This is a genomic window from Pseudomonas sp. CP-1 (genome assembly GCF_021213715.1).
Taxonomy (GTDB): Bacteria; Pseudomonadota; Gammaproteobacteria; order Pseudomonadales; family Pseudomonadaceae; genus Pseudomonas; species Pseudomonas aeruginosa.
Genome location: NZ_JAJQKY010000001.1, coordinates 1 through 57,671 on the forward strand (window position 1 = coordinate 1; position 57,671 = coordinate 57,671).

The window sequence follows — 57,671 nt, forward strand, 5'->3', positions numbered from 1 at the left end:
CCCTGGTCAGCGATGACCAGGGGTTTTGCTTTTGCGCGCGGAAAAAGGCGTGCTTCCTGTTCACCTTGCCGAACCCCTCCTGGCATGTCCTCTTTCGCGTCTAGCGTAGCGAGAGTCCGGGCGGATCCGCATGGCGCTGGCGCTCTTGCGTTCGCCGTACCGATCCCGATCCGCGAGTTAGAGCCTCGCTTCGAGGAGAAAGACAAAAGGTGGCTTCCGATGAAGGGAATCGCTTGATTTACTGTATGAATAAACAGTATCTTGAGCGCTCCCCCCTTCGTGGCCATCCCTGTTGGCCATCCCAAGGCAGCTCGTCTCTCGAGCTGCCTTTTTCTTTGTCTCAATGGAAATCCCGGCTGCGGACGTCCAGGCCGGTGAGTAGAGGGCTCAGGTCATGCAGGCGCCCGGCGATGACGTGGCGCACCTCGCCGGAGGACTCCAGGATGCCCTCCACCTGCAGCAGCCGGGACTCGAGGAATGGCCGCCTCTGCCGTTCGGCAAGGTCGTGTCGGACCACCACGTTGACCATGCCGAACTCGTCTTCCAGGGTGATGAAGGTGATGCCGCTGGCGGTCTGTGGGCGCTGCCGGCCGACCACCAGGCCGGCGACCCGTATCGGTCGCCCATGTCCCAGTTTCGCCAGTTCGCGGGAGTCGCGGCAGCGGCGGGCCTTGAGCTGTCCACGCAAGAGTTTCAGCGGATGCGGGCCGAGGGTGGTGCCGAGGAGAGCGTAATCGCTCAGCAGTTCCTCGCCGCGCGAAGGCAGTGGCAGGCTGACCGTGCTCTCTTCGATGACGGTCCCTTCGGCGAACAGCGGCAATTGCGGCTCGACGCTGGCGACGGCCCAGCGCGCCTTGTGCCGGTGTCCGGCGAGACCGCGCAGGGCGCCGGCATCGGCCAGCAACTCCAGGGCCCGGGCGTCGAGCCTGACGCGTCGGCCGAGATCGTGCACGTCGAGGAACGGCTCGGCCTCCCGGACCTGCTCGATACGCCTGGCATCCTCCTCGCGAAAGCCTCGGATCATCCGCAGGCCAAGGCGTATGGCCGGTTGCGCCTGGCCAAACGACTCCAGGCTGCAATCCCAACCGCTGTGGCGGACATCCACCGGGCGTGTCTGCAGGGCGTGACGGCGGGCGTCCTGGAGCAACTGGTCGGGGCTGTAGAAGCCCATCGGCCAACTGTTGATCAAGGCGCAGGCGAAGGCCGCCGGCTCGTGACGTTTCAACCAACTGCTGGCGTAGGTGAGCAGGGCGAAGCTGGCGGCGTGGGATTCAGGGAAACCGTAGCTGCCGAAGCCTTTGATCTGCTCGAAGATGCGCGCTGCGAAGTCGGCCTCGTAGCCGTTGGCGAGCATGCCTCGGGTCAGCCGCTCGCGGTGGTGTTCCAGGCCGCCATGACGCTTCCAGGCGGCCATCGAGCGACGCAGTTCGTCCGCCTCGCCCGGTGTGTAGTCGGCGGCGACGATCGCCAGTTCCATGACCTGTTCCTGGAACAACGGGACGCCCAGGGTTCGTTCGAAGACTTCCTCCAGTTCGGCTGACGGATAGGCCACCGGCTCTTCTCCGTTTCGCCGGCGCAGGTAAGGATGCACCATGTCGCCCTGGATCGGCCCTGGGCGGACGATGGCGACCTGGATCACCAGGTCGTAGAACTTCTGCGGGCGCAGGCGTGGCAGCATGGCCATCTGGGCGCGCGACTCGATCTGGAACACGCCGATGGTATCGGCGCGGCTGATCATTTCGTAGGTAGCCGGGTCTTCGCTCGGGATACTGGCGATGCTCAACCGCTTGCCGCCGCGCAGCGCGTGGATCAGGTCGAAGCTGCGGCGCAGGGCGCTGAGCATGCCCAGGGCGAGGACGTCGACCTTGAGCAGGCCGACCGCGTCGAGATCGTCCTTGTCCCACTGGATCACCGTGCGTTCGGCCATGCTCGCATTCTCCACCGGGACCAGGGTGTCCAATGGCTGCTCGGAGATGACGAAGCCGCCGGGGTGCTGCGAGAGGTGGCGCGGAAAACCGATCAACTCGCCGGTCAGGGCCAGCACCCGGCGCAGGATCGGACTCTGCGGATCGAAGCCGGCCTCTTCCAGGCGTTCGGCGCTGGGGGCCTGGTCGCTCCAGCGGCCGCAGCAGTTGGCCAGGACGTTGACCTGCTCGGGCGGCAGACCCAGGGCCTTGGCTACGTCGCGCACCGCGCCGGCGCCGTGGTAGGTGCTGACCACCGCGGTCAGCGCCGCGCGCTGGCGTCCGTAGCGTGTGAAAACGTACTGGATGACCTCCTCGCGGCGCTCGTGTTCGAAATCCACGTCGATGTCCGGTGGTTCGTTGCGCTCGCGGGAAAGGAAGCGCTCGAACAGCAGGTTGGTCCGGTCCGGGTCCAACTCAGTGATGCCGAGGGCGAAGCACACTGCTGAATTGGCCGCCGAGCCGCGGCCCTGGCAAAGGATTTCCCGGCCCCGGGCGAAGGCGACGATGTCCTGCACGGTGAGGAAATAGCTTTCATAGCCCAGTTCGGCGATCAGCTCGAGTTCTCTCTCGATCTGCTTGCGGACCTTGGCGCTCGCGCCGTTCGGCCAGCGCCTGGCGATGCCCTGTTCGGTGAGATGGCGGAGCCATGACGCCGGGTCGTGTCCGGCCGGTACCAATTCGCGTGGATACTGGTATTTCAGCTGTTCCAGATCGAACCGGCAGCGTTCGGCGATCTTCAGGGTTTCCGCCAGCAGGGCTTGCGGGTAGATCCCCTGCAGGGCCTCCAGGGTGCGCAGGTGGCGTTCCCCGTTGGGGAAGAGATAGGCGCCGGCCTCGCTGACCGGCAGATGGTTGCGGATCGCTGTCATGCAGTCCCGCAGGGCTCGCCTGCCGCGGGCGTGCATGTGGACGTCGCCGCAGGCCACGGGCGGTAGCCGGAGATGCGAGGCGAGCGCGAGCAGTTTGTCCAGGCGGGCATCGTCATCGGCGCCGCGATGCAACTCGACGCCCAGCCAAAGGCGCTGGGGGAAGCGTTCGCGGAGCCAGGCAGCCTGCTCGTCCCCATGGTCGTTCGGCAACCAGATCGCCAACAGGCCGGCGAGCGGCTGTTGCAGGTCTTCGCGCAGCAGCCGGTAGTGGCCCTTGTCGGCTTGTCGCCGGCCGCGGGTGATGAGGCGACAGAGGTTCTGGTAGCCCTCCAGGTCCTCCGCCAGGAGGACCAGCTTGGGCCCCTGTTCGAGGCGGATTTCGCTGCCGACGATCAGTTGTACATGGTGCTCCCGCGCCGCCTGCCAGGCCCGCACGATACCGGCCAGGCTGCATTCGTCGGTGATCGCCAGGGCCCGATAGCCCAGGCGCGCTGCACGGGCGAAGAGTTCCGTGGCGCTGGAGGCGCCGCGCTGGAAGCTGAAGTTGGACAGGCAATGCAGTTCGGCGTAGGCGCTCATGCGAACCAGCCATGCAGCCACAGCGGCCCCTCGCTACCGACCTCGCGATAGACCCAGGCACGTTGTCCGCTGCGGGTTTCCACCAGGTAATAGTCGCGGCGGATGTCTTCGCCATCCCACCAGCCCGACTCGATCCGCTCCGGGCCGGTCAGCACGGTGGGCAAGGCCTCGCCGAGGAGGCGTGGCTCCGCCAGCAGCCAGCCGGGTCGGAGGCCGCAGGCTGCCGGCGATTGCGCCCTGTCGCAGCTGTGCGGCCGCCAGCTTCGCTCCGGACGGTGTTCGGCGACGGCGCTCAGGCCCTGTACCGCCTCGTCGCCCAGTCGTGCGCGCAGGCGTTCCCGCAACTGTTCCCAGCCGAGATACTGCTGTGGGCGCTCGTCGAACAGTTCGCGGTGCTGCGGCGTGAAAGGAGGCAGCTCGCGGGCCTCCAGGCGCACGGCATGCACGGGGGCGGGCAGTTGCAGCTGTTCGAGACGGCCGCGGGTCAGTTCGAAGAGCATCGCCGCCTCGCGTTCGGCGCTGAGCAGGCCGACCGTGACCTGGCTGTCGGCGCGCCCGTGATGCTCTAGATGCAGGGTGAAGCGCTGCACGCCGCTGTCGCGTCCGGCGAGAAAGGCGGCGAGATCGGCGCTCAGCCGTCGCAGGGGGAAGAGCAGGGCCTGGTGCGATTCCACGTCGAAATTGAGTTCGATGCGCAGGTCGAAGGTGTCCGGCGGCCGGTAGTGCTCCAGCGCCAGTGGGCTGCGGCCGCAGAGGCGGTCGATGTGCAACAGCAGTTCGGCCGGGAAGCGACGGGCCAGGGCGGCGCGCGGCAACTCGAGGACCTGGCGCAGATGGCGCAGTCCCATGCGTCCGAGGGCGACGGCCAGCTCCCGCGAGAGTCCCATGCGGTCCAGCGGAAGGGCGGACAACTGGCGTTGCAGCGCTGTCTCGTCCTCGATGGCCAGGCCGTCGTGGCTGTTCGCCAGGACCCTCGCCGCCACCGGGTTCGGCGCCAGGCACAGGCGATGGCGGAAGCCCAGCGCCGTGAGTTCCTTGCGCAAGCGGGCCTCGAAGCGTGGCCAGGGGCCGAACAGGGCAAGGCTGGACTGCACTTCCAGCAGCAGCGCGCGCGGATAGTGCAGGCTGACCTGCGAGCTGAAACCGTAGGCCCAGGCGGCGAGGAAGGCCTGCCAGCGCTCCACGGCGGCGAGGTCGTATTCCGCCGTGGCGAAGTCCCGGCTCAGGGCCTGGGCGGCTATCAGCGATTGACCGGGCCTCAGGCCGAGCGCGCGTGCCGCTGGGTTGACCGCCTGCAACTGCCGGCGCTGCGCTGGGCCGCCGAGCAGCGCCAGCGGTGCGTCGGGATTGTTCCGTTGACGCAGCGCGCTGTCCATGGCCAGTTGCGGCAGGAGAATGCAAGCCCAGAGCATGGCCGCCTCATTGCCAGGCGCTGGCTGGCAGGGCGGTCGCCGGCGCGAGGCCGCCCCGGCACTTGAGGATGCGCAGGCGTGGGGGGCGGGTTTCGATGCACAGGCGTAGCGCTGCCGGCGAAGGGTTGACCGCTTCGCGCAGGGGACGATAGGCGAAACCCAGGGCCTGGCCGCTTTCGGCGGCGACCTGGAGGCGGCGCAGGGCGCGGTCGTCGGCCTGTTGCGGCCAACACAGCACAGCGGCGCAACTGCCCGAGCGCAGGCACTGTTCGGCAGCCCACAAGGCGTCGCGTCCGCTGGCCTGCAAGAGGACCAGGTGGCGCAGGTCGACCGCGGCGGCCAGCCAGGCCTGCGGATAGGGTACGTAGGGTGCGCCGACCAGGACGACGCGACGTTGCGCCTGGGTCAGGCGAGCGAGGGTCGGCATCAGTAGTTGCAGTTCGCCGACACCGTCGCGGGCATGGAGGATTTCGCTCAGGGCATGCTCCGGCCAACCGCCGCCGGGCAGCAGTGCGTCCAGGCGCGCATGCCCGGTGGGCAGGGAAGCGCCGGCCGGCACGGCGGACTGGCCTTTCCAGATCCTACGTGCGTCGAGCAGCGCACTCAGCGCTATGCCATTGCCTCGTCCGGCGACGGCTGCGGGTGGGGTGATGTCGGCTACGGATGAAAGGGAGGCCAAGGAAATAACTCGAATACTGTATGTAAATACAGTATTTGCTGTAGTCCTTTTCTGGTCAATGGCAGTCGGTCGGCATCCTTTCCTGTGACATTGAGATTCAATAACGAATATAATTGAGAATCGTTATTAATCCTGGGCACGCTATGTCGGCCCAGTGCGTTCCGTCCCTCGAAAGGAATTCCCTATGGATACCCTGGCCCCTGAATCCACTCGGCAAAACCTGCGTTCGCAACGCCTCAACCTGCTGACCAACGAGCCGCACCAGCGCCTGGAGAGCCTGGTGAAGAGCAAGGAACCCTTCGCCAGCCGGGACAATTTCGCCCGCTTCGTCGCCGCCCAGTACCTCTTCCAGCATGACCTGGAGCCGCTTTATCGCAACGAAGCGCTGGCCCGCCTGTTCCCCGGCCTGGCTTCCCGCGCCCGCGACGACGCCGCTCGTGCAGACCTGGCGGACCTCGGCCATCCGGTGCCGGAGGGCGACCAGAGCGTGCGCGAGGCCGACCTGAGCCTGGCCGAGGCACTGGGCTGGCTGTTCGTTTCCGAAGGTTCGAAGCTGGGCGCTGCGTTCCTGTTCAAGAAAGCCGCCGCGCTCGAACTCGACGAGAACTTCGGCGCCCGCCATCTGGCCGAGCCGGAAGGCGGCCGCGCGCAAGGCTGGAAGAGCTTCGTGGCGATCCTCGACGGCATCGAGCTGAACGAGGAGGAAGAGCGCCTGGCCGCCAAGGGCGCCAGCGATGCCTTCAATCGTTTCGGCGACCTGCTGGAGCGTACCTTCGCCTGAGGGGCGTTCCTTGTCCTTTGATCGGCGGCCAACCTCGCCGACGACGATTGCCCCGGCCTGGTTGCCGGGGTTTTCTGTCTTGCGCCGCCGGCCAGGAACGCGGACCTGCGGAGGCCCTTAGCGAGGCGGCCGCTGCGCTTCCACTGAGTTGCCGAACGAGGTGCCCAGGCGAATGCGCGTCGCCGATTGGTTGTACAGGCCGAGCTGGTTTGGCGGACGCCGGACGATGGCGGCGGAATCCAGCTCCTGTTCGCGGCGGGCCCTGGCCGCGCTGTCAGGATCGGCCATCTGCTGGCTCAGGCATTCATAGGACAAAGCCTGGTAGCCGTTGACCTCGGTGTTGATGCAGTTCGCCGGCGGCGTCGGCTCGTCGGCCAGGGTGGCGTTCATGGCCAGGCCCAGGATCAGGGCCGGCAGAACCTGCGATGAACGGTGCATGGCGATTCTCCCGCGCTGGGATGGTGGTTTCCCGCTTATACGGCAATCGGTGAAAACATGTCACCGCAGGTACCGTCACACCACAGTCACACAGTGCCATCAGGATGTCCCTCCTGGGTGATGGCCATCTGGCCTGAACCGGGTAGTTCGGACTGGAATCCGTTGATGTCGATCCTCGGGGTGGCAAGGTCGTGCGCAGTGTCGTTGCTCGGTCTCGGCATGCTGCTGCCGGCGTCCGGCGCCGTGCCGGGCGATGGCGGCAGGCCGCCGTTGCGCCTGGCGGTGCACGCGTTCGATATTCCTCCGCAGAGCCTGGCATCGGCGCTGGTGACCTACAGCGGGGTGACGGGAATGGCGGTTCTGGTGGATGGCGAACTGGCCCGTGGACGGCGCTCGGCCCGCTTGCAGGGGCGCTTCACCGCCAGCGACGCCCTGACCCGACTGCTCGGCGGAACCGGCCTGATGGCGCGCTACACCAGCCAGGAAGCGTTCACCCTGCTGCCGGCGCAGGCCGTCAGGAACGCTGCGCCGCTGCCGGCAGAGATGCCGAAGGTCGAGCAGCCGCTGGATCGGCGCTACGCGGGAGCGGTCCAGGCGGCGCTGGAAGAACAGTTGTGCCGGTCGCCGCGCACTCGTCCGGGTACCTATCGCGCGGTGCTGCAACTCTGGATCGGTCGCTTCGGCGAGGTTCGCCACAGTCGCCTGCTCGGCTCGACCGGCGACCCGCAGCGGGACAGCGCCTTGGTGGAAAGCCTGCGCGGCGTGCGGGTGATGCAGGCGACGCCCGCTACGCTGGCCCAGCCGCTGACCATCCTGTTGCTGCCGAAGACGACGGGCAAGGCCATGGAATGCAAGCTGACGGAGGGAGTGGGAGGGTCATGAGCGATTCGCGGCAAAGCGCGATGGTGAGGCTGTTCCTCGCCTCCTACGACGACTTCAAGGCGCGCCTGAAACGGCGCCTGGGCTCCGAGGACCTGGCGTGCGACGTGCTGCACGAAACCTACCTGAGAGTCGACCGGCTGGATGATGCCCTGGAGGTCAAGAAGCCCCAGGCCTACCTGTTCCGCATTGCCCTGAACATTGCCGCCGACCGCCGCGAGGGCGACGCCCGCCTGCTCACCGGGGAGGAGGTGGCGGAACTGTTGCAGGTGGCCGACGAAGGCCTCGACCCGGAGCGCATCGTCGGCGGTCACGCCGAGATCCGTCGCCTGCTGGAGGCGCTCTGCGAACTGCCGGCGCGGCGTCGGCAGATTCTCATCGCCTCGCGCCTGGAAGAGACGCCGCATGCGGAAATCTCCCGTCGCTTCGGCATTTCCACCCGCACCGTGGAGAAGGAACTCAAGGCCGCCCTGTGGTTCTGCGCGGAGCGCCTGGAAAGAAAAGTCATCCAGAGGTTCGGTCCCGGGGCCGGAAAACCGTCATAAGCATAAGCAGGTGGAAAACCGCCGCCATATCCATCCCATGAGCCATTCCGGTGTCCGTACAGCACAGTCATGACAGCCTCAGACTCCGCCGCCGATGAAACCGGCGACCTTCGCCACGAAGCGCACGCCTGGGTGATCAGCCTGACCTCCGGACGCGTCACCCAGGGCGACGCGCGGGCCTTCCGCCAGTGGTGTGCGCGCAGCCCGCAACACCTGCGAGCGTTCGTCGAGGCGCGCGATCTCTGGCAGGCACTCGGCAGTGCCGCCGCTCTGCCGCTGGAGTCGCCGGCCGTGGCGCAGATCGCGCCGAGGCGTTTCGGTCGTCGCTGGTTCGTCGGCGGTGCGCTGGCCGCCTCGGTGGCGTTGTTCGTCTTGCGCCCGTCGCTGCTCGACCATGGCCTGGGCGGCGCCGACTACGTCACGGCGGTCGGCGAGCAACGCCAGGTGCAGGTGAGCGGCGAGACGCGGATCGAGATGAACACCCGCACCCGCCTGAACGTGCGGCGCAATCAAGAGCAGCAGGAAACCATCGAACTGCTCGGCGGCGAGGCCGAGATCATCGCCAGCCACCCGCCGCAGAGCAGCCTGCGGGTGATGGCCGGGAGCGCCTGGCTGAGCGCCAGCCGGGCCCGCTTCAACGTGCGCAGCAGCGGTGACGTCTGCGTGGTGACCTGCCTGGAGGGCAGCGTGCGGCTCGAACACCTCGGCCAGCGCCTGGACCTCCAGGCCGGCCAGCAGCTGACCTTCGACGAGCGACGCAACGGTCCGCCGGTGCCTTTCGACGTTGCCGAGGTGATGGCCTGGCGCGAGCGCATGCTGGTGTTCAACGACGTACCGTTGGCCACGGTGATCGACGAAATCAACCGCTACCGTCCCGGCATGCTCCTGCTGCTGGACAAGGCCCTTGGCCGACGCCGGGTCCAGGCCCGTTTCAGCCTCGATCAACTGGCCGACGTGGCGACCCTGATCCGCGATGCCTATGGCATCGAGGTCACCCGCCTGCCGGGCGGGGTGGTGCTGCTCGGCTGAGCCACCGCTTCATTGTAGGGCCACCACCCGTCGATAGCGCTCCACGCCGTTGCGGGTGACCCGCGCCAGGCTGATCTCCAGTCCGCTGGCGCGGACTTTGCTGCGTGCCGGCAGGCGCGTCCAGCCCTTTCCCGGCACCCAGGCACGGATCTCGAACCGACTCACGTCGTCCAGCACAGCCACCCGCTCCGCCAGCGGCGGCAACGGCAGGCGGTCGCCGCTGGGCGAGGCGGCGCGGTAGAGGATCTTGCCCTGTCGCCACCAGCGCACGCGCTGCAGCGGCGCGCCTGGCTCGGTACTGGCGCGGACGATGTCCAGGCGCAATGGAATCTCGCTCAGGCGCTTCAGTGCGAGTCCGGGCGGCAGGCTGTCGCCGGCCCGGATCGGCTCGTCGCCGCTGGGCAGGCCGGTCTCCTCCCGGATGGCGCTGTGCAGGGCGATGTCGCGCTCCAGCTGGTTCAGCGCGCGCAGTAGCGCGGCGCCCTGCTCGGTGCTGTCCTCCAGGTGCGCGCTGGCCCGGGCGATGCTGTCCAGGCCGCGCCAGGCCATCAGGTTGACGATGGCCATGAGCATGATCGCGACCATCACCTCGATCAGGGTGAAGCCGGCTTGCCGGCGCCGCGTCGTCGCGCGTTCAGTGTACCCGGACATGGCCGTTCGCCTCGCGCAGCACGGTGACGCTGTGTTGGCCGTCGGAGAGCGTTATCCGCAACGGCGCGCCGATCCATTCGGCGTCCAGCAACACCGGTCGCGGCGGGCGCACGCTGACCCGCAGCGGCGCGGCCTGCCAATCGCGCGCGCGCAATTCGGTGTCGGCGGCGAAGGCGTCGGTCTTGCCGCGATAGGCCTGCGGGCTGAAGCGATAGCCCTTGGCGCTGGGCTGCCAGAGGATCGGCGTACCGCGTACCCGCGCTTCGCCCTGGGCTATTTCCAGCAACCGCGCCAGGCGCGCGGCATCCTGGCGCAGCAGACCCGTCGGGTCGGGGCGGGCGCTCAGGCTGATGGCCGCCGTGGCGATGCCGACGATTACCAGCACCACCATCAGTTCGATCAGGGTGAAACCGCCTTGCCGGGGTCGCCTCACCGGATGCCGCTCCGCGAAGAGAGAGGTTTCCAGAGTGCCCGACGAAGATGATCGGCGTGTGAAACATAACGGAGAGAATTCCGCGCTAGGCTGGTGCCGGGGCGCCGTTCGTGGCGCCCGTCGCCCATACGCCAGGAGAGCCCCGCCATGCCGGCCATGCCCCGTATCGATCCGCCCCGCCTGGTCCAGTTCGCCGCCGTGCTGGCGATCCTCGCCGGCCTGCTGTTCTGGGGCTATCTGTTGCTGGCGCCGATTCCCGGCGTGGTCCAGGCCGAGGTCGCCGACGTTCCGCCGCCCAGCGGCGAGGACGCCGCTCAACGCTGGTTCGCGGCGCCTTCCGGTGAGGTCGAGGTGCAACTGGCGGGATTGATCAGCGGTGGTCCCGCGGCGATCGCCATCCTCTCGGTGAACGGCGCGCCGGCCCAGGCCTATCGCGAGGGCGAGGTCCTGGCACGTGCGGCGAAGGTGCGGCGGATCGAGGCCGACGCGGTGCTCATCGAGCAGAACGGCGAGGTTCGCCGGGTGCCCATGCAGCGGCTCGCCGAACCGCCGCCGCTGGCTACCCTCAAGCGCGGTTGAGATCACCGGGAGCGGCTCAGCAGGGTGTTCAGGCGCGCCAGCGGCACCGCCTGTTCGCGCTGCGTGCGCACACGGATTTCCACCCAGAGTAGCGCGGGGTCGTCGGTGGCCTCGACGCGTTGTTCGCAGTACAACCGCAGGCGGCCCTGGGAGCATTCGAAATCGCTGTTTCCCGGAGCCGCGCCGACGCCCAGGCGTAGCTCGGCGAGCCGGCTCTCCGCTGCCAGCAGGGCCAGCGACTTGTCGCGCAACAGACCATTGCCGTCGGTCATCAGGCCCACCGCGCGGATCGCCGCGGCCAGGGCGATGGCGACGATGGCCAGCGCGACCAGCACTTCGATCAGGGTGAAACCGCGGGAAGACAGGCGCGTGGACATCGCGGGAAGGTCGGCGAAAGGGGACCTCCAGGCTAGCCGGGAAATCTGACCGATCCCTGACAAAAGCTCGGGAGGGCGCTCCCGCGAGCCATCCCCGGCGCCTGCCGGAAAGCCCGGCTCCAGGGCCTTGCGGGCGCCTCCGGAAGAGCGGCGCACCCGAGGATTTTCAATATCGTTGACATATCTTCCTGAAACAATCCGCGGCGAATCGAACCATGCCGAGGAGTGTCGAGATGGATGTCGTGCAGTTCAGCTCCAGCCCGAAAGGACATCGGGGACAGCGGGGCTTCACCCTGATCGAGATCATGGTGGTGGTGGTGATCCTCGGCATCCTCGCCGCGATGGTGGTGCCCAAGGTGCTCGACCGTCCCGACCAGGCCCGCGCCACCGCGGCGCGCCAGGACATCTCCGGGCTGATGCAGGCGCTCAAGCTCTATCGCCTCGACCAGGGCCGCTATCCGAGCCAGGCGCAGGGCTTGAAGGTGCTCGCGGAGCGCCCTGCCGATGCCTCGGCGAGCAACTGGCGCTCGTACCTGGAGCGCCTGCCCAACGATCCCTGGGGCAAGCCCTACCAGTACCTGAATCCCGGCGTGAACGGCGAGATCGACGTGTTCTCCCTCGGCGCCGACGGGCAGCCGGGCGGCGAGGGTATCAACGCCGACATCGGCTCCTGGCAGCTCTGAGCGCGCCATGAACGGTCATCGCCAGCGCGGCATGGCGATCATCAGCGCGCTGCTGATCGTCACCGTGGTCGCGGTCATAGCCGCCGGCCTGATCGCCCGCCAGAGCGCATTCATCCGCGCCCTGGAAAGCGAGCAGCTACGCATCCAGGCCGGCTGGATGCTGCGCGGCGGCCTGGAATGGAGCCGCCAGTTGCTGCTCGAGGACAGCCGCCGCGACCCGCTGACCCGCCTCGACCAGCGCTGGGCGCAACCGATGCGTGGCTTGCGTCTGAGCAGCGCCGAATTGCCGTTCAACGGCCAACTGGAAGACGAGCAGGGCAAGTTCAACCTGCGCAACCTGTTGGTCGACCAGCGCCCCGATCTCCAGGAGCGAGCGAACTTCGAACGCCTCGCCGGTCTGCTCGGCGTGCGCCCGAAGGAGACGCGGCTGATCGTCGAGCGGGTACTCGATTCCTATGCACGGCTGCCCGCCGAAGCGCCGCCGGCCGAGACGCAACCCGCAGGCTTCGACAGCGGCCGCGAGACTTCGCCGGGCGCCGTGTTGCGTGCGCTTCCGGCGCGCATGCCGGCGCTTAGGCGTCTCGACGACCTGGCCCGGCTGGGCATTCCGCCGGCGACCCTGGAGCGCCTGCGGCCCTACGTCACCATCCTGCCCGAAACCACCTGGATCAACGGCAACACCGCGCGCGCCGAAGTGCTCGCCGCCTGTGTCCCCGGCCTCGGGCTGGACCAGGCGCGGCGGGTGCTCGGCGAGCGCGACCGGGGCCGCTGGTTCCTCAATCGCGGCGACTTCGTCAACCGCCTGAACATGCCGCAATTGCAGGCGCAGTCGGTGAAGGTCGGGATCACCAGCGACTGGTTCCTGCTCACCGCCTATGCTCGGCGCGACCGGCAAGAGGTGCGCCTGCAAGCCCTGGTGCAGCGCAAGGCCGGTGAAAGCACGGCGGTCAACTGGGTGAGGGTGGGCTCATGAAAGCCACCTGGCGTTGCCTGCTGCCGCCGCTGAGCGAGTTCGCCGAGGCGGCGCCGCTGCATTGCCTGCGCCTGGATGCGCGCGGCGCGGTGCAGGAACGAATCGAGGCCTCGCTCGCGGAACTGGCGCGGCGACGCCAGGGGTTGCCGGTGGCGCTGTTCCTGCATCCGCGCGATTGCCGCCTGGTCAGTCTCGAACTGCCGGCGCTGCCTGCGGCGAAGCTCGCCGCCGCGGTGAACTGCGCGGCCGAGGCGCTGGTCCTCGGCGATCCGGCGCAGCTACGCCTGGCCCACGGCCCGCGCGGCGCCGACGGGCGCCTGACCTTGGGGTGGTTGGAGGCGTCGGCGCTGGCCTCGCTGGAGCAGGCCGTGCAGCGGCTGCGGCTCGACGTGCGGGAGGTGCAGGCCGCGCCGTTCCTCCTGCCGTTGCGCGATGACGCTTGGGTGGCCGGCGAGTGGGACGGCCATCTGCTGTTGCGCCGCTCGCTGAGCGACGCTGCGGTCCATCCCTTGCCGGAGCAGGGCCTCGCTGAGGTCCCGCAGGAGTTGCGACTGTTCTGGCTGGGCGAGCGACCGGCGTGGCGCTCCGCAGCCCTGGAGCGGGCCGAGGCGCTGGACGAAGCGCTGCGCTGGAGCGGGCCCGCCAGTCCGTGGGGATTGGCGCTGAAAGCGCCGGCGACGAGCGCCGGCAACGGCACCTGGAAGATGCCCCTGGTCTGCGCAGCCCTGGCCTTGCTGGTGTGGGTCGCCGGCCTGAACCTGTACGCTGGGCAATTGGCCGGGCAGGGCCAGTCCTTGCAACGGCAGAGCAGTCAACGCGTGCAGCAGGCCTTCCCGGAACTGCCGGTGGTGCTCGATCCGCTGCGCCAGGCTCGCGAGCGACGCGACGCCTATCTGGCCGGCAAGGCCGATGGCGATGCCGTACCGGGGCTGGCCGCGCTGCTGCATGGCGCCGGCGAGGCGATGCCGTTCCTCGCCGGACGCCTGCAACGACTGGATTACCACGCCGGCGAACTGGACCTGGAGCTGCTGCCGGGACCGCCAGGCGGCGATGCCGCTGCCTGGCAGGGCGAGTTGGGCAAGCACGGGTTGCAGGCCGATGCCTCCGACAAGGGCTGGCAGGTGCGCGCAATGGAAGCGCCGCCAGCGCCGGCCGCTGGCGCGGCAGACAGTGGCACTGCCGAGGCGGCTGCCGATGAAGATGAATAAGCGCCTGGCGGGCCTGCTGAATACCCCGGCGCAGCGCTGGAGTCCCCTGCTGCTGCGGCTGCAGGCCTACTGGCGGCAACTGGCGCCGCGCGAGCGCAAGATTCTCGCCGGCGGTGGCCTGGCGCTATGCCTGGCGCTGACCTGGCAAGTGTTCATCGATCCGCCGCTGGCGCGGATCGAGCATTGGCAAGCCGAGCTGCCGCGCCTGCGTGCGCAGGCCGCGGCGGTGGACGGCGTGTTGCGCGAGGTCGAGGCGTTGCGCGGTCCGACCCTGAGCGGTACGGCGGACGCCGAGGCGATCCGTCGCAGCCTGCGCGATCAGGGACTCGACGGTTTCCAACTGGACGCCCCGCAACCGGGCCAATGGCAACTGGACTTCGCCAGCGTGTCCGGCGAGGCCTTACTGCGCTGGCTGGCGCGCAGTCCGGCGGCGTTGCGCCTGAGCGTCAGCGAGGCGCAGGTGACGCGTCTTGACGCTCCTTCCGAGGAGCGCTCTGGCTCTTCGAGCGAGCCGTCCGGCGGGCTGGTGTCCGCCTCGATCCATTTGCAGTCGACTTCCGCTCCCAAGGATTCCCCATGAGGCAATCAGCTTTCCACCATGCCCGGCGTCGTTGGCCTGTACTGGGCGTGGCGCTGGGCGCGCTGCTGGTCGCGGCGTGTAGCGAGACGCCGAAGGTCCCCGGCGTGCCCCCGGCCGACGAGGAAGTCGGCCGGCCGCTGAGCAGTGTCCGCTCCGGTGCGCCGTTGCGCAGCGCCGACGTCCGCGAGCGGCCCCAGGCCGAGCAGGCCCGCCGCGCGCTGAGTGCCGGACGCGGCGTGGCGCGCTCCGGTGGCGTGGCTCCGGTCTCAGCGACAGCGGCCGAACTCGGCGAGCAGCCGGTCAGCCTGAATTTCGTCGATACCGAGGTGGAAGCGGTGGTGCGCGCGCTGTCGCGCGCCACCGGCCGGCAGTTCCTGGTCGACCCGCGGGTGAAGGGCAAGCTGACCCTGGTTTCCGAAGGCCAGGTGCCGGCGCGCACCGCCTACCGCATGCTCACCAGCGCCCTGCGCATGCAGGGCTTCAGCGTGGTCGACGTCGACGGGGTCAGCCAGGTGGTGCCGGAGGCCGACGCCAAGCTGCTCGGCGGGCCGGTCTACGGCGCCGACCGGCCGGCGGCCAACGGCATGGTCACGCGGACCTTCCGCCTGCGCTACGAGAACGCGGTGAACCTGATCCCGGTGCTGCGCCCGATCGTCGCGCAGAACAACCCGATCAATGCCTATCCGGGGAACAACACCGTGGTGGTCACCGATTACGCGGAAAACCTCGACCGGGTCGCCGGGATCATCGCCAGCATCGACATCCCCAGCGCCAGCGACACCGACGTGGTGCCGATCCAGAACGGTATCGCGGTGGACATCGCCAGCACCGTCTCCGAACTGCTCGACAGCCAGGGCAGCGGCGGCGCCGAGCAGGGCCAGAAGACCGTGGTGCTCGCCGACCCACGCTCCAACAGCATCGTGATCCGCTCGCCGAGCCCCGAGCGCACGCAATTGGCGCGCGACCTGATCGGCAAGCTGGACAGCGTGCAAAGCAATCCCGGCAACCTCCATGTGGTCTACTTGCGCAACGCCCAGGCGACCCGCCTGGCCCAGGCCCTGCGCGGACTGATCACCGGCGACAGCGGCGGCGAGGGCAACGAGGGCGACCAGCAGCGCGCGCGCCTGAGCGGCGGCGGCATGCTCGGTGGCGGCAACAGCGGTACTGGTAGCCAGGGCCTGGGAACCAGCGGCAATACCACGGGCAGCGGTTCCAGCGGGTTGGGCGGCAGCAACCGCAGCGGCGGCGCCTATGGTGCGATGGGCAGCGGCCAGGGCGGCGCCGGACCCGGTGCGATGGGCGAGGAGAACTCGGCGTTCTCCGCCGGCGGGGTCACCGTACAGGCCGACGCCACCACCAACACCCTGCTGATTTCCGCACCCGAGCCGTTGTACCGCAACCTCCGCGAAGTCATCGACCTGCTCGACCAGCGCCGCGCCCAGGTGGTGATCGAAAGCCTGATCGTCGAGGTCAGCGAAGACGACTCCAGCGAGTTCGGCATCCAGTGGCAGGCCGGCAACCTCGGCGGCAACGGCGTGTTCGGCGGGGTCAACTTCGGCCAGTCGGCGCTGAACACGGCCGGCAAGAACACCATCGACGTGTTGCCCAAGGGGCTCAACATCGGCCTGGTGGATGGCACCGTGGACATCCCCGGGATCGGCAAGATCCTCGACCTCAAGGTGCTCGCCCGGGCGCTGAAGAGCCGCGGCGGCACCAACGTCCTGTCGACCCCGAACCTGCTGACCCTGGACAACGAGTCGGCGAGCATCATGGTCGGCCAGACCATACCCTTCGTCAGCGGCCAGTACGTCACCGACGGCGGCGGTACCAGCAACAACCCGTTCCAGACCATCCAGCGCGAGGACGTCGGCCTGAAGCTGAACATCCGTCCGCAGATCTCCGAGGGAGGAACGGTCAAGCTCGACGTCTACCAGGAGGTCAGCAGCGTCGACGAGCGCGCCAGCACCGCCGCCGGGGTGGTCACCAACAAGCGCGCGATCGATACCAGCATCCTCCTCGACGACGGCCAGATCATGGTCCTCGGCGGCCTGTTGCAGGACAACGTGCAGGACAACACCGACGGCGTTCCCGGACTCTCCAGCCTCCCCGGCGTCGGCTCGCTGTTCCGCTACCAGAAGCGCTCGCGGACCAAGACCAACCTGATGGTCTTCCTGCGTCCCTACATCGTCCGCGACGCCGCCGCCGGGCGCAGCATCACCCTCAACCGCTACGACTTCATCCGCCGCGCCCAGCAGCGCGTGCAGCCGCGCCACGACTGGAGCGTCGGCGACATGCAGGCTCCGGTGCTGCCGCCGGCGCAGCAGGGCATCCCGCAGGCCGCCTACGACTTGCGCCCGAGTCCGCGGCCGCTGCGCGCGGTACCGCTGGGCGAGGCGCCGCCGCTATGAGCCTGCTGCCCTACGCCTGGGCCAAGGCGCAGCGCGCCTTGCTGCGGCCGGGCGAGCATGGCGCGACCCTGCTGGTCAGCCCGCGCACGCCCGGCTGGGCGATCAGCGAGGTGCGCCAGCGGCATGCGCTGGCCAGCCTGGAGAGCGTCCGCGACGACGAACTCGACACCCTGCTGGCCAGCGCCTACTCCGATACCGGCAGCGCCGCGGCGGTGGTCGGCGCGGCGGAGAGCGAGGTCGACCTCGACCGCCTGATGGACGATATCCCCGAGGTTACCGACCTGCTCGACACCCAGGATGGCGCGCCAGTGATCCGCATGATCAACGCGCTGCTGACCCAGGCCGCGCGCGATGAGGCCAGCGACATCCACATCGAGCCCTTCGAGACCCATTCGGTGGTGCGCTACCGCGTCGACGGCGCCCTGCGCGACGTGGTCGCGCCGCGCAAGGCGCTGCACGCGGCGCTGGTGTCACGGATCAAGATCATGGCGCAGCTGGATATCGCCGAGAAACGCCTGCCCCAGGATGGCCGCATCGCCTTGCGGGTAGCCGGGCGGCCGATCGACATTCGCGTCTCCACCGTGCCCACCGGCCACGGCGAACGGGTGGTGATGCGCCTGCTCGACAAGCAGGCCGGACGCCTGAGGCTGGAGACTCTGGGCATGGCCCCGGGCGTGCTGGCGCCGCTGGACAACCTGATCCGCCAGCCGCACGGCATCGTGCTGGTCACCGGGCCCACCGGCAGCGGCAAGACCACCACCCTCTACGCCGCCCTGGCGCGGCTCGACGCCAGCACCAGCAACATCCTCACCGTCGAGGACCCGGTGGAGTACGACCTGCCGGGGATCAGCCAGATCCAGGTCAACGCGCGCATCGACATGACCTTCGCCGTAGCCCTGCGGGCGATCCTCCGGCAGGACCCGGACATCATCATGATCGGCGAGATCCGCGACCTGGAAACCGCGCAGATCGCCGTGCAGGCCTCGCTCACCGGGCACCTGGTGCTGGCTACGCTGCACACCAACGACGCGGTGTCGGCGGTGACCCGGCTGGTGGACATGGGTGTCGAGCCGTTCCTGCTCGCCTCGTCGATGCTTGGCGTACTCGCCCAGCGCCTGGTGCGGCGCCTGTGCACGCATTGCCGGGTCGAAGAGGACGGCGGCTGGCGCGCGGTCGGCTGCCCGGCCTGCAACCAGACCGGTTACAGCGGGCGCACCGGCATCCACGAGCTGTTCGTGATCGACGACGAGATCCGCCGCCTGGTCCACCAGGGCCGCGCCGAGCAGGATCTCCGCGAAGCCGCCCGCGCCGCCGGTATGCGCAGCATGCGCGAGGACGGCGAGCGCTGGATCGCCAGCGGCTCCACCACCCTGGAGGAAATCCTCCGCGTGACCCGGGACGCCTGATGCAGACCTTCCGCTACGAAGCCGCCGACGCCCAGGGCCGGATCGAGACCGGCACCCTGGAGGCGGACAGCCAGCGTGGCGCCCTCGGCCAACTGCGCGCCCGCGGCCTGACCCCGCTGGAGGTCCGCGAGCAGGCTGGCGGCGGGGCCGGGCAAGGGGCGGGCGCGCTGTTCGCCCCGCGCCTGTCCGACGGCGACCTGGCCTGGGCCACCCGCCAGCTGGCCAGCCTGCTGGCCGCCAGCCTGCCGCTGGAGGCGGCGCTGAGCGCCACCCTCGACCAGGCCGAGCGCAAGCACATCGCCCAGACCCTGAGCGCCGTGCGCAGCGACGTGCGCGGCGGCATGCGCCTGGCCGACGCCCTTGCCGCACGGCCGCGGGACTTCCCGGAAATCTACCGGGCGCTGGTGGCTGCGGGCGAGGAGTCCGGCGACCTGGCCCAGGTGATGGAGCGCCTGGCCGACTACATCGAGGAACGCAACGCCCTGCGCGGCAAGATCCTCACCGCGTTCATCTACCCGGCGGTGGTCGGCGTGGTCTCCATCGGCATCGTCATTTTCCTCCTCGGCTACGTGGTGCCGCAGGTGGTCAGCGCCTTCTCCCAGGCGCGCCAGGACCTGCCGGCGCTGACCCGGGCGATGCTCCAGGCCAGCGACTTCGTGCGCGCCTGGGGCTGGCTCTGCGCCGGCGCCATCGGTGGCGCTTACTGGGGCTGGCGCTTGTACCTGCGCGACCCGCAGGCGCGGCTCGGCTGGCACCGGCGAGTGCTGCGCCTGCCTCTGCTCGGACGCTTCGTGCTCGGGGTGAATACCGCGCGCTTCGCCTCCACCCTGGCGATCCTCGGCAGCGCTGGCGTACCGCTGCTGCGCGCGCTCGATGCGGCGCGCCAGACGCTGGCCAACGACTGCCTCGCGCAGGCGGTGGAGGAGGCCACCGCGCAGGTTCGCGAAGGTGTCTCGCTGGCCTCGGCGCTGCGCACGCGGCAGGTGTTCCCGCCGATCCTCACCCACCTGATCGCCAGCGGCGAGAAGACCGGTGCGCTGCCACCGATGCTCGACCGCGCGGCGCAGACCCTGTCGCGCGACATCGAGCGCCGCGCCATGGGCATGACCGCGTTGCTCGAGCCGCTGATGATCGTGGTCATGGGCGGGGTGGTGCTGACCATCGTGATGGCGGTGCTGATGCCGATCATAGAGATGAACCAACTGGTCCAGTAGTCCGTGCCTGAACAAGCCCTTCCCGTGCTGGGCGATTAACCGCTCGCGGCTATCCGCCGTGGGGATGGGGCGTCTCAGCAGTCTTCCGAAGAGAGGTATCGGCGGATAACGCCGCTGGCGTAATCCGCCCTAGGGGAGGGGCCTGTGCAAGCAGGCCTTCCTCTCGCTGTCATCAACCCGTGTGGCCTCTCGCCAGGGCTCGGGTGCATGTTTCAGCGAGGTTGCCCCGAGGGCGCGCCATGGCCGTCGCGGGCTGGCCGCCGGGAGGCGCTCGCGGAACCTCGCAGGTCCCGCGAAAAGGCCCGGTGCAGAGCCTGCGAACACCCGAGGAAAGGCTGCGAAAACAATTCGATGCTCCCGAGATTTTTTCCCCGATCTGTCACCGGAACTTGCGAGTTTTATCCCCAGCGGCCCCTTCGACCGGCTAGGGATGCAAAGCCCGGCAAGCACGGCGCCGCCTCATGCAAGACGACTTCCTCAACGTACCAACACCACGATGAAAGGAGATTCTTCATGTTCAAGCGCTCTCTGATCGCTGCCTCGCTGAGCGTGGCCGCCCTCGTATCCGCCCAAGCCATGGCCGTCACCGGCGGTGGCGCTTCCCTGCCGGCCGAGCTGTACAAAGGCTCCGCCGACAGCATCCTGCCGGCCAACTTCAGCTATGCCGTGACCGGCAGCGGCACCGGCAAGAACGCTTTCCTGACCAACAACTCCTCGCTGTTCGGCACCACCGGTACCGTTCACTATGCCGGTAGCGACTCGGTCCTGAGCGGTAGCGAACTGACCACCTACAACAGCAACTACAACGGCACCTACGGTCCGCTGATCCAGATCCCGTCGGTAGCCACCTCGGTCACCGTGCCCTATCGCAAGGACGGCAACACCACGCTCAACCTGACCAGCGCCCAACTCTGCGACGCCTTCTCCGGCGCCAAGACCACCTGGGGTCAACTGCTGGGCACTACCGACAGCACGCCGATCCGCATCGTCTACCGCACCGGTAGCAGCGGCACCACCGAACTGTTCACCCGCCACCTGAACTCGATCTGCCCGACTCGCTTCGCCACCAACTCGACCTTTACCAACGCCCGTCTGCCGGCCGGCGGTACGTTGCCGAGCAACTGGGTTGGCGTCGCCGCCACTTCCACCGTGGTGTCGACCGTCAAGGCAACCAACGGCTCCCTCGGCTATGTCAGCCCGGATGCGGTGAACATCAACAGCAACGCCGAGGTTTCCCGTGTGAACGGCAACCTGCCGACCCAGGCTAACGTTTCCACTGCCCTGGGCAGCGTGGCTCCGCCGGCCAACGCCGCCGACCGTGCCGATCCCAGCAAGTGGGTTCCGGTGTTCGCCAATCCGAGCGCCGGCTACTCCATCGTCGGTTACACCAACTTCGTCTTCGGCCAGTGCTACAAGGACGCCAGCGTTTCCACCGACGTCCGCGCCTTCATCAACAAGCACTACGGTGGCACCACCACCAACGCCGCAGTTGCCGCCCATGGCTTCATCCCGCTGACTCCGGCCTGGAAGAGCGCCATCGTGAGCGCCTTCTACACCGGCACCAGCGAAAACCTGGCCATCGGCAACACCAACGTCTGCAACACCAAAGGCCGCCCGTAAGCGCTTCGCCTAGGCGAATCGATACGAGGACCGGCAGCCCTGTGGCTGCCGGTCTTTTTTCTTGTGGGGAACCCAGGAGGTTTTCATGCTCAAGCCAATGCTTGGCGTCGTTGCACTGACGCTCTTCGCCAGCCAGGCGGCCCTGGCCGTGACCGGTGGTGGCGCCACGCTGCCGGAAGCGCTCTACAAAGGCTCTCCCGACAGCATTCTGCCGGCTACTTTCAGCTATGAGGGGGTGGGGAGCAGTGCCGGCAAGCGGGCCTTCCTGACCAATGACCCGGTGCTGTTCGGCGCGACCGGCAGCGTGCACTACGCCGGAAGTGACTCGGTGCTGCGGAACGTCGAGCTGCTGGACTACCTCGTGCGCTTCAACGAAGAATACGGTCCGCTGATCCAGATTCCCTCGGTGGTCACTCCGGTGGTCGTTCCCTATCGGAAGGCTGGAACCACAGCGCTCAACTTGAGCAGCCTGCAATTGTGCGATGTCTTCTCCGGCGCCAGGACTACCTGGGGGCAACTGCTGGGCAGCGGCGACACCACGCCGATTCGCATCGTCTACCGTGTCGATGGCAGCGGCACCACCGAGTTGCTGGCGCGTCACCTGAACAGTATCTGTCCGACGCGATTCGCCACCGGTCCGCTGTTCGCCAATGCCCGTTTGCCGCTCAACGGCCCGCTGCCCGCCAACTGGACCGGGGTATCGAGCGATGCCGAGGTTCGCTCCGCGATCAATGCAGTGGACGGTTCGATCGGCTATGCCGGACCGGAGGGGCTTCCTCTTTCCGACAATGCGAAGATCGCGCGGGTGAACGGGCTTCTGCCGAGCGCGGCCAATGTCGTGGCGGCCGTGTCCACCGTCGTACCTCCGACTACCACTACCGCTCGCGCCAACCCTCTGGAATGGGTTCCGACATTTGCCAACCCCACCCGTGGCTATGCCATCGTCGGCTATACCAATTTCATCTTCAGCCAGTGCTATCGGGACGCCAACGCGGCCAGTCAGATCCGGGCATTCCTGACCAGGCACTATGGGTCGAGCGTGAACAACGCGGCGACCGTCGCCCATGGCTTCGTCCCCCTGGTTGCGATCTGGAAGAGCGCGGTCATGAACACCTTCGTCAGCGGCAACGGCGAAAACCTGAACATCAACAATCCAAACATCTGCACCAACCGCGGCCGTCCTTAGTTTCCCTGCCCGGCGGCGCTCCACAAAGGATCGCCGTCGATCTCCGCTCCATGAACTTTCCATGACAAGTCTTCGGCCCACCCTCCGCCAGGCCGTCTACCAGTAACGGGCGTCGTTGCGGGCGCCCGACCGACTTCATGCTCAAGGACCCCTTCGCCATGCCGTCCCGTTCGCCGTCGTCCGCCCGTTCCTCCCGCGCGCTTTACGCGCCGCGCCTGAAGCCGCTGGCCCAGGCCATCGCCCTTCTGCTGGTCGCAGGGGGCGCCCAGGCCGCCGGGCAGCCGTTCAGCGCCGCCTGGTTCGCTGCCAAGGGCGCGGCGCAGGGCGGCGCTGCCGGGGCGCCGCGACCGGGAGCGCAGTTGCCGGGGGCGCCGCCGCCGCTGGCGCAGCAGCAGCGGGTCAACCAGCAGTTGCAGCGTTCGATGGCCAACCTGAACAACACCGTCGCCGCCATTGCCGCCCAGCAGGCCGCCCAGGCCGCCGGACGCCAGGCGGCGCTGAACCTTCCGCAGGATGTTCCGGACGGACTCGGCGAGGGCGGCCTCAAGGTCGACGCCTCGCTGCCGTTCGAGCAGGCCTGGCAGAACGCCAAGGGACCGGTGCAGACCCAGGCCGGCGGCAAGACCACGGTGAGCATCGAGCAGACCGCCGACAAGGCGGTGCTCAACTGGGAGACCTTCAACGTCGGCCGCAACACCACCGTGGACTTCCAGCAGCACGCCGACTGGGCGCTGCTCAACCGGGTCAACGACCCCAGCGCGCGGCCCAGCCAGATCCAGGGGCAGATCAAGGCCGACGGCACGGTGATGCTGGTCAACCGCAACGGCGTGGTGTTTTCCGGCAGCAGCCAGGTGGACGTGCGCAACCTGACGGTGGCGGCGGCGAACATCTCGGACGAACAGTTCCGTCAGCGCGGCCTCTACTACGACAACGCCGGCAGCCGTCCGACCTTCACCGACGCGGCCGGCGCCGTGCGCGTGGAGCAGGGCGCACAGTTGCGTACGGCAGCGCCGTCCGGCTCGACCAGGGGCGGCGGCTACGTCCTGCTGCTCGGCAGCGAGGTGGACAACGCCGGCAGCATCGTCACGCCGAAGGGGCAGACGGTCCTGTCCGCCGGCGACAGCTTCGTCATCCGCCGTGGCCAGGGCACCGACGGCAACCTGACCTCCACCACCCGCGGCAACGAGGTGCTGCCGGGCTTCGCCGCCGACAGCAGTGCCGGCCGGGTACGCAACAGCGGCCTGGTGCAGGCCGCCACCGGCGATATCAGCCTCAGCGGCCGCGAGGTGGAGCAGGCCGGCGTATTGCTTTCCAGCAGTTCGGTGGACAGCCGCGGCACCCTGCACCTGAAGGCCAGCGAGCGGATCACCCTGGCCGAAGGCGCCACCAGCGCGATCCTGGTGGATAGCAGCGGCAGCGCCGCCCTCGACAGCCAGCGCGAGGCCTTGCTCAAGCCGTTGAACGGCTCCAGTGCCGCTGTCAGTCGGGGCGACGACGACCGCCGCGACCTGTCGCGGGTGGAGATCGACTCCGCCGGCAGCGTCGATTTCCGCGACGGCTCCATCACCCTCGCCAGCGGCGGCCAGGTGGCGGTCAACGCTGGCCAGCGCGCCCTGCTGCGCGACGGCGCGGTGATCGATGTCTCCGGCGCGCAAGGTGTGCAAGTGGCGATGGAGACCAACAGCATCAAGGTCAACGTGCGCGGCAACGAGCAGCGCGACGCCTCGGTCAACCGCGAGGGCGGCGGTCTGAACAGCCAGGACGTGTGGGTCGACGTGCGCGACCTGGTACGGGTGCCTGCCGGCACCAACGGCTATGCCAGCGACCGCTGGTACACCGCCGGCGGCCTGCTGGAGGTCGGTGGCTACCTGGGCACCCAGGGCCACTCGGCGGGCGAGTGGATGGCCCAGGGCGGCATCGTCAGTTTCACCGGCAACGACGTGGTGACCCAGGCCGGTTCGCAGATCAACCTGTCCGGCGGAACCCTCGATGTGCAGGGCGGCTACATCCGCCAGACCTGGCTGAAGGGCTCGGACGGACGCCTCTACGAACTCGGGTCGGCGCCGGGCGACCTGCTCTACGACGGCATCTACCGCGGCTACGAGGCACACAGCGAGCGCTGGGACCAGACCCGTTATTTCTACAATCCGCTGATCGCGCCGACCCAGCGCTACGAGAACGGCTACATCGTCGGCCGCGACGCCGGCAGTCTGGTGATCGGCAGCGCCAATGCGCGGCTCGACGGCCAGGTGGTCGGTGATACCTATCGCGGCGAGCGGCAGACCGAAGCGCCACAGGCCGGCCTGGACGGCTACAACCAGTCGCAGAATGCCGTGGCGCGCGGCGCACAGCTGGTCGTCGGGCGCTACACCCCCTACTACGTGAAGAGCAGCGGCCTGCTGGAGTACGCTCTCGGCGCCGATGCCGGCAGCCTCAAGCAGGTGGTCATCGGTGCCGGCGAGGCGGCGGCCGAGGAGCCGACCCTGGACGCTCCGGTGGCCGCCGAGCGCCAGGGCCGCCTGAGCCTGGACAGCGAACTGCTCAACGGCTTCCAGCTGGGCGGCCTGAAGGTGGCGGCCGGCGAGAGCATCCGAGTCGACGGCGCGCTGACCCTGGCCAATGGCGGCGAGGCAATCCTGTTCGCCAACGACGTGGCGATCGACGCCGACATCACCGCCCATGGCGGCAGCCTGCAGGCCGGCAACGTGTTGGCGCAGATTTCCCCGAACGGGACGATCGATGGTTTCGTCGATTCCGGCCGCGAAGACGGCATCTTGCGCGTGGGCGACGGCGTACGGCTGGATGCCAGCGGCTTGTGGAGCAACCTGCTGCTGGCGCCGGAGGACAACGATACGTTGGCCTACCGCGACGGCGGACGGATTTCCCTGCGCAGCGGCGGCGACCTGAGCCTGGGACAGGGCAGTCTGCTCGACGTGTCGTCCGGGGCGGCGCTGCTGGCCGACGGCAAACGACTGGGCGGACGCGGCGGCGACATCGCCTTGCACGCCAGTGCCGGGCTGGCGCAGGCCAGCGATGGCCAATTGCAGTTGGGCGGCACATTGAATGGTCTCGGCACGAGTGGCGCCGGCACGCTGTCGCTGCAGAGCGGCAAGGTGCGGATCGGCGGCGACGACCTCGGGGATGGCAGCCTGCAACTGGCCGAAGATTTCTTCCAGCAGGGCTTCGCCAGCTACCGGGTGGTCGGTCGCTCCGGATTGACGGTAGCCGAGGATGCCCAGGTGCGGGTCGCGCGGCCGGTCTACCGTTTCGCCAGCGGGGCCGGCGAGGTCGCGGCTGGCGAGGCGCCGCGAGAGGCGCTGGAGGCCTGGACACCGCCGCTGTACCTGGAGGATGCCTTGGCCGGACGCTTGATCCAACGCGAAGGGGCGGACCTGTACCTGCAGGCAGGCGGCGACGGCAATATCCTCGGGCAGCTCGATCCCGCCAGCCAGACGCTGGAGCTGGGGCGCGGTTCGCTGGTCGAGGTCGATCCGGGGCGCGCCATCGTCCTGCGCGGTCCCGGACAGATCACCTTGGATGGCACTCTGAACGCTTGGGGCGGACGCATCGACGTGCGCCAGCAGCAGTTCGGCGCGCTCGACGTTACCCAGGACAATCAGCCCAAGGCCCAAGGCCAGCCCCATGCACGCTCCATCTGGATTGGAGAGCAGGCATTGCTGGATGTTGCCGGCCGCGCTGTCACTGCCGTGGATGGGCGCGGTCGCCGCTATGGAGAAGTACAGTCCGGCGGCAGCATCGTCATCGGCGGCGAGATCGATCCGGGCAAGGCGATCGCGACCTCGGCGGATGCGTTCGTCATCGTACGCCCCGGTGCACGACTGGAGGCCTCCGGCAGCCAGGCACAGCTGGATGTACCGGGACTGGGAAGGGTTTTGCTGACCGGCGACGGCGGGCGCATCGCTCTCAGTTCCTACAATGGGCTGTATCTTGACGGTTCGTTGCGCGCCGCAGCCGGCGGCTCGGGAGCGGCGGGCGGCAGCCTGGAGATCATTGCGGACGCTCCCCTGTACCAAGGTTTTACTGTCGTGGATGACCGGGTATTGGCCATGCGCGAGCTGATCCTGACGGCAGGGCATGCCGATTCGGGATTACCGACCTTGCTGCAACCGGGAATGGACGATTCGGCTCTGCGCTATGGCCAGAGCCGAGTTGGGACGCAGTCGCTGACGGGCGGCGGATTCGACCAACTTTCGTTGTTCAGCAACGGTCCGCTGTCGTTCGAGGGGAACATCGATCTTGCGATGGGGCGCAGCCTGAATCTGTACGCGGGGACGATAGCCGCCACAGGTGGCGGGCCGAGCGAGGTGAAGTTGCAGGCGCCCTATGTCCGCCTTTCCGGCATCGGGATGTATGGGCAGCAGGCCTCTGGCGAGTTTCGTCCGCGTCTCACGTACGGGCCGACCGCGACAGCGGAGCAGGTTCGCTTGCAGGTTTCTGCCGGGCGTCTGCTGGATATCGCCGGGCGCTTGTCATTCGGTAGCGACGGGGTGATCAATGGGGTCAACGCAGAGGCTGTCCGCTATCAGCGACCAGGTTTCGAGAAGGTAACGCTGCGCAGCGAGGGCGACCTGCGTTTCGCTGGCGACTATCCAGAGAATGGCGATCCGTCGGGGCGCTTGATAACCCACGGCGATCTGCAACTGACTGCGGCCCAACTCTATCCGGTGACGGGAGCGAGTTCGACCCTCTATGCCGGGTATGGACTGGATGAGAGGGGGCAGGCCGTCTTCGATGCCGAACGGCATTTGGCTATCGAACGTAGCGGCGAGTCCTTGCCGGACACTCCGCTGTCGGTATTCGGCAGTCTGGCGTTCATGGCATCGAATATCGAGCAGGGTGGCGTGGTGCGTGCGCCGCTGGGGCTCATCCAGTTCGGCAGCAATCTGGATCGTGCCCCGGGCACGGTAAGGTTGTTGCCGGGTAGCCTGACCTCGGTCAGCGGCGCTGAGCTGGTCATGCCCTATGGAGGCACGACCGATGGGATCAACTATCTGGTCAACCAGGTCCCCATTCAACTGACCGGTGCCGGGGGCGCTCTCGCTGCTGGGACACTGGTTGCGGGAGTCGGCCTTTATGCCAGCGAGGTCGATGTGCAACAGGGGGCGCGGCTGGACCTGTCCGGCGGCGGCGAACTCGCGGGGGCTGGATTCATCTCCGGCAGAGGGGGTTCGACCGATGCGCGTTTTCATCCCCTGGTGCAGCAGGACAATGATGGGTTCCGTCTGCCGGAGCTGTCCAGCAACCCGGTGTATGCCATCGTACCTGGACACCAAGCCGTTAGTGCGCCATTGGGCGGCGAGGCGGGCGCCATCCAGCCGTTGGTCGGGCAACAGGTCACCATCGGGGATGGCGTTCCCGGCCTGGCCGCCGGTACCTACACCTTGCTGCCTTCGACCTATGCCCTGTTGCCGGGCGCTTTCCGCGTCGAGATCAACGGTCTGGCGGGGCAAGGCGCGCCCATGGCGACGCAGGGGTTGCGCAATGGCTCCTGGGCGACGTCCGGGCAGTTGTCGATTGCCGGCACGTCCATCCGCGACAGTCTGAGCCGTCAGGTCATCCTGTCTTCCGCCGATACGCTGCGCCGCTACTCGCAGTACAACGAAATGAGCTATGCGGATTTCATTCGCGCCGATGCCGCGCGCAAGAACATCCCCAGAGCGATGTTGCCAGTGGATGCCAGATCCCTCTACCTGGGATTGCGCGCGGATGAGGAGCTTCGGGAAAACGCCCTGAGCTTCGAGGGGAAGGTCGACTTCACGCCGGAAGAAAGCGGATATGGCGGCAGCCTCATCGTGGATGCCGAGGCGGGCATCGAGATTCTGCCTGAAGGTGGGCTGCCCGACTCCGATTTCGCTGGCGTGTCGTTGGTTGCGGACGATCTGAATGCAATAGGCGCCAGCCGTATCGCCATTGGCACGCTGCCCTACGTCGAATACGGCGAGCAAGGAAACTTCGTCCAGTTCGGCGGGAGCAACCGGCTCTTTCCCGTTGTGCTGCGAAAGGGCGCGCACCTTTCCGCACCGGAGGTGATCATTGGCAGGGATATCACCCTTGAAGGTGGGAGTGGCATCAGCACTCTGGGGAAAGGCAAGACTGCATACGATTCGTCCGATGGTTTCATCTATCAACCCGGCGGCCGTAACCTGCTGCTCTTGTCCAACGGATGGCTGAACCTGCTGGCACCCGCAGCGGATAGCTCGTTACCGGTTCGTCTCGGAGGTTGTGCGGAAGGGGCGGGCTGCGCCGACACCGAACTCTATTCGGAGGGCACTCTGGGTATCGCCACCAATGGTACGGTGACGTTTGGCGACAACGTTCGTTACGGGACACGCAATCTCAGCCTGGCGCTGAGTACGATCAATATCGGCTCCAGCCAGTCGCTGGCCGACGCGGCCGCTCGCGGCGTGTTGCCGAACGGCCTGGCGCTGGACCAGACGGTGCTCCAGCGCCTGCTGCGCGGCGAGCGCGGGGCGGGTATTCCGGCCTTGGAAAACCTGATCCTCAGCGCCCGCGATGCGGTCAACATGTACGGTAGCGTCAGCCTCGACACCTACGACCCGGCCACCGGCAAATCCAGCCTGGCCAACCTGGTGCTGGGCACCCCGGCCATCTACGGCCATGGCACCGGCGAGGATGTCGCCAGCATTCGCACCGCCAGCCTGGTCTGGAGCGGCTCCAGCCAGCCGGCCGCAGCACCGGTCGCCGGCGGCGCCGGTAGCGGTAGCGGAACCCTGCGGGTGGATGCCGAGCGCATCACCCTGGGCTACGGCGCGAATACCCAGCCGGCCGGCGAGACCGACGAGGCGCGCCTGGCGCTGGGCTTCGCCGAGGTGCAACTGAACGCCAGCGAGCGGATCAGCGCCAACCACAAGGGCAGCTTGCGGGTCTACCAGCGCCTGGACGGCTACGTCGCCGGCGAAGGCCTGCGCTACAGTGGCGGCGACCTGCGTCTGAGCACGCCGTTGCTGACCGGCGAGGCCGGCTCGCTGAGTCGGATCAGCAGCGGCGGTAGCCTCAGCCTGGCGGCGCCGGCGGGCGCTGCCGCGGTGACCTTCGACAGCGGCACCGCCGGGCTTGGTGCCGAGTTGTCCCTCAGCGCCCGCGAGATCCGCCTGGATAGCGCGGTCTCGCTACCCAGCGGCAAGCTGAGCCTGAGCGCCGAAGACGACCTGGAGCTGGGCGATGGCGCGCGCATCGACCTGGCCGGACGCAAGGCCAGCTTCAACGATGTGGATAAATACAGTTGGGGTGGCGACCTGCTGCTGAGCAGTCGCGCCGGCGACATTCGCCAGGCCGCCGGTTCGCTGATCGACCTGTCGGCGCGCAACAACCGCGGCGGTACCCTGAGCGCCGTGGCGTTGGCCGAGGACGCCGGGGTGGTGGACCTGCAGGGCCGCATACTGGGTGGCGCCAGCGGCGACTACGATGCCGGCGGCACCCGCGTGCCGTTCCTCGGTGGCGAGCTGGAGATCCGCGCCCAGCGCCTGGGCGACGGCGGCAGCCTGAGCGAGCAGTTCACCGCCTTGAACCAGCGCCTGAACCAGGGCGAGGTCTTCGGCGCGCGGCGCTTCCAGCTCAAGCAAGGCGACCTGCAGATCGGCGACGGCCTGAAGGCGCATCGCATCGAGGTGTCCCTCGACAATGGCCAGCTCGGCGTGAGCGGAACGGTGGACGCCAGCGGCGCGCAGGTCGGCGAGATCCGCCTGGCCGGTGGCCGCGGCCTGAGCCTGGGCGGCAACGCGCTGCTGGATGCGCATGGGAGCCTGCTGCGGCGCGACAGCTACGGGCAGATCATCGACAGCCCGAACCGGGCGATGGTCGAGCTGAGTTCCGGCAGCGGCACCTTGGTCCTGGCCAGCGGCGCGCGCATCGACCTGCGCCATGGCACCGCGGCGCCAGCGGAACAGGTTGATGGCGTCGCCCGTGGCACGTTGGAGTTGAACGCGCCACGCCTGGGCGGGGTCAGCGCCGGCGACATCGCCATCGATGCCAGCGGCGCGCTGGACATCCGCGGCGCCGGCAGCATCGCCCTGAACGCGGTGCAGCGTTACGACGATGCGCCCTGGGGCAACGATCCGGCGGCCGGCGGGCGGCCCTACCAGGTGATCGACCAGGCTTACCTCGATGCGCGGCATGCCGAGAGCAGCGCGTTCATCGCCGCGGCGCTGGCCAACCGCGAGTTGCTCGACGGCAAGCTGGCCGGACTGACCAATGCCACCTACGCGGATGCTTTCCACCTGCGTCCAGGGGTGGAGATCGTCAGCGCAACGGCGGACGGCGACCTGGTGGTGCAGGGCGATCTCGATCTGTCCGGCTACCGCTACGCCAGCCTCAATCCGAACACGCCGCTGACCGAGGTCTACGGTTCCGGCGAGGTCGGCGCGCTGGTGCTGCGCGCCGGCGGTGACCTGAACCTCTACGGCAGTATCAACGACGGCTTCGCGCCGCCGCCGGACTCGCCGGACGACAAGGGCTGGATCCTCACCCCGGGGGTGCAGCCGTTCGGCGGCGACCTGGTGGTTCCCGGCCCGGGCGTGGTGCTCGGCGACGGTACCGCGTTCCTCGGCGGCCGCACCCTCAACTACGACCTGCCGATCAAGGGCACCACCCTGGCCGCCGGCACCCGTCTGGCCACCGAGGCAGTACTCGAACAGCCCTATACCCTGGCCGCCGGCAGCGTGCTGGTAGCGGACATCCACGATGCCGCCGGCAACCTGCTGTACGCCGCGGGCAGCCTGCTGCGCGACGGGGTGACGCTGGAGGTCGGCAGCCGGCTGGGTGCCGGTACCCTGCTGGCTGCACCGGCCAGCGTGCAGGCGATGACCTGGCCTGCGGGCGTGCCCTTGCCGAGCATCCTGCGCGAGGGGCCAAGCAGACCCAATGTCCTGCTGCTCAATGGAGAGCTGGCCTTGGCACGTGGTTCTCTGATCCCTTCGCAGACCGAGGTGGTACTGGCTGGCGATGCGCCTTTCATCGAATTGCGGCCCAGCGACGGTGTCCGCCAGGGACGCAACTGGGCATTGGCCGAGATGCTGCCGGCCGGTAGCCAGTCCTGGTCCATGCGCCTGGTCGCCGGTGCCGATCTCGCGGCTGCCGACAACCGTCTGGTGCGTCCGGACTCCTCGGCCAGCCTGAACCTGGCCGATACGCACTATCAGGCGAAGATCGAACAGAGCTCGGGAGGGCTGGTGTTCACCGATCAGGCTACCGACTGGGGGATCACCCCGGGAACTCCGGTCGACGAGAGCAATGAATGGATCTGCGGGCTGGGGCCGTATTGTGCCGAGCCTCCCCGCTGGACCTGGGCGCCCGGCAATTACCTGGGCATGCCTGCTGGTACGGCGATCGGCGAGGGCGATCTGTGGTGGTGCAGTGTCGATCCGTCCCTGTGTATCGAGAATCTCGGCAAAACCGTGGTCACACCGCAGAACCAGTTGTTCAGTGTGCTGCGCACCGGCACTGGCGATCTTGACCTGGCCAGTGCCGGTAACCTTACGCAATGGTCGCCGTACGGCGTCTATACCGCCGGAACGCAGGCCGCCGATGTCGCGACGGGATTCAATCAGCCTCGCGGTCTGTTCAATGGGTCGGTACTGGGCGCCGGTGGCGCGGATTACGAAGTGCTCTCAACCAGCCAGTACCAGGCCTGGTATCCGGAACATGGCGGCAACCTCGATATCGCCGTTGGCGGTGATGTGGTTGGTGATCAATGGGCCGAGAAACTGACAAGTAGCGATCCCATTCGCCCCTTGCCCCCCAGCGCTGCAGTCGGCAACTGGCTCTGGCGCCAGGGCAGCGCCGACAGGGAAGGAGTGCCGACGGCCTGGTGGGTGAATTTCGGCAGCTATGTGCGTGGCGCGGAGGGAGATGCTCCCTATCTGGTCGGCTTCACCGGTTTCGGCACTCTGGGAGGCGGCAATCTCAGCATGCGAACCGGAGGTGATGCCGGCAATATCGCGCCACGCGGAGATGGTTCGATACCTTCATCCGGTAACCTTAATCCGCGCAGCCAGGGACTGGTCTTGGCGGTTGCCGGCACTGGCCGGCTCACCTCCGACGGCGCGCTGCAACTTGGCGGCGGCGGTGACCTGAATGTGAGAATTGGCGGGGAGGTGAACCCGAGCCGGGAGGCGCGGGCTACCCAGACCTACTCGAGTTCGGGGTTTGACGGTCTTTACAGCGGCGGCACCATTCACGATCTGCAGGGGGCCCTCATCAATCTGCGCGGTTCCGCGAGCTTGTACAGTGGTGCGCTGGGAGGCATCGATCCTCGCTACGACACTCTACTGCGGGACCCCGCCGAAGTGCGCAGCAGGGATGCGTTCAGCCCGACGCTGGCTAGCTCCACGGGTGGCCTCACCCTGGTGGCCGGAGATACTGGCATGCGTCTGGAAACCCGTGGCGACCTGGTCCTGGGTGGGGTGACTGACCCCGGTAGGGTGGGGGTGCCGAATACCGTTGGCTTCACGGCTCCCGATGGCAGCGTCTACCAAGGGGGTGGGATCGGTTGGTTCAGTCTCTGGACTGCACACACCTCGATCGATCTGTTTGCGGCGGGCGGCAACCTGACGCCCAGCACCCAATTGGTCGAGGCAACCAACGCTATTCCCATGGCAGGCCGAAACCTGTCGCCTAGCGATGGGCGATTCATCTATCCATCGATAGTACGTGCGGCTGCCCCGGAAGGAAGTATCTATCTCGGTCCTTCCAGCGGTTACATGGGAGGCGTGAGCCTGAATGTCTCGACCACTCCCTACTCCTTGTTACTGGCACCGTCGCTCAACGGTGAACTGGAGTTGCTGGCTGGAGACTCCATTTATGCCGGTGGCTATTCGGTGCAACGCTCAGGTGCCGATCCTGCGAACCTGCCATCGATCTGGACGCCGGCATTTGCCGGCTACTCCGATGCCGCGCTGCTCAACCCGATAGCCGGCAACGGCAGTCCGGACGGGAATCCGGCCGTCATTGGCGGATTGCCTCTGTTCTACTTCGGCCCCGATAGCGCTGCGAGCCTGGCGCGCGATCTGCAACCGGCGCGTTTCTATGCGTTGACAGGAGATATCGTCGGGCTCAATAGCGGTGCGCAGATTCGTTTCGGCGAGCAGGCGGGGAACCGCGCCGGGCAAACCTGGTATGAAGGCGCCGGTCCCGTCTGGATGCGCGCCGGGCGCGACATCGTTGCCTCCGGAACCCCATTGGGACAGCGTATCAGCGCTCCCAGTCAGATCAGTACGGATGCCTCGTTCACCGGCAACCTCTTCGTCCACGACGACCCCAACGACCTCTCGCTGGTCCAGGCCGGCCGCGACATCCTCTACGGCAACTTCAACGTCGCCGGCCCCGGTACCCTGGAGATCAGCGCCGGGCGCAACATCCTCATGGAGGACCGCGCGGCGATCACCAGTCTCGGTGCGGTGGTGCCGGGCGACAGCCGGCCGGGTGCCGATATCGTGCTCCAGGCCGGCGCGGCGGGGGCCGACTATCAGGCCTTCCTCGAGCGCTACCTGGATCCGGCCAACCTGGCGCAGGCCGGCACCCCGCTGGCCGAGCAGCCGGGCAAGGTGGTCAGGACCTACGAAAGCGAGTTGGCCAAGTGGTTGAACGAGCGCTTCGGCTTCGCCGGCGACGCGGAACAGGCCCAGGCGTTCTTCGCCGGCCTGCCCGCCGAGCAGCAGCGGATCTTCGCCCGCCAGGTGTACTTCGCCGAACTCAGGGCCGGCGGCCGCGAGTACAACGAAGTCGGCGGGGTACGCCAGGGTAGCTACCTGCGCGGGCGCAACGCGATCGCCGCGCTGTTCCCCGAGCGCGATCCGGCGGGCAATCCGATCAGCTACGAAGGCGATATCGTCATGTATGGCGGTGCCGGCGTGCACACCGACTTCGGCGGCGACATCCAGTTGCTCAGCCCCGGCGGGCGCCAGGTGTTCGGTATCGAGGGCGAGGCGCCGCCGTCTACCGCAGGCATCGTCACCCAGGGCCAGGGCGATATCCAGGCCTACTCGCGGGACAGCATCCTGCTCGGCCAGAGCCGCATCATGACCACCTTCGGCGGCAGCATATTGGCCTGGTCGGCGGAAGGCGACATCAACGCCGGTCGCGGTTCCCAGACCACCGTGGTGTACACCCCGCCGCGGCGCATCTACGACGCCTGGGGCAACGTCAGCCTGTCGCCGCAGGTGCCCAGCACCGGCGCCGGTATCGCCACCCTCAACCCGATTCCCGAAGTGGCGCCGGGCGACATCGACCTGATCGCCCCGCTCGGCACCATCGATGCCGGCGAGGCGGGCATCCGGGTCTCCGGCAACGTCAACGTGGCGGCGCTGCAGGTGGTCAACGCGGCGAACATCCAGACCCAGGGCCAGTCCAGCGGCATTCCGCTGGTGGCTTCGGTGAATACCGGTGCGTTGACCTCCGCCAGCGCCGCGGCGAGTTCCGCGACCCAGGCGGCGGAGGACGTCAGTCGCCAGCAGCAGGCCGCCGCGCGGCAGCGCATGCCGTCGGTGATCACGGTGCAGGTGCTCGGGTTCGGCAACGAGCGCCTGGAGCCTTCGCGCGACGGCGCCAGTCGTTCGCCGGGCTACAACCCGGACAGCGCCGTGCAGGTGCTCGGCGCCGGAGCCCTCGGCGAACAGGCGCGCAGCCAATTGACCGATGAAGAGCGCGGCAACCTGATCCTGTAAGGCACCGCCGCGGAGGCACGATACCCGCCAGGCCCTCCCCACGGAGGGCCTTTTTTTCGGCGAACTTCCGAGGTGCTGGTCGATTCTCGGGTGAATGCCCGTTCGTCCCCGCCGGCGGCGCGCGAACGGCCGGTCGCATGAAGTTTTCATGACAAAAGTTCGGTGGTGCGGCGGGGTTGCCGTCAAACAGGTGTGAATAAGGAAAACGGAATTCAGTGGTGAAAGGCAGGGACGGGAACGAAAGGAATCGGCTATTTCCCGGTTGCGCTGACCGGTTGCTGGAAATGAGCGTGTCGTTCGAGCAAGACGCGTTCCGCTCTGAAACAAGAGAACAGTATCCGCTAACGGCCGTGGTCACTCCGGTGAATACGGCGAAGGACGGTGAGTATTGATGGAAAGTTACTCGAAAGTCGGTATGCAGGAACTTGACCAGCGCCTATCGAAGATCGTCGAAGCCGCACGCAAGAAACCGGTATCGGTTTATCGATATGGGGCGCCATGGGTCTGGATAGTGTCCCAGGAAGATTGGCAGGGTGCGCTCAAGGAAGTGTCCAGCTATATACCGCCGGGACATTCCCTGGCGTTGCTGAAACCGCAAATAGAAAGTCTCCTTGGCGAAGAGGCTAAAGTCCTCTCGGCGCTCGCCCGCGAACATGGCATGCAGTTGGCCCCGGAGCCGCTGATCCATGCGCTGCTGCTGCAACTGCTGTACGCGATTCCCAGCGAGCAGCAGTTGTACGAGCAATTGAACTACAACCTGCTGTATCGCTGGTTCGTCGGCCTGGAAATGAAGCAGAAGATCTGGAGTTTTCCGGTTTTCGTCGGCGATATAACCGTCCTGCTGAACAGCGCGGAGGCGGTAAGGATAATAGGCAGGATTATCGGGGAAGTGATTTCTGGGGATCTCATGCAGATGCCGGAGTTCTCCCTGAACTTCGCCTTGTTGCATACATGGCAAGCGCGCCATGGCGGAGCGCGACGGCTGAATATCTAGCGCGAAAGTGAAAATAGAAAAGAACGAAATTTCATAAGGGCGGGGCGCTGTTTTTAACAGGTTGTTCATGCGTCATCGCTAGTTTGTTGTCTTTCATAGAACTGTTCGATGAACGGACTTGTTGCATTAGAACAATAAGTCCCGATGGAACTTCGGGGGACCGTGTGAAGCGTTCGCTGTTCAATTGTGCGCACCCGTTTCGCCAGCGCTGGTCGATCGGTTGCCTGGCTGTCGCATTGTCGTGCGCTTCGCTGGCCGACGAGGCCCCTCCCGCCGCGGCGGGAGCCGAGCCCCAGCGTCTGGTGGACATCAACGAGTACGTGGTACGCGGCAACACCGTGCTGGACAACCGCGCCATCGAGGCGGCGGTGTATCCCTTCCTTGGACCGCAGCGCAGCCTGGGCGACATCGAGGGGGCGCGCGATGCGCTGCAGGCCGCCTACCAGGAGAAGGGCTACCAGTCGGTCTACGTCGAGCTGCCGGAGCAGCAGGTGAGCGGCGGGGTGGTCTACCTGCAGGTCACCGAGACCACTGTCGGTCGCGTTCGGGTGGTCGGCGCCAAGCACTATTCGCCGGTGGAGTTGCGCGAGGAAGTGCCGGCCCTGGAGGAGGGCAAGGTACCCGACTTCGCCCAGGTTCAGCGCGAGCTGGCGCAGGTCAACCGCACCCCCGGCCGCCAGGTGCTGCCGATGGTGCGCGAGGGCCAGCGGCCCGGCACCATGGACGTCGACCTGCAGGTGGAAGACAAGAATCCCTGGCACGCCAGCATCGGCCTGAACAACGACTACAGCGCCGACACCCGTCACTTGCGCTCGGTGGTTTCGCTGGGCTACGACAACCTCTGGCAACTCGGCCACGCCATCTCGCTGACCTATTTCACCGCGCCGCAGGACCAGGACAACGCCAAGGTCTGGTCCGGCTCCTACACCGCGCCGCTGAGCCAGCGCTGGAGCGTGCAGCTGTCCGGCTACCAGTCTGACAGCGACGTGGCCACGGTGGGCAGCATGAATGTGGTCGGCCAGGGCCATTCCTATGGCGTCGCGGCGATCTACAGCCTGCCGGTCACCGGCCTCTGGTCGCACTCGTTCTCCTTCGGCGTCGACTTCAAGGACTTCGAGGAACAGACCCGGATCGGCGGCAACAACGACAGGGTGCCGATCAAGTACGCCCCGCTGACCCTCAGCTACAACGGCTTCCGCTACACCGAACGTTCCCAGTTGGCCCTCGGCCTGAGCCTGGTGGCCGGTACCGGCAGTCTCCTCGGCTACGGCGACGACGACGAGGAATTCGACCGCAAGCGTTATCGCGCCAAGTCCGGCTTCGGTGTGCTCAAGGGCGATCTCAACCACACCCTGACCTTCGGCGGCGACTGGCAGGTGGCGACCAAGGCGGCCTTCCAGCTCGCCTCCGGGCCGCTGATCTCCAACGAACAGTTCGCTGCCGGCGGTGCCACCAGCGTGCGTGGCTACCTGGCGGCGGAGAACACCGCCGACGACGGCTACCTGCTCTCCCAGGAATGGCGTACGCCGTCCCTCGGACGCTTCCTCGGCAAGCGCGCCGGCAGCTATGTCAACGACTGGCGCTTCTACGTGTTCGCCGAGGGCGCGCAACTGCGCCTGCAGGATGCGCTGCCCGAGCAGGACGACGACTTCAGCCTGGCCAGCGTCGGCATCGGCACCCGCGCGCAACTCGCCGACTGGCTGTCCGGCAGCCTCGACTGGGCCTTCCCGCTGCTGGAAGGGACGAACACCGACAAACACGACTCGCGCCTGCATTTCAGCGTGCAGGCGAGCTTCTGACGCTGACCCCGGAGTAACCCCACATGTATCGCTTATTGCTGACATCGCTGATCTGCCTGGGCCTGCTGGCCCCGGCCAGCGCCAGTGCCTGGTGGCAGGACGACTGGCAGTACCGCAAGCAGGTCTCGGTCGATACCACCCCGCAAGGCGCGGCGATCAACGAGAGTCTCGGTCGCCTGCCGTTGCTGGTGCGCCTGCATACCGGCAACTTCACCTTCGACGGGGTCAACGAGAACGGCTCGGACATTCGCTTCGTCGCCGCCGACGACAAGACCGTGTTGCGCCACCAGGTCGAGAGCTTCGACCCACTGATGGGCATGGCCCTGATCTGGGTCGACGTGCCGCGGGTGGAGGGTGGCCAGCGCCAGGACATCTGGATGTACTACGGCAACGCCAAGGCGCCGGAGAGCGGCAACGGCCAGTCGGTGTTCGACCCGGACTACACCCTGGTCTATCACTTCGACGGTGCGCCGGGCACTCCGCCGCGGGACTCCACCGCCTACGCCAACAATGCGCAGACCGCCGCCGGCAGTCCGGTGGAGGGCGTCATCGGTCGCTCCGCGCAACTGCTGGGCCAGCCGCTGCTGCTGCCGGCCAGCCCATCGCTGGCGGTGAGCGCCGGTGGCACCTTCAGCTTCAGCGGCTGGGTGCGTCCCGACCAACTGGCCGGCGAACAGGTCCTGCTGTCGCGCCGCGAAGGCGGCAACGCCCTGTTGGTCGGCCTGGCCCAGGGCGCGCCCTTCGTCGAGCTGAACGGTCAGCGCGCTGCCGCCAGCCAGGCCCTGGCGCAGGGGCAATGGCAGCATCTGGCGCTGGTCGCCGACGGTACCCGGCTGGCGCTGTATCTCGGCGGTCGCGAAGTCGCCAGCCTGGCGGCGGCGCTGCCGGCGTTCAGCGGCGCGATCGCCATCGGCGCGGAAGGCCAGGCCGCGCCTGCGGTCGCCACCGAAGCGGCAAGCGGGGAAGGTGAGGCGAGCGCCGCGGCGCCGACCCTGCAACCCTTCCAGGGCGCCATCGACGAGTTGCGCCTGTCGAAGATCGCCCGCCCGGCGGCGCTGCTCCTCGCCGATGCCACCGCCCAGGGCGCCGAGTCGCGCCTGGTGGCCTACGGGGTCGACGAGAAGCAGTCCGGCTTCGGCTTCGGCAAGCTCGGCTTCCTGCTCAACGCAGTGCCGCTGGATGCCTGGGTGATCATCGCGATCCTGGCGCTGATGATGGTCCAGTCGTGGGTCATCATGTACCGCAAGAACCAGAACGTCGGCCGCGTCAGTCGTGCCAACGGGCTGTTCCGCGAGCGCTTCGCCGAGGTCGGCACGCGCCTGGAACTGCTCGCCGACGACCGCGAGCTGGCCGCCCGCCTGCAACACTCCTCGCTGTGGCGCCTGTACCAGGTGGCGGTGAAGGAGATCCGCACCCGCCGCGAGCAGGGCGCCGACACCTCTTCCGTCTCCGCGGCCACCATCGAGGCGATCCGCGCCTCCATGGACGGCGTGCGCATCAAGGAGAACCAGCAGCTCGGCTCGCGCCTGTCGAGCCTGTCCAACGCCATCGCCGGCGGCCCCTACATCGGCCTGCTCGGCACCGTGCTGGGGATCATGGTGGTGTTCCTCGGCACTGCCATGGCCGGCGACGTCAACATCAATGCCATCGCCCCGGGCATGGCCGCCGCCCTGCTGGCCACGGCCATGGGCCTGTTCGTCGCGATCCCCGCGTTGTTCGGCTACAACCGCCTGGTCACGCGGAACAAGGAAGTCAGCGCGGACATGCGGGTGTTCGTCGACGAGTTCGTCACCCGCCTCGCCGAGGTGCATGGCGAAAGCCAGCTCAGCGAAGTGGCCCATCGTCGCAACGGCCAGCCGTTGCCGGCCTGAGGAGAACGCCATGGCTTCCGTGAACAGCAGCCACGACGATGACGACGACGGCGCCGTCGACAGCATCAACATCACCCCGCTGGTGGACGTGCTGATGGTGGTGCTGGTGATGTTCATCCTCACCGCCACCGCCCAGGTCGCCGGGATCCAGATCAACCTGCCGAAGGCCAGTGCCACCGTGGCGCTGTCGCAGCCCAAGACCAAGGCGATCTCGGTGAACGACGCCGGCCAGGTGTTCCTCGACGCCTACCCGGTGACCCTGCCCGAGCTGGAGGACCGCCTGCGTACGGAGAAGGCCCTCAACCCCGACTTCCCGGTAGTGGTCCGCGGCGACGCCACGGTGCAGTACCAGAAGGTCATCGAGGTCCTCGACCTGCTGCGCCGCCTGGAGCTGTCCCAGGTCGGCCTGGTCACCGGCAAACCGACCTGAGGCCCGGGATGAACATGTCCGCCGATCCCAAGCACACCCCCGAGCCGAAAAATGCCGCGCCGCTGTCCATCGACGGCCGCCCGGCGAACCCGACCCTGCGCTACCTCAAGTGGGGCCTCGGCGCGCTGCTGCTCGCCGGCCTCGCCTGGCTGGTCTGGGAGTGGGCCAACGACATGAGCGGCGTGCGCCGCGAGGCGCCCAAGGTGCCGGCGATCATCCCGCTGCCGCCACCGCCTCCGCCGCCGCCGGAAAAACCGCCGGAACCGGAGCAGCCGGTGGAAGAGGAAAAGATCGTCGAGCCGGAACCGCAACCCGAACTGGAGGAGGTCAAGCCGCAGGAGGAAGCGCCGCCGTCGCCGGCCGACGACCTGGCCGACCCGATGCAGATGGATGGCGACGCCCAGTCCGGCTCCGACGCTTTCAACATCGGCGCCGGCAAGGGCGGCGGGATGGCCGGTTCCGGCGGCGGTCGCGCCGGCAACGCCAGCTATAGCCAGTACCTGGCCTACGCCTTCCAGCGCCTGCTGCGGGACAACCCGGAGCTGCGCAACCTGGCGTTCCGCCTGCAGGCGGAGATCTGGCTGAGTTCCTCGGGGGATATCACCCGGGCCGAACTGACCCGCTCCAGCGGCGACCCCGAGACCGACCAGAAGGTGCTGGCCGCGCTGCGCGCCGCCGGCCGCCTGGAAGAACGCCCGCCGGCTTCGCTGACCCTGCCGGTGCGCATCGCCCTGCAGGGCAAGCGGCCGGGATGAGAAGACGCCAACCCAGAACGATTTCCGGCAGGCGACTGCCTTGAAGGACCTTAGGAGCCGTACACAGATGAACGCGAAAGTGAACCGACTGGCGCTGGGGATGGGCGTCATGCTCGCCGCGCTGGCCGGCCAGGCGCAGGCCCAGCCGCCGGCGCCCTCGGAGAACGCCACGATCAACCTGATCCGCCTGTTGGTACAGCAGGGCGTGTTGAAGAAGGAACAGGCCGATGCGCTGGTCAGGCAGGCCGAGGCCGAGGCGTTGCAGGCCCAGCAGGCGCGCCAGGCCGTGGCGCCCGCGGCGGCCGTCGCCGCGGTCCCCGGGGAGGTCCGCGTACCCTATATCCCGCAGGTGGTGCGCGACCAGATCCGCGACGAAGTGAAGGCCGAGGTAATGACCCAGGCCAAGGCGGAGAACTGGGCGCAGCCCAACGCCTTCCCGGACTGGGCCTCGCGCATCAGTTTCGACGGCGACGTGCGCCTGCGCTACGAGTCGCGCTCCTTCGGCAACGGCAACAGCAACCAGATCACCGACTTCGCCGAACTCAACGACGACGGTCCCTATGACGTCAACCCGAATACCAGCTCGGGCCTGCCGCCGCTGCTCAACACCCGCGAGGACCGCGACAGCCTGCTGCGCCTGCGCGCGCGCTTCGGCCTCAAGGCGGCGCTGTCGGAAAGCTGGAGCGCCGGCATCCGCATCGGCACCGGTTCGGACAACAACCCGGTGTCGACCACCCAGACCCTCGGCGGCGGCTTCGGCAAGAAGGACCTCTGGCTCGACCAGGGCTACCTGACCTGGAAGCCCAGCGAGCGCCTGAGCCTGACCGGCGGGCGGATCGCCAATCCGTTCCTGTCCACCGACCTGTTGTATTCCAACGACCTCAACTTCGACGGCGTGGCGGCGATCTTCAACCAGCCGCTGAGCCGCGATGTCTCGCTGTTCGGCACGGTCGGCGCGTTCCCCGTGGAGTACAGCTCGGACACCGCCTCGTCGAACGGTTTCGACAAGGAAGACAGCGACAACAAGTGGATGTACGGCGCGCAATTGGGCGCCACCTGGAAGATCAACCCGCAGCACAGCCTTACCGGCGCGCTGGCCTACTACCGCTTCGACGATATCGAAGGGCGGCGTTCCAGCCCCTGCCGGCCCTGGGCCGGGGATCCGGAGTGCGACACCGACGGCAGCCGTCCGACCTTCATGCAGAAGGGCAACACGGTGTTCCTCCTGCGCGACATCGTGCCCAACCCGGCCGACCCGGCGAACACGCCGAACCCGCAGTACGTCGGCCTGGCCTCGGAGTTCAACCTGCTCGACCTGAACCTCGGCTGGGATGCCGAGCTGCCCAACGACTTCAAGCTGCGGGTGGCCGGCAACTACGTGCACAACCTGGGCTACGACGAGGGCGACATGCGCAAGCGCGCCGGCGGTGTGGCGCAGATCGCCAACAACCTCGGCTCCGATGGCGACATCAAGAGCGGGGCGAACGCCTGGATGCTCCAGTTCACCCTGGGCAACGCCCTGGACATGCGCGACGCCGGCGACTGGCAGGTCTTCGCCGCCTACAAGTACATCCAGCCGGATGCCCTGCCGGATGGTTTCAACGATTCCACCTTCCACCTTGGCGGGACCAACGCCAAGGGCTACATCCTCGGCGCCAGCTATGGCTTCGACAAGCGCGTCTACGGTACCGCGCGCTGGCTCAGCTCCGACGAGGTCTACGGCGCACCGTTCTCCATCGACGTCCTGCAACTCGAGGTCAACACGCGCTTCTGAGCGCTCCTCGAGGCAGACCATGAAGAGGCAGACCATGAACACGCGACCTTTCTCATTACCGATCTGGGCCCAGGCGCTGCTCGCCGGGGCCGCCTTCGCCGCCTACGCCAGCCAGGCGGCCTATGCCGACAGCCTGGAGGAACGCCTGCGCGCCCAGTTGCGCAGCACCACCCAGCAACTCCAGGCGCTGCAGACCGAACAGGCCCAGGCCACCGCGGCGAAAGCCGCGCTGGAAAGCCAGCGCGATGCGGCGCTGGCCCAGGTCAAGCAACTGAGCGCCGAGCTGGCCCGGGCCAAGGGCCAGGCCGAGCAGCTCTCGGCCCAGCAACAGGGCTTGCACGACCGGGCGCGGCAGATGGTCGAGGCGAGCAACGAGCAACTGGGCAAGTACAAGCAGGCCTACGACGAGTTGCTGGTCATGGCGCGAGCCAAGGAGGCCGAGCGGCAGAAGCTCGACCTGGCGTTCCGCGAGCACGACCAGCAGTTGCAGCAGTGCACCGCGAAGAATCGGGAGATGTATGGCGTGGCCAAGGAGATCCTCGGCGCCTACGAGAACGTCAGCGTCGCCGAGGTGATGAAGATCCGCCAACCGTTCGCCAGCGGTGCGCGGGTGAAATTCGAAGAGATGGCGCAGAAGCTCGGCGACGACCTCTACAAGACCCAGGTCGAGAACCGCCAGGCGGCGCTCGCCCAGTGAAATCCGATAGCAAACCAGGAACCCGGACATGAACGACATCACCCTGATCGAACACCTTTCCGTCGACAGCCTGACCGAGGCCTTGCAGGAGGCCGGCTATCGGGTCAACCGCAGCGAGCAGAACGGCGTCGTGCAACTGCTCAGCGCCAGCCAGGGAATCGGCTACGCGGTGCGCTTCGGCAATCCGGCGGCGACGCCGGCGAGCTACCTCGACTTCACCTTCAGCTGCGCCCTGCGCGTGCAGGGCGAATTGCCCGCCGGGCTGACCGAGCGCTGGAATCTCAGCCGGCGCTTCGGCCGCCTGTCGCAGCAGGGCGAGTTCCTGGTGATGGAAATGGACGTGATCGTCGCCGGCGGCGTCAGCCCGGCCAACCTGCGTAACCATATCGAACTGTGGGATCGCCTGCTGCAGGAGTTCATCGCCTATCTGCGCGACTACAGCCGCCTGGCCGCGGAGCAGCAGGGCATGGCGCAGGATGCCGGTCAACCCGTCGATGGCGAGGCCTGAGCCGATGCGGCCGGCATTTCGTTGCGGCATCCTGGCGTTCGCGCTTGCCGTTCTCGCCGGCTGTGGCCAGCGCGAGGACGGCGGCGCGGGCCAGGCCCAGGCCGCGCTTGCCAAGCCATCTGCCAGCGCCGCCGCGGAACCCGCGGTGGCCCGCCTCGGTGCCTTGCAGGTGGCGCCGGACGAACTGAAGGCGCTGCTGGCCGAGGTGCCGGCGGAAACCCGCGCGCAGTTGAGCGAGAACCGCGACGCGATGGAACGCTGGATGCGTGCGCGACTGGCCGAGAAGGCGCTCTACGAACAGGCCAGCGCCCAGGACTGGCAACAGCGTCCGCAGGTGAAGACGCTGATCGATGCGGCGGCGCGGCAGATCGTCCTGCGTACCTACCTGGAGTCGGTGAGCACGGTGCCCGAGGACTACCCCAGCGATGCCGAACTGCAGGCCGCCTACCAGGCGAACAAGGCGCAACTGGCTGTACCGGCGCTGTACCGGGTCAGCCAGATCTTCATCGCCGCCTCTGCGGCCGGCGGGCTTGCCGAAGCGCGCAAGCGCGCCCAGGAACTCTACCGGCAGGCCGCGGACGGCGACTTCGCCGAACTGGCGCGCAAGCATTCCGACGACCCGCAGACCGCCCGCAACGGCGGCGACATCGGTGGGTTGCTGGCGCAGGCGCAACTGCTGCCGGCGATCCGTCCGGCGCTGGAACGGCTGAAGGTCGGCGCGGTGTCCGAGCCGATCCAGGGCGCCAACGGCTTCCACCTGGTCAAGCTGACCGAGCGTCGCGACGCCCGCCTCGCCACCCTCGACGAGGTCCGTGGTCGCCTGCGCGAAAGCCTGCGCGCGCAACGCCAGGAGCAGATCGCCAAGGCCTACCTGGATGGCCTGGTGAACAACGCTACCCTGAGCATCGACGGCGCGTTGCTCGGCAAGACCCTGGCGGAACTGCACTGATGGACGGCATCCCGGAGGCCAGGCGTGGGCCGCGCGCGAGCCGCTGGCGGCACCTGCGCAGCTGGCTGTTCGGCGAGCCCGAGCGGTTCCGCGACGAACGCCAGCGGCTCTGGGGCGCCTATGCCGCATGGCTCGGCGAGCAGGTCCAGCAGCGCCTGGGCGAAGACGCCGAAACCGCGCCGCGGCTGCTGGCCTTCCTGGAGTCGCGGCGCGCGGCGGGGCAGTTGCCGAATACCGACATCGACCTGCGGGTCTGGCTCGACGAACGCGGCTGGATCGTCCGTCTCGCCTGCCTGCGCAGCGACGCCGAGCCGATCGAGAATGAACTGCGGCGCGCGCTGATGGACCGTTCGTTGCGCCTGCCGCCGCCGGAACACATGCCGCAGCCGATCGAACTGCGGATCCGCCTCATGCCTGGACGCTAGCGAGGAAGCATGGCCCTATCGGAGTCCGCCGGGCAGCGCCCGGCACTGCTCAGGCCCGCGCAGGGACGCGACGACCGTGCCTATTGGCACGAGCTGTTCGGCTCCCTGGAGGTGGTGCATTTCTTCCTGGTCACCGCCCGTTGCGGCTGTTTCATGCAGGCTGCGCGCAGCCTGGACGTCAAGCCGACGCTGCTGCGCAAGACCCTGGCCCGGCTCGAGGAGCGCCTCGGCCTGCATCTGTTCGTGCATGAGGGCAACGCCCTCTCGCTGACCCGCGAGGGCCGCATCGTCCAGGCCGCCGGGCAGCGCCTGGTCGAGGACAGCCAGAGCCACGCCGATCTTCACCGGCAACAGCCGCTGGTGCGCCTGGCGGTGGCCGAAAGCGTCCTGCACGATGTGCTCAGTCGCGAGCTGTGGGGCTACCTGCGCAAGAACGCCAACCTGCGCGTAGCCCTCGCCGAGTTGCGCGAGGGCTGGCCGGAAAGCGCAGGGCCGGCGGAGATCGCCATCTGGATCGCCGATCCGGGGCAGCCGCATCCGCCGATGGAAGGCCACTTCGCCGCACCGGCGCGCATCGCCGAGCTGGAGTACCAGCCGCACATCGGCAAGCGCTATTCGCGCGAGCGCACGCGGCCGGCCAGCGAGGACGAGCTGGACGACTACCTGCTGGCGCAGCTCCACGGCCACGCCGCCAGCGCCGCCCTGGCGCCCTGGAACCGGCGGGTGGCGGCTCGCCAGTCGGGAGTGATCGAGGTACAGAGCCACGACCTGCTGCTACAGGCGATCCTCTGGGGCGCCTGCATCGGCCTGCTGCCGCATTACGCCGGACGCCTGGAGCGCAACCTGGCGGCGTTGCCGCAGGTCTTCGACGAGCCGATGCGGCGGGAAGTCTGGATGAGCGTGCAGCCGGAAGCGGAGAACCGCGTGGAGGTGCGTGCCTTGCTCGATCTGATCGAGCACGCCTTCGACGATCGGCGCGACTGGTTCGGACGCTGACCTTGCGGGCTTGACGGCGGTCGCCATAGCCGACACCGTTTCGCCACGGAACGGTTGACGGAAGGTACGCGATGACGGAGCGGCATTGGCAGGGCGAGGTCTGGCTGGCGCGGGACCACGCGCTGTTCGCCGGGGTCAACGGCGATACCCGCGAGCACGCGCACTATGCCCACCAGTTGCTGCTGGCGGAGACGCCGCTGCGGGTGCGCGTCGCTGGCCAGGTACTGGAGGCCCGGCGCTTGCTGGTGCCCTCGCTGCAAGCCCATCGCGTCGACGCGTCGCAGCCGTTGCTGGCGCTGTACGCCGAGCCGCTGGCGTTCGACAGCGACGACCTGCGTCAGCTTCTCGAGGACGCTCCCGGCGAGCCCGAGGCGTTGCTGGGGCGGCTTGCGCGGCTGCCTCGTCGACGGCTCGACCGCCGCGTCGAAAAGGCCCTGGCGGCGCTCGACGAGCAACTCGCGGCGCGGGTCGAGGCGGAAAGACTGGCGCGCAGCGCCAGTCTTTCGCTGAGCCAACTGGAGCGGCTGTTCGCCGTCCAGGTCGGCCTGTCGGTACGCCGCCTGGTGCTCTGGCGCCGCCTGTACCTGGCCTTCGCCCTGGCCTTGCAGGGGCGCAGCCTGACCGAGGCGGCCCATCACGCCGGCTTCGCCGACGCCGCGCACCTGTCGCGCAGCGTACGCAGCCTGCTCGGTATCCGCGCCGGCCTGTCGCTGCCGCACCTACGCCTGGCCGGCTGAACGCCCCAATCCTTCCGGCGGCTGTGGGACGTGCCTGCTGCGTGGCAGGTCGCGGAATGGCGCGAGCAACTGGCCGGCATAGTCGCGGGGATAGTCAGGCTGGTCGCCGATGCCCATGTCGGTGCTGTCCAGGCGGTAGTCGGGACGATGGAGGGCGGTGCCGAGCAGGCGGTCCCAGACGCTGAAGAACAGCGCGAAGTTGACGTCGCCGGCGCGCCCGTAGCGGATGTGGTGCAGGCGATGCAGCGGTGCCCAGGCGAACACATGGCGTAACCCGCCGATGCGCATGTCGACGTTGCTGTGTTGCAGCAGCAACTGGATGCCGATGGCGAAGGCGAGCAGCGCGGCGACCGTCTGCGGCACGCCGAGCAGCAACAGCGGCAGGGTGCCGCCGAGCGCTTCCAGGCCCAGGTGCAGGGGATGCTTCATCAGCCCGTTGAAACCGTACAGGCGCTGCACGCTATGGTGCACCGCGTGCAGCCGCCAAAGCAGCGCCGAACGGTGGCTGGCGTAGTGCACCAGGGTGATGCCGAGATCGGCCAGGACGATCGCCAGCAGCAGTTGCAGCCACAGCGGCCAGGCCTGCGGCCATACCGGCCAGAAGCCCAGGACTCCGGCCAGCAGTGGCAGGGCGAGGATGCCAAGTGCGTTCAGGCTTTCGTTGACCGACGCGTGCAGGACATCGCGCAGGCGGTCGGCGTGCGGCCGGTTCCAGCGTGGCTGGTAGGGCAGTCGTCGTTCGGCGAGAAAGGACAGGCCGAGCGCCCCGAGGAACAGGGCGACCAGCCAGGCGTGGGAAGCCTGGCGATAGCCGACCTGCCAGGTCGCCAGGCCGATGAAGCCGGACCAGAAGAGGGGCGCGTAGGCGTAGCGCAGGAAGAACTGCATGGTGGGACCTCCGGATGAATGAGGTCCCCAGCGTCGCTCGCGACAGGCCGGCGGCGCTTGAACGAACCGCGCAAGTTCTCAGTCGCGCAGCACCAGCGGCGCGCCTCCCATGTCCCCGCGACCCGGCCAGGTCTCGCGGGCCAGCCAGGCCCCACCCAGGCAGACCAGGTTGGCCAGCAGCAGGTAGCCCAGCGGCGACAGCGGATTGCCGGTGACGCCGATCAGCCAGGTCACCACGACCTGCGCGGTGCCGCCGAACGCGGCGACGCCGGTCGCATAGACCAGGGAAAAACCGGTGGAGCGCAGCGCCCGCGGGAAGCTTTCTACCAGTAGCACGATCAGCGCCGCGCCGCTCATGCCATGCAGGGCCGAGAGCAGGGCGAGGACGGTGAGGAAGACTGCCGGCTCGGGGTGACGGGTCATTGCCTGCAGTGCCGGGAACAGCACCGCGAGCAGCGCCAGGCGCGGCAGGATCAGCACGGCGCGGCGCCCGTAGCGGTCGCAGAGCACGCCGCCGAGCAACGCCGAGAGCGCCAGTGCGGCGCCGGCGACCAGCGTCGAGAGCATCGCGATGCCCGCCGGCAGGTGTAGCTCGGTAAGGGCGAAGGTGGTCATGTAGTTGAGGAAGTACTGGGTGATGGTGCTTCCGGAGAGGATCAGCAGGCCGAGCAGCAGGGCCCGCCGATGATTGCCGAACAACTCGCCGAGCAGGCTCCGGGTGCTGGCCTGGCGGCCGCGTCCGGAAAAGGTCTCGGCCAGGTTGAGGCGGATGTACAGGCCGATCGGCAGGACCAGCAGGCCGGCCGCGAAGGGAATCCGCCAGCCCCATTCCTGCAGTTGGCGCTCGTCGAGCCAGAGGGTGAGCAGGTAGCCCATCAGCCCGGCGGCGACCGCCGCGATGCCTTGCGCCACGACCTGCCAGCAGGCGTAGGTGCCGCGCTTGTGCGGCGGTGCCGCCTCGAGGATGTAGGTGGTCGCCGGCCCGGCCTCGCCGCCCCAGGCCAGGCCTTGCAGCAGGCGGGTCAACACCAGCAGCAGCGGCGCGGCCGGGCCGATGCTGTCGTAGCCGGGGAGCACCGCGATGCCGCCGGTGCCCAGCGCCATCAGGAACAGGGTAAGGAGCATCGCCGGCTTGCGCCCGGCGCGGTCGGCGTAGGCGCCGATAAGGATCGCGCCGAGGGGGCGGATGACGAAGCCGACGCCGAACGCGGTGACCGACAGGAGCAGGCTGACGAAGGCGCTGTCGGAGGGGAAGAAAGTCCGTCCGATCATCACCGCGAAGGTGGCATAGACCCCGAAGTCGAAGAATTCCACGGCGTTGCCGAGGACCACGGCAAAGACGCTGCGGCGGCTGGCCGGATCGGCGGCCGCCGGGGGACGGGTGGGGGAGCGCATGGCGAAGGCCCTCTCGGAGTGACGACTGAAACACTCAGGCCTGGAGCCGAGCGACGAGCGGCTGCCGGCTTCAGTCAGCCGGCGGCCGTGGCCAGCCGTGGATCGGACCGCGCCAGCCTTCGTAGGTCTTGCCGATGCGCAACAGCCAGGTATCGGCGAAGCGCGGCGCGACCAGTTGCAGGCCGATCGGCATGCCGGCGGCCGTGAAGCCGCAGTTTATCGAGAGCGCGGGCTGTTCGCCCATATTCCACGGCACGGTGAAGACGATGTGCTCGAACGGCCGCTGCGGATCGTTCAGCGGCGAGGCCCAGTCGGCGGGGAAGGCCTCGACCTGGTTGGTCGGCGTCAGCAGCAGGTCGATCTCGCCAAACAGCCGGGCGGCGCGCCGGCGCATCTCGAAGGTCTGGTTGAAACCGCGCACCGCATCGACCCCGCTGACCCGTGCGCCGCCCTCGGCCCAGGCGTGGACATAGGGCAGCACCCTGGCCCGCCGCGTCTCGTCGAGGAGCAGCAGTTCGCTCCACAGGCGGGCGCGCCAGAAGTCGTTCAGGCCGTCGAGCAGGCTCCGGTCCATCAGCGGTTCGACGATCCTGAGCTGGGCGCCGTGCTCCTCGAACAGCCGCGCCGCGGCCTCGATCGCGGCGCGGATTTCCGCGTCGGGCTGCAGGCCGCAGCCGGGGTCGAGTTGCAGGCCGACCCTCAGGCCGCGCACCGACAGCGGCTCGGCGCTCCAGTCCAGCACTTCCGGCGGCAGGCTGGTGGCGTCGCGGGCGTCGGGCTGCGCGAGGTAACGCATCAGCAGCAGGCAGTCGTCCATGCAGCGGGTCATCGGACCGGCGCAGCGACCGGTGTAGTAAGGGTCGATGGGGATCCGCCCGAGGCTTGGCTTGAAGCCCACCAGGCCGCACCAGCCCGCCGGCAGTCGCACCGAGCCGCCGATGTCGGTGCCCAGGTGCAGCGGTCCGTAGCCGGCGGCGGCCGCCGCTGCCGCGCCCGAACTGGAGCCGCCGGTATTGTTGGCCAGGTTCCAGGGATTGCGGGTGACTCCGTGGAAGCTGGAGAGGCCGGATGAAAGCATGCCGAAGTCCGGAACCGTAGTCTTGGCCAGGACGATCGCGCCGGCTTCGCGCAGCCGAGCGGCCGGCGGCGCGTCGCAGGGCGCGGGTTGCAGGGCGGTGGCGGCGCTGCCCAATGGGATAGGTTCGCCAGCGGTGGCGATCAGCTCCTTGATGGTTACCGGCAGCCCGTCCAGCGGGCCTTTGGGCTGTCCCTTGCGCCAGCGCTCGGTGGCCGCCGCGGCCTGTTCGCGAACCCGTTGCGGGTCGAAGCGATACAGCGCGTTGAGATGCGGTTCCCAGCGCTGGATGTGGGCCAGCAGATGCTCGTAGTACTCGCCAGGCGAGAGTTCCCGGCGGGCGAACAGTGCCAGCAGGCGGGTTCCCGGAAGGTCGTGCAGCGCGGTCATTCAAGCTCCCTCGAAGAACGGCCGCGGGCGTCAAGCGGCCGGCCTACCCGTTGTCGGGCGGCGATTCGAAACCAAGGTGTATCCGGGAGGTATAGCCCATGCACGACGAATCTTCGCGGTGACGGACTCAGCTCTCGTGATGGAGAAGGAAGCGCTTCAACCGGCGGAAGGTGGTGCGGTTCCACTGCCGCAGCGGCAGCGAGCGGAGCAGTTGCCAGGCATGCCGCTTGTCCGCGACCACGGCGTACTTCAGGGCCTTGTTGACCAGCTCCGTGCGGCCGCGCTCGTAGGCGGGATGCGACTGGTAGGGCGCGATGGTGCGCAGGTCGGCATCGAGCAGCACCTTGTAGCGCCGCGACAGGTTGTCGGGGTGGCGCCGGTAGCGGGTGACCAGCACCGGCAGCTTGTGGATCTGGTAGCCCTGGCTGGCGATGCGCAGGGTCATCTGGAAGTCCTGCACCTTGATCTCGGGATCGTAGAAGCCGGCTGCGCGCAGGGCCTCCATGCGGTACAGGGACACCGGGGCGCCGCAGACGTAGGCGTTGCCGAGCAAGTAGTCGAAGTCCAGCTGGCGGATGCGATTGCCGTTCTGCCGCTTGGTTTCCTGGCCTTCGCTGTCGATGTAGATCACCAGGGCGCCGACGCAGCCGACCTCCGGGTGCTGGTCGAGGTACGCGGCGCGCACGCTCAACGAGTGCGGCAGCATGATGTCGTCCAGGTCCGGCGTGGCTACGTAGTCGCCGCGGGCGTGTTGCAGACCGAAGTTCAGCGCTGCGCTGACGCCCTGGTTCTGCTGGCGGTAGAGCTGGAAACCGTGGACTTTCTGCAACTGCTCCAGCATGGCGTAGCTGTTGTCGGTGGAACCGTCGTCGACGATGATCACTTCGAAATTCGGGTAGTCCTGCTCGTAGATGCTGCGCAGGGCTTCTTCCAGGTACTTTTCCGCGTTGAAGCAGGGCGCTACGACGGATACCAGCGGGGTGTCCGTCGTGCCTGAGTGCTTGCTGGAAGTGGCTTCTTCAATCATGTGTCGTTCTTGTCACTCGTCTTGCCCGGTAGCCGTTCCAGGGGGCCGTCGGTCATGAAGTCCTGCGATCGGTGCGCGGCACGGGCTGGCGGAAATACAGCGTTTCGCTCCGCCGGTACGGTCGCTGGAGTAGCTCTGGCACGCATGCCTGGATGGCCAGGCATCGCGACAGTACACCGTTGGAAGCATAGAGGGTAGGCCATCGGGCCCGAGAAAAATCCTCGACCTCCTTCGTCCAACCGTCAGGCCGTGGCCTGGCGCTGTTTCCAGTGCCGGTACAAGGCGGGGATGTCCCCGGCGCACAGCAGCGGCATGGCTGCCTCGATATCGGCCAGTGGCCAGTCCCACCAGGCGATTTCCAGCAGGTTCTGGATATCGCCATCGGAAAAGCGCTTACGAATGGTCCGGGCCGGGTTACCGCCGACGATGGCATAGGGCTCGACATCGCCGGTCACCAGCGCGCGGCTGCCGATGATGGCTCCGTGGCCGACCCGTACGCCGGGCATGAACATCGCCTCGGTACCGATCCAGACGTCATGGCCGATCAGCGTGTCGCCGGCTGGCTGGTAGCCGTTCACGGCGTCGGCGAAGGCCGGCTCTTCGTGCATGAAGTGGAAGGGGAAGGTCGATGCCCATTCGGCGCGGTGTCCCTGGTTGCCGGCCATGATGAAGGCGGCGCCACTGCCGATCGAGCAGAAACTGCCGATGACCAGCTTGTCCACGTCGTCGCGGTCCGGCATCAGGTAGCGGGCGCAGTCGTCGAAGGAATGCCCGTGATAGTAGCCGGAGTAGTAGCTGTAGCGCCCCACCCGAATGTTCGGGTTGCTGACCTGTTCCGAGAGCAGCTTGCCCCTGAAGGGGCTCTCGAAATAGTTGCCCATGACCGTCGTCCCTGTCCGTCGAAACCGCCAAGGGTAGCGCCTGGCGGGATAGCGGGCCAGCCTGGCGTGACGGCTGGCAGCCACGTCGGCGTTCAGCAGGCCGGACTGCTGAACGGCCAGGCCTGGAAAGGCTCCGAATAGTGCCTGCCGTGACGGAAGGCGAAGGGGAGTGCGTTGGCTTGTTGGTGCAGTTCCTCATTGTCGACGTTGAGGCAAAGCATCTGGATGTCCTGTGCCACCAGCAGCCGGTTCAGGTACTCGATGCTCTTGCGCTGGCGCAGGTTACGCGTCAGCGGGCCGGGGGCAAGCAGGCGCGCGTCCAGGCCCAGGTAATCGCAGAGGCCGGCGTCGACCTCGGCGAAGCACTGGCGAGCGTCGGTATCGATGCGTTGCGGGTGCAGCGCGATGCGCACGCCGCTGTCGCGTAGCCGGGCGAGGGACGCCAGGTACTCCGCCGAGGCGGGTTCCTGCTCGTCGATGGCCAGCAGCAGGCAGAGTTCGACCTGGTGCTGCTGCAATTGCCTGGCCGAGGCCAGGAGCCGCTCGCAGACCCCGGCGTTGCCCAGGCTGCTGGCATGCAGGGGAATGAAGTTCTTGCCGAGCAGTTCGAGGTCGGTGTTGTGCCGGTGCACGCACAGGAGGCGCGCCAGCAGGTGCTTGACCGCCGCCTCGGCAAGCAGCGGCGGTGCGCCGGAAAGGAAGGCCGACAGGTCGACGCGCTGGCGCCGTTCGCGCAGGGAGAGCTTGCTGCCGACCAACGCGCCGTTCCTCGCATAGATGCCATGGGCGAAGAGCTCGAATCCGTCGTTCGCATCACGGTTGCCGAGGCAGAGCCATTTCAATGGCGGGGGCGTTCTGTCTGTCGCAGTCATAAGTGATGGCTCTATGGGCAAATCTCGCCAAGGCGCTCGGGCATGGAGCCCGCACGCAGGGTTGAGGGGTATCTAGCGGAGACGACCCTACCTCCCACGAATCAAGGTCTTTCGTCGGAAAACCCAGGGGGCAGGGAGGGGATCGGCTCGGCAATCGGCCGCCGAGGGTACTTCCGGTGTCGCCGCCAGGCCTGGTTGGTGGCGGCTTTTTCTCTGGTCTGTGCAGTGGTTCCGCTGTTACCGATTTTTCCGAGTGCGTTTGTGTTGCGGCATCGTTCGTTGGCGTCAGTCGGCGCCGATGCTGTCGATGAAGCCCTGGATCAGCGGCGAGGCTTGCTGTTTGCGCCAGACGAAATGGATATCGCTGGAGTCCAGGCCGGCTACCGGTTCGGCATGGAAATCCCGTCGCGTGGAGGGCATGCGTGCAACGAAGCTCTCCGGCACGCAGGCGAAGCCGAGACCGGCCTCGATGCAGGCGAAGAGGCTCGGGTAGGACTCGATTTCCAGGGTCGCACGCGGCTGGATAGCGCTCTCCGCCAGCCAGCGGTCGACCTGGCGGCGGTAGTGGCAAGTGTGGCCGAACACATAGAGTTCGAGGCCGGCGAGGTCCTCGGGAGTGGGCGCCGGCAGGTCGGCGGGAGTGACCCGCAACAGGCGCTCGCGGAAGGCCAGGCGGCTGGCCAGCAATGGGTGTTCGATGGGGCCGTCGGTGACGATCAGGTCCAGCTCTCCCTCCATCAGCAGGCGCTCGAGCAGCAGCGAATGCTCCGGGCGGATGTGCAGTTCAACGCCCGGCGACTCGCGGCGGTAGCGGGCCAGGCGCTGGGGCAGGTGATTGGCCAGGGCCACGTCCAGCGCGCCGACCCGTAGCGCGCCGTGCGCCTGGTCGCCGGCGAACAGCGCGGCGGTCTCGTCGGCCAGCGCCAGCAGGCGCGTGGCGTGGCGGTACAGCAGGCGGCCCTCGGGGGTGACCAGCAGGCGATTCCTTTCGCGATTGAACAGGGCTACGCCGAGTTGTCCTTCGAGTTCGCGCAAGCGGGTAGTGATGTTCGACGGCACGCAATGCAGTTGTTCGGCCGCGGCTGCGATGGTGCCGCGTTCGACCACCGCGCAGAAGAATCCGAGTTGAGAGAGTTTCACATCATTCTCTTTAAGTGAGTGATTTGCTGATTATTGATTACTTTTAATGAGTGAAAGACCACCCTAGCATGGACCTCGCGATCGCTTCCAACCCATTTCACGAGGAAAGATTCCATGACCTACCACGTACTGGTTCAGTTCGACGTTCCCTCCGACAAGCGCGAAGCGTTCGCCGCGGCAGGCCTGTTCGATGCCAATGGCTCGTTGCAGAACGAACCGGGCACCCTGCGCTTCGAGGTGATCCGCGACGAGAACAACCGCAACCGCTTCTACCTCGACGAGGTGTACGAAGACGAGGCGGCGTTCCTCCAGCATTGCCGCAACGAAACCATCGCGCGCTTCTATGAACTGATCGACAGCTACGCCTTCGGTCCGCTTTTCCTGTTCAAGGGCTACCGCGTCGAGGGTTGATTCCCGCTCCGGCGGCTCGCCGCCGGACTCCACGGAGAATTTTCATGCGAATCCTGCACAGCATGCTCCGCGTGGCCGATCTCGAGGCCGCGCTGGAGTTCTACACCCGGGCCCTGGACATGCGCCTGCTGCGGCGCCGGGACTATCCTGAAGGCCGCTTCACCCTGGCCTTCGTCGGCTATCAGGACGAGCGCGCGGCCGCTGCCCTGGAGTTGACCCACAACTGGGACCGGGACGGCTACACCCAGGGCGATGGCTACGGCCACCTGGCCATCGAAGTCGAGGATGCCGCCGTCACCTGCGCCCGGGCCAGGGCGCTGGGCTATCGGGTCACCCGCGAGGCCGGGCCGATGCAGCACGGACGCAGCGTGATCGCCTTCCTCGAAGACCCGGACGGCTACAAGGTGGAACTGATCCAGAAGGGCACCCAGTTCGATTGAGCCCGCGACCAGGGGGCGACATAGCGGCTGCTATCGTTCCGGCTCAGCCGCTGGCGTCGAATGCGGCGTGGAAGGCCACTATTCCTCGCGCCATGCGCCCGCTGAAGGACTGTGCCTGGAAGTATTCGGCGGGAACGCCGGGCAACGCCAGGCCGCTTTCCACCCGAAAGCCAAAGCGCGAGTAGTAGGTCGGTTCGCCCAGTACCACGCAGCCGCCCGCGGGCAGCATGCGCAGCTCGGCGAGCAGGCGCCGGACCAACTGCGAACCGAGGCCCTGGCGCTGCCGCTCGGGCGCCACCGATAGCGGCGCGAGGCCGTACCAGTCGCCCGCTTCGCCATCGATGGTCACTGGTGAGGCAGCGATATGGCCGATCACCTGGCCGTTCGCTTCGGCCACCAGCGAAAACGTCAGCGCGCCAGCACGGCGCAGGGCATCGACGATGTACTGCTCGGTATGGCTGCTATGCGTTTCGTTGCGGAACGCGGCTTCGGTCAGGCGGGCGATGGCGTCGATGTCGCCGGGCGTTTCCGCACGGATGGAAATATTCATGCAAGCACTCCTCGGAACCCCCGCCTTGTCCCGGCGGGGGCAATGGAAAAGGAAGGGGGTCAGCGATTGTCCGCCTGCGGGCGCACGGCTTTCAGCCCGGCCATGGATATCCGGTAGGGCCTGCCCTGGCGGGAGTGGACCAGGCCCTTGTTCTTCAGCCTGGAGAACACCGCCAGGGTGCAGTCGAGCAGCAGGTGGCCGTCGCGGTTGTAGCACTCGACGCGGGTGATCTTGCCCGAAGCGTCGCGAAGGAAGGCGATATGGCCGCCCTGGGCCAAGGCGTGAAGCGTCCGTTGTTCCGGCTTGGAAACGTTCATGTCGGTAGAACCTGTAATCATCGGTATGACAACGCGGCCGCACGGCGCGAAAAGGCGCGTGCGAGCCATGGCGAAGGCAGATAACCGGCGATACCTCGTGCGGGATGACGAAGTGGCGGTTATCGGATGACTACTATCTCCAACATGCAAGCCTCGGATCGGGGAGGGCGCAGCCACGAAAGCGTGCTGCGATGCGGCAGTCTAACGAAGCTGGCGAAGCGACGGCAAGGAACTGCCTGCGTCGCCATGCCGCTGTGCGACGCTTGCGCCTTTGTGAGGGAGTTCGCCTCGCCCCGCGGCGGTCCGCGCTTTCATTATCGGGGGAGGCGGGAGGTATCCATGTTTCGCACGGCTCTGATGCTGTTCATGTCTTCGTTGGCAATTCCTGCCCTCGCCTCGATGAGATGCGGCACGCATCTGGTGGACGAGGGCGACAGCGTCGAGCAAGTCCTGGAACGGTGCGGGCAACCGCTGAGCAGGATCGTCAACGAGCCTGCCCTGCGCAACAACGGCGTGCCCAAGTTGAATGCTGCACGCACCGAATTCTGGGTGTATGGCCCCAGTGGAGGCGTCTACCGACACTTGCGCTTCATCGATGGCAAGCTGGTCGAGATTCGGCTCGAGCGGAAGTGATACGAGGCTGTTGAGGAGTTATTCCTACAGATAATTACTAATTCGCTGCGGAACACCGTGAAAGAGCGCTGAGCGAGAAGACGAGCCGGGTGCGGGCCCAGGTGGATGCGTCTTCCGTCGTGTAGGAATTGCCCGATATCGGGCGGCGGGGCGGAAGGTTGCGGGCCACCCTGATCGCATACCTGAAAAGTTGGCGGCGTAATCTCCGCGATTTTCAGGCGAGGACGCGTCGTGTTGAAGTTATTGGTCGTGGTTGCTTCCCTGTTCATCGGCGGAGGCATGGCCATGGGAGAGCCCGGGGGGGCGGATGGGTTTTCCGCTGTCGCAGCGGTCGATCCGGGAGCGAACCCCGAAGCGCAACTGGACGGGGAGCCTCAGGAGGTCAGCGAAGCGCCGGCCTATCGCGTGGATGACCTCACCTTCCTGTACCTCACCCATGAGGTCTATCTGGAACCCTACGTTTCCTGCCGTCCGAAAGTCCTGGGCGAACGTTCGTATGTCGCCTGCTGGAACGAAACCT

The 57,671-nt window shown here is 67.6% G+C and carries 47 protein-coding genes (1 of these 47 running past the window's edge); 31 read left to right on the forward strand and 16 right to left on the reverse strand.

Annotated elements, in window-relative coordinates; all coding sequences use genetic code 11:
• Positions 1-340: 340 nt before the first annotated feature.
• From dnaE2 to imuA, 3 genes are read right to left on the reverse strand one after another with little or no spacing between them, the layout of a single operon-like run.
• Positions 341-3,436 (reverse strand): error-prone DNA polymerase, encoded by a 3,096-nt coding sequence (gene dnaE2, locus LT948_RS00005; protein WP_103119329.1) that lies wholly within the window; start codon positions 3,434-3,436, stop codon positions 341-343.
• Positions 3,412-4,827, reverse strand: a complete 1,416-nt coding sequence (locus LT948_RS00010) for a Y-family DNA polymerase (protein WP_073656949.1) — start codon at positions 4,825-4,827, stop codon at positions 3,412-3,414. Before LT948_RS00010 ends, dnaE2 begins: the two co-directional genes overlap by 25 nt.
• 7 nt (positions 4,828-4,834) lie before the next feature.
• The gene (gene imuA / locus LT948_RS00015) at positions 4,835-5,440 is read right to left on the reverse strand and encodes a translesion DNA synthesis-associated protein ImuA (protein WP_031627677.1); all 606 of its coding nucleotides are present in this window, start codon (positions 5,438-5,440) and stop codon (positions 4,835-4,837) included.
• Positions 5,441-5,690: 250 nt separating this feature from the next.
• Here imuA and pigA point away from each other — a divergent pair, with 250 nt between their 5' ends.
• Positions 5,691-6,287 (forward strand): biliverdin-producing heme oxygenase PigA, encoded by a 597-nt coding sequence (pigA, locus tag LT948_RS00020; RefSeq protein WP_003085321.1) that lies wholly within the window; start codon positions 5,691-5,693, stop codon positions 6,285-6,287.
• 117 nt (positions 6,288-6,404) lie between these two features.
• On the opposite strand, the gene LT948_RS00025 is transcribed toward pigA, so the two are convergent.
• Positions 6,405-6,725, reverse strand: coding sequence for a hypothetical protein (locus LT948_RS00025; RefSeq protein WP_003116538.1), 321 nt, complete (start codon positions 6,723-6,725; stop codon positions 6,405-6,407).
• Positions 6,726-6,890: 165 nt separating this feature from the next.
• Between LT948_RS00025 and vreA the strand changes: the two genes are divergently transcribed.
• From vreA to vreR, 3 genes are all read left to right on the forward strand, one after another.
• Positions 6,891-7,607: a TonB-dependent outer membrane receptor VreA gene (vreA, locus tag LT948_RS00030; RefSeq protein WP_003120815.1), complete on the forward strand. Its 717-nt coding sequence runs from the start codon at positions 6,891-6,893 to the stop codon at positions 7,605-7,607.
• A complete protein-coding gene (vreI, locus tag LT948_RS00035) occupies positions 7,604-8,149 on the forward strand; it encodes an RNA polymerase sigma factor VreI (RefSeq protein WP_073656950.1) in 546 nt (181 codons plus the stop codon). The genes vreA and vreI overlap by 4 nt, the downstream gene beginning before the upstream one ends.
• Positions 8,150-8,218: 69 nt before the next feature.
• Positions 8,219-9,178, forward strand: coding sequence for an anti-sigma factor VreR (gene vreR, locus LT948_RS00040; protein ID WP_003141154.1), 960 nt, complete (start codon positions 8,219-8,221; stop codon positions 9,176-9,178).
• 9 nt (positions 9,179-9,187) lie between these two features.
• Here vreR and LT948_RS00045 read toward each other — a convergent pair whose 3' ends face one another.
• Complete coding sequence (locus tag LT948_RS00045) at positions 9,188-9,829, reverse strand: PulJ/GspJ family protein (protein ID WP_073656951.1); 642 nt, start codon at positions 9,827-9,829, stop codon at positions 9,188-9,190.
• Positions 9,813-10,262, reverse strand: coding sequence for a type II secretion system minor pseudopilin GspH (gene gspH, locus LT948_RS00050; RefSeq protein WP_003111910.1), 450 nt, complete (start codon positions 10,260-10,262; stop codon positions 9,813-9,815). Before gspH ends, LT948_RS00045 begins: the two co-directional genes overlap by 17 nt.
• 147 nt (positions 10,263-10,409) lie before the next feature.
• Here gspH and LT948_RS00055 point away from each other — a divergent pair, with 147 nt between their 5' ends.
• Positions 10,410-10,841 carry a type II secretion system protein N gene (locus LT948_RS00055; protein ID WP_003085345.1) on the forward strand — a complete coding sequence of 144 codons (432 nt, stop codon included), beginning with the start codon at positions 10,410-10,412 and terminating at the stop codon, positions 10,839-10,841.
• Positions 10,842-10,843: 2 nt separating this feature from the next.
• Here the strand turns inward: LT948_RS00055 and gspI are convergent, their stop codons facing one another.
• A complete protein-coding gene (gene gspI, locus LT948_RS00060; protein ID WP_003085347.1) occupies positions 10,844-11,218 on the reverse strand; it encodes a type II secretion system minor pseudopilin GspI in 375 nt (124 codons plus the stop codon).
• A gap of 233 nt (positions 11,219-11,451) precedes the next feature.
• Here gspI and gspG point away from each other — a divergent pair, with 233 nt between their 5' ends.
• The 22 genes from gspG (at position 11,452) to LT948_RS00170 (ending at position 47,132) form a co-directional block, all read left to right on the forward strand.
• Entirely contained in the window at positions 11,452-11,901 is a 450-nt protein-coding gene (gene gspG / locus LT948_RS00065; RefSeq protein ID WP_003085349.1) for a type II secretion system major pseudopilin GspG, read from the forward strand.
• A gap of 7 nt (positions 11,902-11,908) precedes the next feature.
• A complete protein-coding gene (gene gspK, locus LT948_RS00070) occupies positions 11,909-12,874 on the forward strand; it encodes a type II secretion system minor pseudopilin GspK (RefSeq protein ID WP_003085351.1) in 966 nt (321 codons plus the stop codon).
• On the forward strand, positions 12,871-14,082 hold the full coding sequence (gene gspL / locus LT948_RS00075) for a type II secretion system protein GspL (protein ID WP_103119330.1): 1,212 nt from the start codon (positions 12,871-12,873) through the stop codon (positions 14,080-14,082). Before gspK ends, gspL begins: the two co-directional genes overlap by 4 nt.
• Complete coding sequence (locus LT948_RS00080; RefSeq protein WP_009315211.1) at positions 14,069-14,662, forward strand: type II secretion system protein M; 594 nt, start codon at positions 14,069-14,071, stop codon at positions 14,660-14,662. The genes gspL and LT948_RS00080 overlap by 14 nt, the downstream gene beginning before the upstream one ends.
• A complete protein-coding gene (gene gspD, locus LT948_RS00085; RefSeq protein WP_073656952.1) occupies positions 14,659-17,070 on the forward strand; it encodes a type II secretion system secretin GspD in 2,412 nt (803 codons plus the stop codon). Before LT948_RS00080 ends, gspD begins: the two co-directional genes overlap by 4 nt.
• The gene (gene gspE, locus LT948_RS00090; protein WP_003120811.1) at positions 17,067-18,476 is read left to right on the forward strand and encodes a type II secretion system ATPase GspE; all 1,410 of its coding nucleotides are present in this window, start codon (positions 17,067-17,069) and stop codon (positions 18,474-18,476) included. Before gspD ends, gspE begins: the two co-directional genes overlap by 4 nt.
• Positions 18,476-19,690: a type II secretion system inner membrane protein GspF gene (gene gspF / locus LT948_RS00095; RefSeq protein WP_022579875.1), complete on the forward strand. Its 1,215-nt coding sequence runs from the start codon at positions 18,476-18,478 to the stop codon at positions 19,688-19,690. Before gspE ends, gspF begins: the two co-directional genes overlap by 1 nt.
• Positions 19,691-20,203: 513 nt before the next feature.
• Positions 20,204-21,310 (forward strand): alkaline phosphatase LapA, encoded by a 1,107-nt coding sequence (lapA, locus tag LT948_RS00100; RefSeq protein ID WP_003116534.1) that lies wholly within the window; start codon positions 20,204-20,206, stop codon positions 21,308-21,310.
• Positions 21,311-21,395: 85 nt separating this feature from the next.
• Entirely contained in the window at positions 21,396-22,496 is a 1,101-nt protein-coding gene (locus LT948_RS00105; RefSeq protein WP_003163324.1) for a substrate-binding domain-containing protein, read from the forward strand.
• Positions 22,497-22,654: 158 nt separating this feature from the next.
• Positions 22,655-35,197 (forward strand): filamentous hemagglutinin family protein, encoded by a 12,543-nt coding sequence (locus LT948_RS00110; RefSeq protein ID WP_073656960.1) that lies wholly within the window; start codon positions 22,655-22,657, stop codon positions 35,195-35,197.
• Between the two features lie 391 nt (positions 35,198-35,588).
• On the forward strand, positions 35,589-36,191 hold the full coding sequence (locus LT948_RS33315; RefSeq protein WP_003085362.1) for a transposase: 603 nt from the start codon (positions 35,589-35,591) through the stop codon (positions 36,189-36,191).
• 164 nt (positions 36,192-36,355) lie between these two features.
• Positions 36,356-37,990 (forward strand): ShlB/FhaC/HecB family hemolysin secretion/activation protein, encoded by a 1,635-nt coding sequence (locus LT948_RS00120; protein ID WP_015503474.1) that lies wholly within the window; start codon positions 36,356-36,358, stop codon positions 37,988-37,990.
• A 23-nt stretch (positions 37,991-38,013) separates the two neighbouring features.
• A complete protein-coding gene (locus tag LT948_RS00125; protein WP_033990863.1) occupies positions 38,014-39,861 on the forward strand; it encodes a DUF2341 domain-containing protein in 1,848 nt (615 codons plus the stop codon).
• A gap of 10 nt (positions 39,862-39,871) precedes the next feature.
• Entirely contained in the window at positions 39,872-40,291 is a 420-nt protein-coding gene (locus LT948_RS00130; RefSeq protein WP_003085366.1) for an ExbD/TolR family protein, read from the forward strand.
• An 8-nt stretch (positions 40,292-40,299) separates the two neighbouring features.
• Positions 40,300-41,046, forward strand: coding sequence for an energy transducer TonB family protein (locus LT948_RS00135; RefSeq protein ID WP_003098450.1), 747 nt, complete (start codon positions 40,300-40,302; stop codon positions 41,044-41,046).
• 67 nt (positions 41,047-41,113) lie between these two features.
• The gene (locus LT948_RS00140; RefSeq protein ID WP_003110840.1) at positions 41,114-42,820 is read left to right on the forward strand and encodes a putative porin; all 1,707 of its coding nucleotides are present in this window, start codon (positions 41,114-41,116) and stop codon (positions 42,818-42,820) included.
• Positions 42,821-42,854: 34 nt separating this feature from the next.
• Entirely contained in the window at positions 42,855-43,517 is a 663-nt protein-coding gene (locus LT948_RS00145; RefSeq protein WP_003085372.1) for a hypothetical protein, read from the forward strand.
• Between the two features lie 28 nt (positions 43,518-43,545).
• Positions 43,546-44,025 carry a YbjN domain-containing protein gene (locus LT948_RS00150; protein WP_033990862.1) on the forward strand — a complete coding sequence of 160 codons (480 nt, stop codon included), beginning with the start codon at positions 43,546-43,548 and terminating at the stop codon, positions 44,023-44,025.
• Positions 44,026-44,029: 4 nt separating this feature from the next.
• Complete coding sequence (locus LT948_RS00155) at positions 44,030-44,974, forward strand: peptidylprolyl isomerase (protein ID WP_003098445.1); 945 nt, start codon at positions 44,030-44,032, stop codon at positions 44,972-44,974.
• Positions 44,974-45,399 carry a hypothetical protein gene (locus LT948_RS00160; RefSeq protein ID WP_003110838.1) on the forward strand — a complete coding sequence of 142 codons (426 nt, stop codon included), beginning with the start codon at positions 44,974-44,976 and terminating at the stop codon, positions 45,397-45,399. Before LT948_RS00155 ends, LT948_RS00160 begins: the two co-directional genes overlap by 1 nt.
• Positions 45,400-45,408: 9 nt before the next feature.
• Positions 45,409-46,395 (forward strand): LysR family transcriptional regulator, encoded by a 987-nt coding sequence (locus tag LT948_RS00165; protein WP_003120804.1) that lies wholly within the window; start codon positions 45,409-45,411, stop codon positions 46,393-46,395.
• 71 nt (positions 46,396-46,466) lie between these two features.
• Positions 46,467-47,132 carry a helix-turn-helix transcriptional regulator gene (locus LT948_RS00170; RefSeq protein WP_003085387.1) on the forward strand — a complete coding sequence of 222 codons (666 nt, stop codon included), beginning with the start codon at positions 46,467-46,469 and terminating at the stop codon, positions 47,130-47,132.
• Here the strand turns inward: LT948_RS00170 and LT948_RS00175 are convergent.
• From LT948_RS00175 to LT948_RS00205, 7 genes are all read right to left on the reverse strand, one after another.
• Positions 47,115-48,020, reverse strand: coding sequence for a sterol desaturase family protein (locus tag LT948_RS00175; protein WP_003085391.1), 906 nt, complete (start codon positions 48,018-48,020; stop codon positions 47,115-47,117). The genes LT948_RS00170 and LT948_RS00175 overlap by 18 nt on opposite strands.
• 78 nt (positions 48,021-48,098) lie before the next feature.
• Positions 48,099-49,415: a citrate-proton symporter gene (locus LT948_RS00180; protein ID WP_033990859.1), complete on the reverse strand. Its 1,317-nt coding sequence runs from the start codon at positions 49,413-49,415 to the stop codon at positions 48,099-48,101.
• 70 nt (positions 49,416-49,485) lie between these two features.
• Positions 49,486-50,880 carry an amidase gene (locus tag LT948_RS00185; RefSeq protein WP_003116523.1) on the reverse strand — a complete coding sequence of 465 codons (1,395 nt, stop codon included), beginning with the start codon at positions 50,878-50,880 and terminating at the stop codon, positions 49,486-49,488.
• A 127-nt stretch (positions 50,881-51,007) separates the two neighbouring features.
• Positions 51,008-51,907 (reverse strand): alpha-1,6-rhamnosyltransferase, encoded by a 900-nt coding sequence (gene migA, locus LT948_RS00190; protein WP_003110804.1) that lies wholly within the window; start codon positions 51,905-51,907, stop codon positions 51,008-51,010.
• Between the two features lie 242 nt (positions 51,908-52,149).
• Entirely contained in the window at positions 52,150-52,788 is a 639-nt protein-coding gene (catB, locus tag LT948_RS00195) for a type B chloramphenicol O-acetyltransferase (RefSeq protein ID WP_014603252.1), read from the reverse strand.
• Between the two features lie 92 nt (positions 52,789-52,880).
• Complete coding sequence (gene toxR, locus LT948_RS00200; protein WP_023092205.1) at positions 52,881-53,660, reverse strand: toxA transcriptional regulator ToxR; 780 nt, start codon at positions 53,658-53,660, stop codon at positions 52,881-52,883.
• Positions 53,661-53,945: 285 nt separating this feature from the next.
• On the reverse strand, positions 53,946-54,800 hold the full coding sequence (locus LT948_RS00205; RefSeq protein WP_033995212.1) for a LysR family transcriptional regulator: 855 nt from the start codon (positions 54,798-54,800) through the stop codon (positions 53,946-53,948).
• 114 nt (positions 54,801-54,914) lie between these two features.
• Between LT948_RS00205 and LT948_RS00210 the strand changes: the two genes are divergently transcribed.
• Both LT948_RS00210 and gloA read left to right on the forward strand, forming a co-directional pair.
• On the forward strand, positions 54,915-55,211 hold the full coding sequence (locus tag LT948_RS00210; protein WP_003085421.1) for a putative quinol monooxygenase: 297 nt from the start codon (positions 54,915-54,917) through the stop codon (positions 55,209-55,211).
• 44 nt (positions 55,212-55,255) lie between these two features.
• On the forward strand, positions 55,256-55,651 hold the full coding sequence (gene gloA / locus LT948_RS00215; protein ID WP_003098430.1) for a lactoylglutathione lyase: 396 nt from the start codon (positions 55,256-55,258) through the stop codon (positions 55,649-55,651).
• Positions 55,652-55,694: 43 nt separating this feature from the next.
• Here the strand turns inward: gloA and LT948_RS00220 are convergent, their stop codons facing one another.
• Complete coding sequence (locus tag LT948_RS00220) at positions 55,695-56,201, reverse strand: GNAT family N-acetyltransferase (protein WP_003110808.1); 507 nt, start codon at positions 56,199-56,201, stop codon at positions 55,695-55,697.
• Between the two features lie 59 nt (positions 56,202-56,260).
• The gene (locus tag LT948_RS00225) at positions 56,261-56,518 is read right to left on the reverse strand and encodes a YjhX family toxin (protein ID WP_003085431.1); all 258 of its coding nucleotides are present in this window, start codon (positions 56,516-56,518) and stop codon (positions 56,261-56,263) included.
• 339 nt (positions 56,519-56,857) lie between these two features.
• Here LT948_RS00225 and LT948_RS00230 point away from each other — a divergent pair, with 339 nt between their 5' ends.
• Together LT948_RS00230 and LT948_RS00235 are read left to right on the forward strand one after the other, a co-directional pair.
• Positions 56,858-57,151 carry a DUF2845 domain-containing protein gene (locus LT948_RS00230; RefSeq protein WP_020750424.1) on the forward strand — a complete coding sequence of 98 codons (294 nt, stop codon included), beginning with the start codon at positions 56,858-56,860 and terminating at the stop codon, positions 57,149-57,151.
• A 231-nt stretch (positions 57,152-57,382) separates the two neighbouring features.
• Positions 57,383-57,671: the 5' portion of a hypothetical protein gene (locus LT948_RS00235; RefSeq protein ID WP_023434603.1), read on the forward strand. 188 nt of this gene lie beyond the right edge of the window; 289 of the gene's 477 nt are visible here — the first part of the coding sequence; it begins with the start codon at positions 57,383-57,385; its stop codon lies beyond the right edge, outside the window.

Coding starts and splice junctions, on each gene's coding strand:
- LT948_RS00010 (WP_073656949.1), bottom strand. CDS start 4,827: ATGCTCTGGGCTTGCATTCTCCTGCCGCAACTGGCCATGGACAGCGCG.
- pigA (WP_003085321.1), top strand. CDS start 5,691: ATGGATACCCTGGCCCCTGAATCCACTCGGCAAAACCTGCGTTCGCAA.
- LT948_RS00025 (WP_003116538.1), bottom strand. CDS start 6,725: ATGCACCGTTCATCGCAGGTTCTGCCGGCCCTGATCCTGGGCCTGGCC.
- vreA (WP_003120815.1), top strand. CDS start 6,891: ATGTCGATCCTCGGGGTGGCAAGGTCGTGCGCAGTGTCGTTGCTCGGT.
- vreI (WP_073656950.1), top strand. CDS start 7,604: ATGAGCGATTCGCGGCAAAGCGCGATGGTGAGGCTGTTCCTCGCCTCC.
- vreR (WP_003141154.1), top strand. CDS start 8,219: ATGACAGCCTCAGACTCCGCCGCCGATGAAACCGGCGACCTTCGCCAC.
- LT948_RS00045 (WP_073656951.1), bottom strand. CDS start 9,829: ATGTCCGGGTACACTGAACGCGCGACGACGCGGCGCCGGCAAGCCGGC.
- LT948_RS00055 (WP_003085345.1), top strand. CDS start 10,410: ATGCCGGCCATGCCCCGTATCGATCCGCCCCGCCTGGTCCAGTTCGCC.
- gspI (WP_003085347.1), bottom strand. CDS start 11,218: ATGTCCACGCGCCTGTCTTCCCGCGGTTTCACCCTGATCGAAGTGCTG.
- gspG (WP_003085349.1), top strand. CDS start 11,452: ATGGATGTCGTGCAGTTCAGCTCCAGCCCGAAAGGACATCGGGGACAG.
- gspK (WP_003085351.1), top strand. CDS start 11,909: ATGAACGGTCATCGCCAGCGCGGCATGGCGATCATCAGCGCGCTGCTG.
- gspL (WP_103119330.1), top strand. CDS start 12,871: ATGAAAGCCACCTGGCGTTGCCTGCTGCCGCCGCTGAGCGAGTTCGCC.
- LT948_RS00080 (WP_009315211.1), top strand. CDS start 14,069: ATGAAGATGAATAAGCGCCTGGCGGGCCTGCTGAATACCCCGGCGCAG.
- gspD (WP_073656952.1), top strand. CDS start 14,659: ATGAGGCAATCAGCTTTCCACCATGCCCGGCGTCGTTGGCCTGTACTG.
- gspE (WP_003120811.1), top strand. CDS start 17,067: ATGAGCCTGCTGCCCTACGCCTGGGCCAAGGCGCAGCGCGCCTTGCTG.
- gspF (WP_022579875.1), top strand. CDS start 18,476: ATGCAGACCTTCCGCTACGAAGCCGCCGACGCCCAGGGCCGGATCGAG.
- lapA (WP_003116534.1), top strand. CDS start 20,204: ATGTTCAAGCGCTCTCTGATCGCTGCCTCGCTGAGCGTGGCCGCCCTC.
- LT948_RS00105 (WP_003163324.1), top strand. CDS start 21,396: ATGCTCAAGCCAATGCTTGGCGTCGTTGCACTGACGCTCTTCGCCAGC.
- LT948_RS00110 (WP_073656960.1), top strand. CDS start 22,655: ATGCCGTCCCGTTCGCCGTCGTCCGCCCGTTCCTCCCGCGCGCTTTAC.
- LT948_RS33315 (WP_003085362.1), top strand. CDS start 35,589: ATGGAAAGTTACTCGAAAGTCGGTATGCAGGAACTTGACCAGCGCCTA.
- LT948_RS00125 (WP_033990863.1), top strand. CDS start 38,014: ATGTATCGCTTATTGCTGACATCGCTGATCTGCCTGGGCCTGCTGGCC.
- LT948_RS00130 (WP_003085366.1), top strand. CDS start 39,872: ATGGCTTCCGTGAACAGCAGCCACGACGATGACGACGACGGCGCCGTC.
- LT948_RS00135 (WP_003098450.1), top strand. CDS start 40,300: ATGAACATGTCCGCCGATCCCAAGCACACCCCCGAGCCGAAAAATGCC.
- LT948_RS00140 (WP_003110840.1), top strand. CDS start 41,114: ATGAACGCGAAAGTGAACCGACTGGCGCTGGGGATGGGCGTCATGCTC.
- LT948_RS00145 (WP_003085372.1), top strand. CDS start 42,855: ATGAACACGCGACCTTTCTCATTACCGATCTGGGCCCAGGCGCTGCTC.
- LT948_RS00150 (WP_033990862.1), top strand. CDS start 43,546: ATGAACGACATCACCCTGATCGAACACCTTTCCGTCGACAGCCTGACC.
- LT948_RS00155 (WP_003098445.1), top strand. CDS start 44,030: ATGCGGCCGGCATTTCGTTGCGGCATCCTGGCGTTCGCGCTTGCCGTT.
- LT948_RS00160 (WP_003110838.1), top strand. CDS start 44,974: ATGGACGGCATCCCGGAGGCCAGGCGTGGGCCGCGCGCGAGCCGCTGG.
- LT948_RS00165 (WP_003120804.1), top strand. CDS start 45,409: ATGGCCCTATCGGAGTCCGCCGGGCAGCGCCCGGCACTGCTCAGGCCC.
- LT948_RS00170 (WP_003085387.1), top strand. CDS start 46,467: ATGACGGAGCGGCATTGGCAGGGCGAGGTCTGGCTGGCGCGGGACCAC.
- LT948_RS00175 (WP_003085391.1), bottom strand. CDS start 48,020: ATGCAGTTCTTCCTGCGCTACGCCTACGCGCCCCTCTTCTGGTCCGGC.
- LT948_RS00180 (WP_033990859.1), bottom strand. CDS start 49,415: ATGCGCTCCCCCACCCGTCCCCCGGCGGCCGCCGATCCGGCCAGCCGC.
- LT948_RS00185 (WP_003116523.1), bottom strand. CDS start 50,880: ATGACCGCGCTGCACGACCTTCCGGGAACCCGCCTGCTGGCACTGTTC.
- migA (WP_003110804.1), bottom strand. CDS start 51,907: ATGATTGAAGAAGCCACTTCCAGCAAGCACTCAGGCACGACGGACACC.
- catB (WP_014603252.1), bottom strand. CDS start 52,788: ATGGGCAACTATTTCGAGAGCCCCTTCAGGGGCAAGCTGCTCTCGGAA.
- toxR (WP_023092205.1), bottom strand. CDS start 53,660: ATGACTGCGACAGACAGAACGCCCCCGCCATTGAAATGGCTCTGCCTC.
- LT948_RS00210 (WP_003085421.1), top strand. CDS start 54,915: ATGACCTACCACGTACTGGTTCAGTTCGACGTTCCCTCCGACAAGCGC.
- gloA (WP_003098430.1), top strand. CDS start 55,256: ATGCGAATCCTGCACAGCATGCTCCGCGTGGCCGATCTCGAGGCCGCG.
- LT948_RS00220 (WP_003110808.1), bottom strand. CDS start 56,201: ATGAATATTTCCATCCGTGCGGAAACGCCCGGCGACATCGACGCCATC.
- LT948_RS00225 (WP_003085431.1), bottom strand. CDS start 56,518: ATGAACGTTTCCAAGCCGGAACAACGGACGCTTCACGCCTTGGCCCAG.
- LT948_RS00230 (WP_020750424.1), top strand. CDS start 56,858: ATGTTTCGCACGGCTCTGATGCTGTTCATGTCTTCGTTGGCAATTCCT.